The following is a 57,671-nucleotide window of genomic DNA, read 5'->3' as shown; positions in this document are numbered from 1 at the left end:
AGTGTTGAACGAGATTTTTTATCGTTTTATGGTTATGATAAAAAAACTACGCCATTTTTAGATCAAGCACCTGTGACACGAGTAAAACAATATATTTCTACAGCACCGAATACAGCTACAAGTTTGATTCGAACACTTGCTTATATGAATCCTCAAAGAGATATAGATGTTGGGTTAAATGTAGTCACACTGGCGAAACAAGCGAAATACAATACGATTTGGATTTCAAACCAGGGTTTTTTAGGAAAAAATGATACAACTGTATCTAAAATAGCGATTCATGCGGATCATACATTTTTCATGAAAACCGGAAACTATATGTCAAATAATATTGATGATGACAAATTGCTAGATATTGTTGAAAAGCAATTAGAAAAATATAAAAATCGGAACAATGTCATCTTTATTCACATGATGGGTTCACATCCAGACGCTTGTGAGCGCTTGTTTAAACAACCACGCTTGTATCCAGACCAATCTGAAGCCATTAACTGTTATTTATCGAGCATAAATAAACTGGATCATTTTATTGAGCAGACTTACAACATATTATCAAAATCAAAACGTAGCTTTCATTTGAGTTATTTTTCTGATCATGGGATGACTGTAACATCTGATGGTTATAATGTGGATAATAAATTTAAGCACAATTATGATGTTCCTTTCTTTATGCTCAGCAGTGATGAGAAAAAGCGTGTTGATGTAGATAAAACAATTAGTGCTTATGATTTTATGAATATTTATGCTGGTTTTCTAGGGGTTAAAACACCTTACTTAGATGCAAATCGGGATTTAGAGCATATTCCAAATAACGACCATGTACTGGTATTTGATTGGGATAACTATGTGAGTTATCAATCTTTGCAATGATTACTGATTTAGTACAAAGTAAAATTTTTAGTTATGTTTTGATCAATTTTTGAATCTATTGTTAGATTAAGAAATGGCATCACATACAGCAAAAAACAGGGACATTTGAGCTTTTATATGAAAATTCTACATATCGCGAACTTTGGATTTAATAAGCAAGGCGCACATTTTTACTGCACAGATCGTAAAATTTCTGCAGGTCTCATTGAAAATGGTCACTTTGTTTATGATTTTAGTTTTCGTGATATGGCGCGAATGGGGACTGTATTTAAAACTAAAAAATTGGGTGCAAGTTGGGCCAATAAAGAAATTTTAAAAATTGTCGACAATATTGAGCCAGATCTGGTCTTGATTGGTCATAGTGATTTGATGAGTCCTGATGTACTCAAAGAAATCAAGCAACGCTATCCACAAACTAAAATTGCATTTTGGTATGTTGATCCATTGTATTTAGAACATAAGCTGGGGTTTGTACGTGAATTTTCACCTTATTTGGATGCAATTTTCTGTACCACAGGCGGTGAATATCTTGAAAAACTTAAGCAACCGCATTTGAAAGTGGCTTATATGCCTAATGTGGGACATCGTAATGTTGAACAATTAAAACAGTTTGAATCAACAAATATTGATAAAGAATTTATTTTTTGTGGTGTGGTGTATAAAGAACCTGAACGTGAAAAATTCTTAAAAGATTTAGCCGATACTTTAAAAAACGACCATGTTCAATATCAATATTATGGCTGTTTTGAACAACCGGGTGTTTATGGTAAAGGTTATTACAAAGTTCTTTCGCAATCGCGTATGGGCTTAAACTATTCACGTAAAAATGATGTGACTTTATATAGTTCGGACCGAATTGTGCAACTCACAGGAAATGGATTACTGACGTTTAGTCCACGTATTCCGGGCTTTGATAAACTCTATACGGAACAAGAAGTCGTTTATTTTAATGATCAGTTTGATTTAGCTGAAAAAATTCAATTCTATGCTACACATCCAGAAGAGGCGAAGCGTATTGCTGAAGCGGGTTGGAACAAAACACGTGCAAGTTTTAATGCTAAACGTATTACCCAATTCATGGTTGAGGTGACTTTTGATCAGCCTTTGTCTGAAGCCTATGAATGGGCACATGAGGTCTATGCATGATGTGGTTGCTTTATATTGTTGTTGGCATAATTGCTCTAGCTGCGGTGTTATATCTATTGGGTAATTATACTTTTTGGTTGCCTTTTCGTGGCGCAAAGTTGCCGAGAATTGTGATGTTGCATCAAGTTACACCGCATGAAGATGCCTCGGGGATGAATATGCCCCCACAAAAGTTTGAACAGTTACTGCAATATTTAGTTAAAAAAGGCAGTATTTTTTGTTTTGTTTCCGAACTGGATCAGTATCAGGGGCAAAAAAATGTTGTAGCGTTATCTTTTGATGATGGATTTTTAGATAACTATCAATATGCTTATCCGCTACTTAAAAAATACCATGCCAAAGCCACCATTTTTCTTGCGACGCAAATTGAAGGGATTGAAAAATTAAATCCTGAACAGATTCATGAAATGTCTGATTCTGGCGTGATTGAGTTTGGGGCACATACGCAACATCATGTAAATTTACTTAAATTAAGCGATGAAGATGCCTTTCAAGAAATGCAAAATTCTAAACGAGATGTTGAAGTACTCGTGGGGCGCTGCCCGAGTTTTGCTTATCCTTTTGGGCGTTTTAATGAAAAACATCAGCAAATGGCAAAAGAAATTGGCTTCAAAAATGCAGTATCCACCCGTAAGAAAGTTGAAGCTTATACAGAATTAAATCAATTTAATATTCCCCGGGTCAGTACACATGGGGCTATGAATGCCTTACAAATGCGTATTGCCTTAGCCAAAGGACGTTATAAATTATGAGTATTCCATGTAGTGTTTATATCGTCACTTTGAACTGTGGTGCATGGTTGGAAGATACTTTAAACAGTGTTGCTGATTTTGCAGAAGTGATTATTTTAGATTCGGGTAGTACCGACAATACTTATGAAATTGTGAAAAGTTTTTCAAATACACGAATTTCTCATCAAGATTGGCTTGGTTATGCAGCACAAAAAAGTCTTGCTTTAGCACAGTGTCAGTCGGATTGGGTACTTAATTTAGATGGCGACGAAGTACTATCGCATGAGCTTAAACAAGAGATTACGAAGACTATTCAAGCCAATCAAATTGATGCCTTAATTACTCCAATTAATGATGTTTTTTTAGGGGTGCCAAATAGCAAACATACGAAAAAACATGCCAAAGTACGCTTTTTTCGTAAAAGCAAAGGACACTATGACCTTGAAAACAAAGTTCACGAAAATGTGATTATTGACGGTGAAAGTGTGCGTGCCGAAGGTGATATTTATCACTATGGTGAATCAAGTATTTTTGTCAAAGTCGAAAAAAACAACCAGTATTCCAATTTGAAAGCTGCCGAGAAATTTCAAAAAGGTAAAAAGCCAAGTTTGTTGAAATTGAGTTTGGTCATGCCTGTCACTTTTTTGAAATCATATTTCATTCGCCGTAGTTGTTTGAATGGTTGGCGTGGTTTTGTGAACAGTATGATTAATGCGTTTTATGCTTTTTTAAAAGAAGCAAAGCTGTTTGAACAGTATCAAAATGTCTCCAAAAATAAACAGGACAAGACATGAAGATAGTTCAGGTTTTGGCGACTAGTGGCGGTGTCGGTGGTCTAGAACAGCACACATTTAACTTGGTTAATGAAATGTCATTCCAGCATGAGGTGCATATGATTGCACATCCATGTTATGCGGAAAAGTTTAATGAACATGTGCAATTTCATGCTGTTGATTTTTCTAGAAGTCGTTGGAATATCATGTTGCTTCGCCAATTGGCAAAGCTGATTAAAACCATTCAACCCCAGATTGTACATGCCCAAGCGGGGAAGGCTTCTGAGCTGATTGCAAGGATTCATCCATTTTTAGCAGATGTTAAAATTGTGACGACTGTACATGGAACTAAAAAAAACAAGTCTGCCTATTTAGTCGGGGATGCTGTGATTGCAGTTAGCAAAGCACTGACACAAGGCATTCCAGAAGCAAAAGCACATATTGTTTATAATGGTGTGTATCCGCAACCGGCACTGTCTATAGCTGCAAAGCAGAGTTTAAAGCACAGTATTGAGGCACAATTTCCAAGTTTGGATTCAACAAAAAAAATAGTCATGTGTATTGGGCGTTTGGAGCCAGTTAAGAATATTGCTTTACTGATCCAAGCGATGCAGGGCATTGATGCAAATTTATGGATTGTAGGTGAGGGCTCATTGCGACAATCACTTGAAGCACAAGTCAAACAACAAAATATGCAAGATCAAGTGACATTTTTAGGCTTTAGAAGTGATGCCCGTGATTTAGTGCAATTGGCAGATGTTGTTGTATTATCATCTGACCGTGAGGGCTTTCCATTGGTTATGGTTGAAGCCTTGCAGGCAGATAAAGTCATGGCATCAACCAAAGTCAATGGCGTGATTGAGTGGCTGCCTGATGAATATCTTGCAGATATTGGCGATGTACAGGGATTACAGCAAGCAATTAAAAATGCTTTAGAAAGTGCAGCAAGTGCTGATTTTGAAAAGTTATTTACGCGCGCTAAAAATGAGTTGACCGTAGATGCTATGGCGCAGCAAACGCTCAAGATTTATGAGCATTTGCTGAAGGCTTAACTCATTGTTTAGCAGATAAACGAATTGCATCCAGTACCACAAAGTTATTTTCGGCATTAATGGTGTGGCAGCCATCATCCTCGTTCTTCCAGTCTGGTAAAATCACCTCTAAAAGCTGCTCTTGATAAACTGTCGGGCTAAGTTGAATAATTTCTTTTAGCTCAATATTGCCGCCATAGCGTTTGAGTGAATCCTGGCTTGGTCGAACCAGTTTAGCATTGTAAATAAAAGGCTTGCCTGCCATACGGAACTGTTGATGTCCTTGACACACTGGATTTTGCGGATGTTCTTGCCAATTTGGATTGAGAATATCTTCAGTAAAGAACAAATCTAAACGGTCACCAAACTTTTTACAGTTCCTGCGTGTCGAAGTAAACAGGTACCACATGCCTTCATGGTAAAAAGGCGTTGTATCGACGGCTTCAATGCCTTCTAAAATATTGGAATGCTTTTCCCATTTTAAAGGGAACTCGGTACATTTCCATAGTTCAATGGTTTTGTTGGCACTGGTTTCAGGAATCATATACCAGTCATTTTCGACATTAAACACGCATGGGTAAGACAGGTGATAATCCAGTTTTAAAATGGTCTGTGGTTTTGTATAGCGTCCATCTTTGAAAATTTCCAATACTGATAGAAAACCTACAGGATGTACATCATCAACTTCTTCAAAGAAAATAAAATGACGATCATTTTCTTGTACATAAAAACAGTCTGCAAAGGTGAATTGTCTAGGGGAATGGATTTCGAATAAATCATGTAATTGTTCTGGGCTTTTTAATGGGTGATCGAGCCAGCCAAAGCGCATGTACCAATGAGAATTAAATTTCTTGGCATGTTGATTCTGTTGGAATTTATACCATTTTTTTAATAAGAAGCGCATCATCCGGTCTGAATATAATAAATATAAATTAATTGGTATATAAGAAATCTAAGCTTGTTGTGGTTATTAGCACAAGCTTAGAATGAAATTATTTATGAAAATTTTCTAACAATGTAGATTAGTAACCATCGTATACTAGAAAGATATGATTTTTTAGACCAAAGTTTTTTAGCATATTTTTTTGCCTCTTTTGAATTTCTGGGAGCATTTAAAGGAATATTTTTCCATGGAGAGTCTAAGTAATATTCAATATATTTTTCATTATTTGATGCGGCTATACTCCATGGTTTTGGTGTGCTAACGAAATGAATGAAAATAGGATCAACTTCCTTATTTTTTGTAAAAAAATTAAATTTTTCATTTAGGAAGTATACTTTATTTTGTAAAATTATATTCAAAACATCTTGATCTGGATATTCATATATTCTTTCTGAAATCAGTTTTGTGAATTTTTCAACTACATTAAATTCTATCCATGCTTTAGTATTTATTAGTAGTACACCTGAATTAAAATATTTGTTATTAGAATTTAATCCTAGATTTTTTATGTCTTCAGATTTCATAAATTTATCTTCTACTGCTGCTAAAATATAATTATTCATATTTATAGATAATATTTCATCAATACTCGCAGTGCACAGAATGTCTGCATCAAGATATAAAAATTTTTCTACTTTGTTTTTTAGAATTTCGGCAATAGATAGTCGATAATAAATTGCTGTTGTAAAATGCCCTGTTGTTTGTAGGTGATCAAAATAATTTGTATTTATTTTATAAATATGGATCCTAATATTTTTATTATTTTTTATAAACTCTTCAAAACCCATTGATTCAAAATAAGAAGTAAAGATATAAAAATCAATTTTTGTGTGAGGGTTATTTTTTATGATTGAGTGAATGCAAATTCCACACGGTTTTAGATAGTTTTTATCAATAGCAAAAACTATATTTATATCGGGAGTAAAATTAGTAACTTGATTTGATAGTTCAAATGCTTCATTTACTAGGTTTTTGGAATAACTCATAGCGTAAATCTCTATATGTTGACGATATGATAAGAGTATTTTTTAGAGCAATAAGACTTATCAATATGGGGAGGCTATTCTATCTTGAATTTATTTTAACACATTTGTTTTCTATTGAAATAAACGTTAGTAAGGACAATACTAGAATAAAATAAAGGCTAGTAGAAATTTCTGTAATAAAATAATAATCGGTTAGACCACATATCATTACTGTAAAAATTGTATAAAGACCTGCTAATGATAAAAAATGTTGAATTTCTGAATTATTATACATAATTTTTTTGAAGAATAAAATGGCAGGAAAAATAAATGAAAATAGTAGAGCTAAAAAACCTATTAGACCATGGCTTGCGAGTTCTTGGAAATAAATGTTGTGCATATGTGTTAGGCATTCACCTGCTAAAATACCTTGATGGCTTAAATCACAAAGTTCCTTAGCTACATTAAAACTACCAATTCCTGTAATCGGTGAATCTTTAAAATTATTAATAGCTAAATGCCACATTTCTAGTCTTGAGCCTATACTTGTTGCTTGTGATGAATTGTTAAAGATCAAAATTAAATCATTATATGCTTGTGATATTCTATCAATAACTTCTCCTTTCTTAATGTAAGTGTAAGTGATGGCTATTAAAGATATTCCAAAAAATAAACTGAGATAAAATTTGCACTCTTTTCGATATGTCCATAATGTATAAAAAAATATAAAAGGTATAGCAATCCATGTTCCACGAGTTCCATGCGATATATTAATAAATATAGCGAACATGGATATAAAAAATAGAAAAGTTCCATAATATTTTTTATTGATTTTATATAGGTGAAAACTATATATGAATGTTAGAGTGCTTATTATTATTGAAATATTGTCATAATTTATGATGGAATTTATTTTATCTATTAATTCCATTCTTTCTAAATTTAAATAAAGCATAAGATACATGTTGAATATAATATAAGAAAGGGTGGAAAAGCCGAGGATATTAAAAAAAGTGGAATATTTATATTTTATATTGAATAGGATGAATGGAAGTAAGATAAATACTATCGAATAAATGTAATTTATATTATACATATAAAATATTTGATGATTTGTTAATTCTGAAATGGATTCTTTTTCTGGGATTTTGTTTATAAAATACTGAGTGAAAATTATGATGGTTGGTGTGGTAAATACAAAAAAACTATATTTTGGAATGTGTGGTTTATAACCATTTTTTTTGCAAAAAATAAAAGTTATAAAGCTTAATGCTAATAGTGCAATAAAAAAAGATAAGCCTTCTATGGTGGATTTTGCAAAAGTTGCACGATAAAAAAAAACAAAAAAAATGATATTTAATAAGATGGAAATAGTATCTTTTTTCTTGAAAATTTCAGAAGAAAACATTTTTCATGAGCCTTAATTGATAGATTGTCTTGCTGTATAAAAAATTGAAATTTTTATACATTTTATAATAATTTTTAATGGATAGTCTATAGGAAATATGTATGTTAAATTTTTAAACCTAAACTTGTTTATTAGACCTCTTGTATAAATCAAAAAATGATCAATAAGTTGAGCATTTTTTATTCCCACAGAAAAAGTATGTTCTATTATCATTGGTACATGAAATATTCAAAAATTAAAACATTATCAAGCAGTCAATTCAAACGACTCGTTGGAATACAATCTTCAACCTTTTTAGAAATGCTCGAAGTATTAAAAATAAGCCAAGCGAATACCCAGCGAGGCAGACCTTCTAGCCTTTTACTTGAAGATCAACTATTAATGACTCTAAGTTATTGGTGTGAATATCGAACACTTTTTCATGTCGCTATGAGCTATGGACTCCATGAGTTTAGTGCATCTAGAATTATCCGAAAGATAGATAACCCTAGTTACGGATAAGCTAAATTTCTAACGACATGAATTTTTGGCTTATTCTTCTGACAGAGTTGATAGGCACATAGAGAAGAAAATATGCCTGCTAGGAAACCGGAAATAGCCCGATGTTTACTGCTTACTAAATGGTATTTTTCTTTCAATAAGCCAATTAAAGTTTCAATTCTTTTCCGCTGTCTCAAGTGGTATTCATCAGAAAAAAGCAATAGACTTACTCGCATATTCTTTCTAGGATAAGTAATTAAATCGATATCTTGCTCTAATAATTTGGTTTTTATCGATTTTCCAATATAACCTCTATCTCCATAAACAGTTGCCAATAAGCCATCAACTAATTCTTCGATTTTTCTAATGTCTGCAATGTGTCCAGCGGATAAAACTGTATTCACAATTTGTCCTTCACTATTCATGAGAAGGTGTAATTTGCAACCATAAAACCAGTCTATAGAACTTTTGCCACGAGAAGCAATATCATCCAAAGCATGGTGACCTCTAGGAATTCTTTTGTTTTTACAAACAGGTAAAGGTGTTGAATCAATCCATAGATATTGACATGCTTGTCCTTTGCTTAAAGCTCGGTGCAGTGCATGAATCGCAAGCTGATGTTGGTTAATCAGGCTGAGCATATTTTTATAGCAAGGCAAAGACTTAAATAATTTACTTTCAAATTGATAAAGCAATTGAAAAAATGTTTTAAAGTTATTTACTTGCGAGGTTTTATAACAAATTGCAATCGTCACAATTTCAGAGAGGGATAAGGTTGCTAATCGAATTCGTTTACGCTTATTTTCCTGCTTGAGAAATTGCCAATAGATCGGTTCAAATTTCTTAAAAAAATCATCAATGGCACAGAAGATTTCTGTAAAATCAGACATGGTGGTTAGAGTCTTTGGTTTGTGTAGTAACTTTCTAAATGGCTCTAACCATCTTTTTTTCAAGCGGTTTTCTTATCCGTAATTCGGGTTAGATAATATTTTAATAAAATCTGATAAGTTTCATTTGCCTAAGAAATTACCTCATGGTGAAGGTCTGGATTGGGATGTTGTTATTGTTGATACCACTGAGATAGTAGGGTCTGTTGACATTTACTGTTCATAATTAAAACTATAAAGGTAGCCATAAAAATATACAGGCTAAAGTAACAGAACTTTGATAATTTCTTTTGAGCTTGTCATATCGAGTAGCTATTTCTCTAAATTGCTTTAATCTACAAAATATATTTTCAACTCAATGCCTGATTTTATATAAATGCCAGTCCATATGATCATTGTTCGATTGGCTATTTATTTTCTTTGGTATATTCGCTTTTGTCCCTGTTTTTCTGATCTGTTCACGCAGTGGTTCTGAATCATAGCCTTTATCTGCGCATACCAGTGGGTAGTAGGATCAAACCAAATCGAGATGTTTCCTCGGTTAACCAAAGCTTGGTTGTAAGAGGAGCAATTGGTTGTAGGATAGATTTTAGGTGCAGGCTTATTCATTTGAGAATTATATTGCTGGCCCTTAAGCGTAGGTTTGTGCAACAAAGCTAAATTTAGGTTTAAGCATTTGAATATATTTAAATTATTATTTTATTGGGGGTGGTGGTTGATTTGCGTATAATTTTAATATTGAATACAATATTTCGCTTATGATTTCTTCTCGTACTGGGATTGGTGAGCAAATTTTGTTAGAATTATTAAAGTTTAAAAATAATCCGAAAGCTTTGTCTGATAAAATAACGGAATGTTATAATGAATATACTGATTTTTTTTGCTGCATTTAATGAGATTAAAGCGACAAAAGACCGCTTTAGTACTGAAAAATGACTAAGAGTTATTTTGATGCATATCAAACCCTGATTAAAAGCTAAAGATGCGATTGGATTGATATCATAAAATTTTAATACTTAAAATATTTTCGATTTTAAGTAAGAAGCGTGCTTGATACCTTTTTAGTAATTAAAAGTAAAATAGTGAAAAATATTTTATTTTTTATAATCCGATTAGCCAAAATTTGTTAAGGAGTGAAAAGTTGAAAATTGTCCATATTCTATATTTTACTGAATTTGCGGGTACAGAAAAGGTTTGCGTAGATTTGTGTAATACTATGAGCCAAAATAATGAAGTATTTCTATTGGCTAATATTTACGATTTTCAAGGTAACAAAATTACTAATTATATTGAAAATACTGTGAATTTTATTGATATTGAAACTAATAAAAAACGTCATAATATTTTCTATTTATATAAAATTGCCAAAATCCTTAAAAATATAAACCCTGATGTTATTCATTGTCATAATACAAAAATGCTAGAGATAATGAAATATTGTCAGATATTTCTACCAAAGAAAATACCATTAGTTTTTACTAAACATAATTGGTTCATTAAAAAGCGCATGAAATATGCTGATTTATGTGTTGGAATTTCTCCAGAAACACTCAAACTTTGTAATGCAAAAAATAATATTCTTATTGAAAATGGGATTAAGTTTCAACAACCTAAAAATATTTTACCCAATAATATTTTTAATATAGTTGGGGTGGGCAGACTTGAGGAACATAAAAACTGGCAACTGGCCATTACTGCTTTAAGTCAGGTAAATTTTGATTATCGTTTATATATCCTTGGTCAAGGCATTTATGAACAACCACTTAAAGACTTAATTGAAAAATTAAATGTAGCAGATAAAGTTAAATTAGTGGGTTTTGTCGATAATCCGTGGGATTATATTTGCAGTTCAGATTTACAAATATTACCTTCAAGACTTGAGGGCTTTTCACTAGCTCTAATTGAAGGAATTTATTATGGCAAAATGGTGTTCGCCCTAGATACAGCTAATCATCGTGAAGTACTGGGTGATGATTTTATTATTGAAGATGATGCAGAAAAATTAGCGATAAAATTAGATCAAGTTTATCTTAATTATGAAGAATTTAATGAAAAATTTGCAAGAATTAAAGCCGAATCAGCTCGATTTGATATAAACCAAGTAGCAAAAAAATATGTTGATGCTTATCAAAGCTTATTGCATAAAGCGAATGTAGTTTAATTTTTTAAGATTTTATAGGTAAATAGAAACGTTAATTTTCAATGATATTTTAACTGTTGGATTTGATGTACATTGATTAAGTTTTTTAATATTGAGCATCTGCAGTAATGTATGCTTATATCAAGAAAAGATTTATATCATCTCATTTTAAGCCATAATTCTAAGGGGTATTTGATTTTTATGAAAAATATTTTTGATAATAAAGCCTAGATTTAAAAGCTCTTCTCCTAATGGGAGGAGGGCACTAGGATAAAGAGATTTTTAAAAGGATTTATCTTTAAAAGGGATTATTAAAACAACCTTATGAAAAATGTCAGGGTTTAGACTAATGCATAAGTTTAAGAAAATAATTATTCTCTATCCGAATTACCCTTCAGCACCATATAAATCAGCCCGACAAAAATCACAAAAGCCCCCCCAATGCTACTTACGCAGAAATATAAAATACGCTCGTTGGTATCAAGTGCAAAAAGGTTATTCGCCAAAATGTAACGCATGAACATGAAAAGCCATTGCGTGATAGAAAACACAATGATCATGATGCCACGATTACGAGCAGTAGGACATATAGCTATGCAAAGATTTACTGTACTAAAGCACTCAAAAATTATGCCATCTCGATCATTTCATTTTTGATACTAATGATAAATATTTTTTTGCCCTTCAATTTTACGAAAACGCTTATAAGACCAAACATATTGATCCGGTGCCACATTAATCATGCTTTCGAGATTTTGATTCAAGCTATCAACTGAAGTTTGTAAATCTTTCGATAAAATATCCTCTGATAAACGTACGCAATGGACATCAAATCCTGATGTTTCATCACGAATACAACTGAGTCCAATGACATTACATTGGGTTTTACTGGCCAGTTTTGAAACCAGAGTAGTGGATAAGGTCGTTTGCCCAAAAAACTCTGAATAAATGCCTCCCGATGCTTTAGGAAGATGATCCGGTAAGATGACCGTCAATCCCCCTTGCTTGAGGTGTTTAAAGATCGCACGTACGCCATTTTCATCGGTAGGGACAAGGGTGGCATTCAATCGCTGGCGTGCTTCTAACATAAAGCGATCCACCGATTTATGTTTATTGGGCTTGTACATGATCATGGGTGCGGTATGCAGATTCAGCCATGCATTTAAAAGTTCCCAACAGCCAAAATGGGCAATCACCACAATTACGCCCTTTTTATTGGCTAAGGCTTCTGTAAGGTTCTGTTCTCCATGAATATTTTTGATCAAGTCAACATTATATTTTTGAGGCATTCCCCAGATTTTAATGGACTCTATATAGGTTAGACACTGACTTTTTAGTGTTGCCTTGAGTAAAGCTTGATGTTGTTCAATATTTAATTCTGGATATGCAAGTCTTAAATTAATGCTGCTCACTCGTTTCATGGATGAATTATAGCTATTAAGTAATATGGCAATCCAAGATGCAATCAATTGCAAGATACAGAGCGGAAATAAAGAGACAACTTTGAATAAAAAATACATAACAACGCACAACTCTTTATCGCCAAGATCATTATAAAAAGAAAATTTTGGAAAGAGTTTTATTGCATCAAAGATGCTGCGCCATTTCTAAACCACAGAAAATGAGGTCAAAAGTCTTGAGAACAAAATAAATAAGGGGGCAAAATTACTGGAAGAAGAATCTTACATCCAGTGGAGACTGGAAGATGGTTAAGGTTTGTCAGCGTTGCCTTTCAACACCATATAAATCAAACTCACAAAAATAAGTAAGGCCCCGCCTAAGCTGCTCACACAAAAATATAGAATACGTTGATTGGTGTCCATATTGAACAAACCATTGGCTAAGATATAACGCATAAACAACCATTGAGCTATAGCAAATATAATTAACACAAGTGCACGACGACGGACAGCAGGACGCATAGCCATAAGGTTGTTCACCATAAAGTAGAAATAGGCAGCTATTATGCCATTCTCAAGTCTTGATCTCAATGCAATAAAAAACCCTGCTTATGCAGGGTTTTTTATCACTGAATTAAAGAATTAAGCTTCTACTTTAACTTCAGCTTTTGGTTTTTCGCGTAAACGGATACCTAGATCACGCAATTGATTAGGTTCAACTGGCGCAGGTGCTTGAGTCAATGGACATTCAGCAGTTTTGGTTTTAGGGAATGCAATCACGTCACGAATTGAAGTCGCACCCGTCATTAACATAACTAAACGGTCAAGACCAAATGCCAAACCACCATGCGGAGGCGCACCGAATTTTAATGCATTCAACAAGAAGCTGAATTTCTCTTCCGCTTCTTCTTCATCAATACCTAAAGCTTCAAAGATTGCTTTTTGCATTTCAAGGTTGTGAATACGGAGCGAACCACCACCGACTTCAGTACCGTTCAATACCATATCGTAAGCAACAGAAAGCGCAGCGCCTGGGTTGTTTTTCACTTCTTCAACGCTTGATTTCGGTAGCGTGAATGGGTGATGCACAGATGTCCATTTACCATCATCAGTTTCTTCAAACATTGGGAAGTCAACCACCCAAAGAGGTGCCCACTCGCAAGTCGCCATCTTCATGTCATGACCGATTTTGATACGTAAAGCACCCATGGCATCATTCACAACTTTAGCTTTATCTGCACCGAAGAATACGATGTCGCCATTTTCAGCGCCAACACGTTTCAACAAATCAAGCACGATTGGCTCGATGAATTTAACGATTGGAGATTGAAGACCTTCGATACCTTTTTCAAGTTCGTTGACTTTGATGTAAGCCAAACCTTTCGCGCCATAGATGCCCACGAATTTCGTGTATTCATCAATTTGGCTACGTGGTAATGAACCTGCACCCGGTACGCGAAGCGCAACGATACGGCCTTTAGGATCTTTAGCAGGACCTGCGAATACCTTGAACTCAACGTCTTGCATCATGTCTGCAACGTCTACCAGTTTCAAAGGAATACGCATATCTGGCTTGTCAGATGCATAGTCACGCATTGCGTCTGCATAAGTCATACGCGGGAATTTGTCGAATTCAACATTAAGAAGTTCTTTGAACATCTTGATCGTTAAGGTTTCCATCAAATCCATAATGTCATCGTCACTCATGAACGATGTTTCAACGTCGATCTGGGTGAATTCTGGCTGACGATCGGCACGTAAGTCTTCGTCACGGAAACATTTCGCAATTTGGTAGTAACGATCGATACCGCCCACCATCAACAACTGTTTGAACAGCTGTGGTGATTGTGGAAGTGCGTAGAAACTACCGTTAGATACACGGCTTGGCACTAAATAGTCACGCGCACCTTCAGGAGTCGCACGCGTCAAAATCGGTGTTTCAACGTCTAGGAAACCGTTATCTTCGAAGTAGTTACGAATCAGGTTAGTTAACTTAGAACGGAAACGTAAACGATCTAGCATTTCTGGACGACGGATATCCAGGAAACGGTATTTCAAACGAATTTCTTCAGAAATATTGGTATTTTCGTCGTTCAATGGGAAGGGAGGTGTTTCAGAAGCAGCAAGAACTTCGATGTCTTTGGCTAGAACTTCGATTTGACCGCTCACCATGTTGGCATTTTCTGTGCCTTCATAACGACGACGTACACGACCTGTAATTTTTAATACGAATTCAGAACGTGCTTTGTCAGCAGTTGAGAAAGCTTCGGGAGTATCTGGGTCAATAACGACTTGAACAAGACCGTCACGGTCACGCATGTCAAGGAAAATCACACCACCGTGGTCACGGCGACGGTGTACCCAACCGCATAATGTTACGGTTTGGTCAATTTGGGCTTCGGTTAAAGTACCGCAGTAATGAGTTCGCATCATAGCGTAAAAAATCCAACTATATGGGTTAAGGCAAGCGTATACGTAAACAGCGTACCGCCTTTGAATGTTGAATTATGCCTCTTTGGGGATTTTGTCACAAGAACTAGATCTAAAATCACCATGATTTCAATGCTGAGATTGCTTGAGTCTGGGTAATATTCTTTAATTTTTCATCATTTACTTATCTAGTTGATGATTTCTGTCTAAAAATAGAAAGAGAACACAGCCCAAACTGAATGCAATTAAAAATGCACTGGCAAATTGATTGGCCGATCTACCTATAAATGAATATAGATCAGTTGACCATAAATGGGCGCCAAGTATTTGCATAAAATGGATATATGAATAGCAACCATAAAAGAATGAGATAAGAAGAATGAATAAAGCAGAAGTTTTTATTTTGCTGGAAATAGGTTTTAACTGCTTATATTTAAAATAATAATGTATTCCCATCCACGCCATAAATGGTAAGGCAATGATTGAAGTTCCAATTTGTAAAATACGGTGCATGGGATAGATGTGATTAAGCAGTGAAACAGGGCGATTTAAGAAGGAATCAAAGGCAAAGGTTCGGAAATCTGAATGTGTCAGTCCATCCCAAATTAAATGGCTAGAAATCCCCACAATTAAAGCAAGAATGACACTGAGAATAAACCCTATCACTTTATCGAAAGAGCCACAATCAATGGGTTTCACCAGACCAATCCATCTAAAAATTACTGGTCGATACAGCCCATACCATAGCAAGCAAAAACCTAGACCAATCAATAAATCGGGAACAATCAAACCCTGCCATTGATGGGAGGCATCATAGGTTTCGGAAGTGAATAAACGATATAAATCAGGTGTCATGCTGCCAATGGCAAGTGCTGAAATTGGTAAGCGATAGCCGGTGAGTTTGGCAATGGGAGGGGCTAAAACAGCATGTGAGATCGTAAAGGGCATCTAAAACTTTAAAACTTTAAAACTTAATTATTAATTAATGAATTTAGAAGTCAGTGTATCCGAAAGTATACAAAAAGAATGTTTTTTATTGCAAAAATAGTGAAATGTTATATTATAACATTATTCAGAAATCGCAGCTTTGAGCCAGTTCCATGTCTTTTCATAAGAATTTAATTACACTCTCTATTTTTGCAGTCATCGCACCCGCTGTCTTTGCAGAAGAGCAGCGCACAAACCAACAATTAGAAACCATCAAATTGCAAGCACATCCCTTAGTGCAGTCTGCTGCAGATTTTGCAGTTGCCGATCAGGTCATTGATCATGAAAAGCTTGCACAAGGTGGCGTAACCATCGGCGATGCTTTGGCGGGTGAACTGGGAGTATCCTCAAATCAATATGGTTCTGGTTCAAGTCGTCCAGTGATTCGTGGACAAGATGGCGCACGCGTTAAAATTTTACAACATGCTTCTGAAACTGCCGATGTCTCAACACTTTCGCCAGACCATGCGGTAACGGTTGATCCTATTTTAGCCAAGCAAGTTGAGATTATTCGCGGTCCATCGACTTTACTGTATAGCGCAGGGACTGTCGGTGGATTGGTGAATGTTACCGACAATAAAATTCCGACCCAAATGCCTGAAAAAGGTTATGAGGGGCAAGTCGGCTTGCGTTACAACTCGGGCAGTGATGAAAAGTTAGCCAGTGCAGGGGCAACGGTGGCTTTAACTGATCAAGTTGCTTTACGTGTTGAAGGCTCAAAACGTGATGCCAATAACTATATTGCACCTGATTATGTTCATGAAGGTGAAAAAGAACGTCGTGTAAACAACACTTTTGCCGAAGGTGAAACGGTGAATGTCGGTTTATCCTGGATTCATGACCGAGGCTTTAGCGGTATTTCATATAGTAACCGTCAAGATCAATATGGTTTACCCGGACATAGCCATGAATATGAAGACTGTCATCCGCATGACAAGGAACTTTTTTGTGGCGACCATACAGGCCATGTGCTAGATCATGATGGACATGACCATGATGAAGAACACGCTCATGCCGCTGGTCCATGGGTTGATCTGAAGACAGAGCGTTATGATTTCCGGACGGAACTCAACGATCCTTTTTCCGGTTTTCAAAAGCTTCGCGCACATGCTAGTTATACAGACTATAAACATGATGAAATTGAAGAAAATTCAGTCATGACCAATTTTAAAAGTCAGGGCTATGATGCACGCTTAGAACTGGTGCATAACCCGATTGCAGATTGGGAAGGGGTGGTTGGTGCTCAATATAATCAGCAAAAGCTGGATATTACTGGCGAAGAGTCTTTACTCGATCCGACCAAAACTCAAAAGTGGAGCCTGTTTGCTTTAGAGCATAAGCAGTTTAATGATGTTCATGTTGAACTGGGCGCACGTTTGGATCAGCAAAAAATTCAGATTGATTCAGATAAAAAAGATTTTGATGATTATGGCTTCTCTTATTCAGGTGCCGTGAACTGGGAATTTGTACCGAGCTATAAATTGTCTTTGGTCGGCTCTCATCAAGAACGTCTGCCTTTGGCGCAAGAACTGTATGCCAATGGCAAGCATTTTGCGACCAATACTTTCGAACGTGGCAATGAAAATTTAAGTGCAGAAAAATCCAATAATCTCGAGCTTGGTTTGCATTATGAGCAAGACAAGTTTGATTACCATGTGCATGTTTATCACAACTGGTTTGATAACTACATTTATGCGGCGACTACAGATAAATTTGAAAATTTCCGCCTGGTGGATTACACCCAAGACAAAGCCAAATTTTATGGTACAGAAGCACAAGCATCTTATGCTTTAACCGATGCCTATAAACTGAGTGTATTTGGTGATTATGTCCGTGGCAAAATTGATGGGGAAAATGCACCACGTGTTCCAGCAGGTCGTCTTGGTAGCAAAGTCGATGCGAATTTTGATGACCACTGGTCTGGTTTAGCCGAGTATTACCATGTGTTCAATCAGGACAAAATCACAAGTTATGAGCAGGAAACCAATGGTTACAATATGCTGAATCTTGGTGTTTCTTATGCAGGTCAATATGCTAAAAATAACGATTATCGCGTGTATTTCAAAGCCAATAACTTGCTGGATGAACAGGTTTATTCACATGCTTCATTCTTGTCGAATATTCCGCAAGTCGGACGTAACTTTAGCGTCGGTTTAGAATTTGGTTTCTAGGCAAAAGTTAGCGTAGATAAAATCATTCAAACAGGATTCACAGAAATCCTCTTGAAAAATAAAGCAATAAAATCTAGTCTGATGCCATTGGACTAGGTTTTTTGTTATGCGTATTTTTCAACGAATTCATCAGAAATTGAATTGGTCACGCCGTCGTTATGTCAGCGTGATGATCGGTTTGTTGGCTTTGGGATATCTCTCATCTGCGATTTATCACACTTATAAACCCTTGCCAGAGGGCTTGGATTTTACGGGTAAGTTGCGCCATGCCGAGGTGAAATTTTTAGCAGATCAAACCTATATTGATGCAAGTGGTAAACAACAACAAGAACAGGTCATTTTTAATGAAATGTTGAAAATGATTGATGAAGCGCAAACCACCATTGTGCTGGACATGTTTTTATTCAATAAAGAGGTCGGTGAATCAACGCTTGCGCATCGCACACTGGCACAACAGTTAACCGATGCCTTAATTTCAAAACGTGGTGTACAGCCAAATATTGAAATTAAAGTGATTACTGATCCGATTAACTCAGTCTATGGTGGTGTTGCACCAGAACATTATCGTCAGTTACGTGCAGCCGGTATTGATGTGATTGAAACGGATTTAACACCGTTACGCGCATCCAATCCATTGTGGTCGGGCTTTTGGTATATCTGTTGTCAGGATGTGGGCAATAATCCTGAAAAAGGCTGGCTCGCCAATCCATTTGGTCCTGAAAAAATCACCTTGCGGAGTTATTTCAATTTATTTAATTTCAGAGCCAATCATCGCAAAACCGTAGTTGTAGATACAGCACAGGGCTGGAAAGCCTTGGTCACTTCTGCAAATCCGCATGATGGAAGTTCACGTCATTCCAACGTGGCTTTGGTGGTTTCAGGCAATACTGCAATTGATGTGTTAAAGACTGAACAGGCGGTAGGGAGAATGTCCAAAGGTGACATTCCGATGGTGATTGTCGGTGAGTTTGAAGAAGCGAAGTCTTTACCTCAAGTTCAGGTACTGACTGAAAAAGCCATTTTTGATGAAACGATCAAGCTGATTGAAACAGCCAAGCCACAAGAGCAGATTGATCTGGCGATGTTCTATCTGTCTGAACGTCATATTGTGAAAGCTTTAATAGCAGCCCATGAACGTGGGGTAAAAGTTCGTGTGTTACTCGATCCGAATAAAGATGCTTTTGGTCGCCAAAAGAATGGTATTCCTAACCGCCAAGTGGCCTCTGAATTGAATGATGCGGGTGTACCGGTGCGCTGGTGTAATACTCAAGGGGAGCAGTGTCATAGCAAGATGATTGTGAAACGTAATGCACAAAATTCAGAGTTGATTTTAGGTTCTGCAAATTTCACTGCACGTAATATTAAAAATTATAATTTGGAAACCAATTTACGTGTCGTGGGTGCCTCTCAAGCGCAAGTTTTTAGCGATGCCAATCAATATTTTGATACCGCCTGGTCAAACCTGGATGGCAAAAATATGAGTGTCGATTACAGTCAATATGCAGATGAATCGAAACTTAAATATGGCATTTACCGCTTTATGGAATGGAGCGGGTTGTCTACCTTCTAATGCTCCTCCCTTTTTTAAAGGGAGGGTGGGAGGGATTCATCTCTCCCTAACGGAGCAGTGCTTCTTATCTCTTTGCGAGTTATGGAGATTAAATCTGTTAAAGATAAAAAAAGAGCGCATAAGCGCTCTTTTTTTATATCAACATTTTATAAAGGATTCGGTGGAATTAATGCATCCAAATCAGCATCTTTCATTTTATCGAGTTCTTTTAAATCAGTTTTAATTTTCCACTGACTTTCGTCTTTAACCGGTTGCGGTAAACGCGCTTCTAACCAGTCACACACCACATCTGGTGGAAAGTCAGGATGATTACATTGAATTACCCAAGCCAAAAATTCTTTTGCTTCACCATTCATATAAGGTGGTGGTGAAACAGGTAAGAACTGGGTTGGAAGACGTTCATTCTTGGAAATGTAATTCAGCACATGACCCAATTCCTGAACGGTTTGCCATGCAAGCGGATGATCGACATTGATCTGAAATTTAAACCACCATGCATGTTGACCATCTGAACCATACGCATCAATCAATGCTTCTTGTACGCTCGGTACTTTGCAAAAGAATTGATGTAGGCGGTCAAAACTTAAATCAGCCACTCTATTTGATCCAGTAACAAAAAAGAATATCTTAGCATAAACATATTCAGCGCCTAGATGCACGAAAGCATGAAGTCACAGCAAAATTTAATTTACAAAACGTTGCATTTGCTGTTTTTTTATCCATTTTTTATCCTAAACTAGGGATTGAAATCAGTTTATAAACTATATGATGTGATCAACATCGTTCGGAGGCTCTGATGAAAGTAGCAATGCTTTGTGCTCTGGGGGGCATGGTGCTCTTGGGGGCTTCTGCGACCACGCAAGCGGAAAATAAGTGGTCCAATTATCGTGGTGTAGATACCAGCAAGTATCAGCATCGGCCTAATTATCCCCAAAATAGCTATCCAAAAAATAACGATCCACAGCAGTATCCTGGCTATTCACAACCACAACGTTATCCACAACAGAGTTATCCACGAAATAGCTATCCATATAATCACTATCCGCAAAATCACCCCAATGTCCAACATTATCCATCACGTCCACCCCATGGTGGATATCCACCGATACAAAATGGCATTAGCATTCAATATAGTGCGCCAACGACCATCACTCATAATTCTCAAAGCTATAGCTGGGTAAATGGCGATCCGAATACGGCACGGATTGAAAGTTCAAGCCATACCTTAATTACGGATTGGCAACGTTTAGGTTTGCCTGCACCGCCGAAAGGGATGTACTGGATTTATGACCATGGGCGCTATGTGTTGGTGCCAAATCGTTGATTTGCTGATTTTAAACCTCTCCCTGACCCTCTCCTAGAGGGAGAGGGAACAAACAGGATTACGCCAGTTCGTCATCTTGTGGACGTGGGGTTTTACCTTCGGGTAATGACTTTTCACTATGCTTGTCACGAATTACAGATGGATAAGTCCAAGACGCATAACGCACCACTAAAATTGCAAAAGCCAGAATCAGAATCGAACCGGTAATAATTACTAAGTCCATATCCGCTTTATGATCGTGCTGGATATCCGAAATGAGTAGGCGAGTGAGTGCCGTAATCGCGATATAAATCAGAAAGCGTACTGGCATGTGATTGGTCTTGAAATAAATACCGACCATGGCGCCCAGTTCAAGATAGATAAATAACAGCAGAATATCGTCAATGGTGGCGAATTGCTTCACTGTAAGTATGTGGAATACGGTATGACCCGCAGACCAGATCACCATACAGCCAATAATAAATAGCGCAATATAATGAAAACTTTCTACAGCAATATTTCCGAAACGGTCGAGGAGGGTTTCAATTTTTTCAACTTTGGCATCAGGTTTTGGCATGTTTTTCCTCCTTTATATTAGATGAGTATTTGTATGAAACTGGTATTAAACAGTATGCAATTTTCATGCACATTAAAAGGCAATAAAATGAATGTTGTAAATAATTCAATGGACTGTATTTTTTTCATACGGAATTGATATATTGTATGAATGGTTATTTCATTGATCAGGGAAAAGAAAATGTTAGAAACAATTCAAACAAAAATTAATAGTTTACAAAATGGTAAAAAACTCATTTTAGGTTCGGGTATTAAGGGAGATGAAATGCAGAAGCTGATTGCCTTATGTGAAAATTTACAATCCGAGGGCGTGATTAAAATTGTGAAAACTCATCAAGACACACAAAGCAGCAAAAAAATCTCAGATTCCATTATGGTTGAAAAAATCTAATTCATTTTAGCTATAAAAAAACGCCTGACAATGCAGGCGTTTTTTTATATCTGATTTAAATTAAGATTGGTTGGTAAAGTAATCTTCACTGAAGTTCATAATTACTTCTGGACCTGCTTTTACTTTGGTAATGCGGAGTGCAAGCTCAGGCAAAATACGTTGCACGAAGTATTGAGCAAGCGCCACCTTGTTTTGATAGAACTCGCCATCTTTTGCTTTCGCCGCATTGGCAATTTTTGCGAACATGTAGGAGAAGCTTAAAAGTCCTACAGCGTGTAGATAATCTACCGCAGCAGAGTTCGAGAATTCAACATTCTCACGTGCAGCTTCAATCACGTATTGCGTCACTGATTCAACTTCAGTTGCTGCATCTAAGGTGGCATCTTTAATGAAGTTCAGGTCAGCATCTAAGCTGTTAGCGAAGTCACGAATCTCCTGGATATATTCGGCAATGAATTCACCTTTACATTTAATGGTTTTACGACCAATTAAATCTTGAGACTGAACGCCGTTGGTGCCTTCGTAAATTTGTGCAATACGTAAGTCACGTACGCATTGTTCCATACCCCATTCACGAATAAAACCATGCCCACCAAACACCATTTGCGCATCAATCACTGCATCAAAAGCAGTATCGGTTAAATACGCTTTTGCAATTGGCGTGAGTAATGCAACACGGTTATTGGCAGCTTCCACTGCTTCCGCATTGGTAGAGAACTTGGTGATATCCAGTTGTTGACCCACGTAAACTGCGAAAGCACGCGATGCTTCATTGTTTGCACGGGCATTTAACAACATGCGACGTACATCACCATGTACCAGAATGCTGTCTGCTGCTTTGGCTGGAGATTGAATACCAGAAGCACTACGACCTTGAATGCGGTCAGTCGCATATTGCGCTGCATTTTGGTAGGCAAATTCAGAGGCACCTAGACCTTGAATACCCATTGACAGGCGTTCGTAGTTCATCATCACGAACATTGCTGCAAGGCCTTCATTTTCTTTACCAACAAGGTAACCTTTGGCACCGTCAAAGTTCATTACACAAGTTGCAGAGGCTTTAATCCCCATCTTGTGTTCAATTGAACCCGGACCTGCCGCATTGCGTTCACCAAGTGAACCATCTTCATTGACCATGAATTTAGGCACGATGAACAATGAAATACCGCGTGAACCTGCAGGTGCATCCGGTGTTTTCGCAAGGACTAAGTGAATGATGTTTTCCGCTAAGTCATGGTCACCGCCAGTAATAAAGATTTTAGTACCAGTGATGTTATAAGTACCATCTTCGTTACGTTCAGCTTTGGTTTTAATAATGCCTAAGTCTGTACCTGCATGCGGTTCAGTTAAGCACATGGTACCTGACCATTCGCCAGAATAAATTTTAGGAAGATATGTTTCTTTTTGCTCTTGAGATGCATAACTGTTGAGCGCCATACCTGCACCCACAGAAAGAAGCGGGTAGAGTAGGAAGGATGGATTGGTTGCGAACAGCATTTCATCTGCAAGTACAGTCAGCATTTTTGGCATGCCTTGACCGCCCCATTCTTCGTCGGCACCTAAGCCAATCCAGCCACCTTCAGCGTATTGTTTGAATGCTTCTTTAAAGCCTGCTGGTGTGGTCACCTTGCCATTTTCAATTTTAGCGCCTTCTTCATCACCGGTACGGTTAATCGGTAAAGTGACGTTTTGTGCAAATTTCGCCATTTCTTCAAGAATAGCTTCAGCCGTTGCAGCATCCACATGGGCAAGATTTTCATTGGCTTGCCAGAATTGCTCTGCATTAAAAACATCATTCAGGATGAATTTCATATCTGCAAGCGGTGCATTATAAATTGGCATAAGGTGTTACCTGTTTATTGTTTGAGTCAGTTCAGTTTTAGTTGAGTCTAAGCGATGAAGAATAGTGTTGTTAGACGACTAAAGATTAATTTTTGCATCTTTTATAAAGAAAAAGGACTGTCAAATCAATGACCGTCCTTCTCCTGTTCATCAAGTTAAAACTTTATGAAAATTAAAATGCGAAGTGTTCAGCATCTAAAGCAAGTAATGGTTCTACACCACCTGCAATCACGTCTACGTGTGAACGTACGCGTGGAAGGATTTTCTTGAAGTAGAAACGTGCTGTGGTTACTTTGGCGTTGTAGAAGTCAACTTCAGTCGTACCTGCAGCAAGCGTTTCTTGAGCGAGAAGCGCCATACGAGCCCATAGGTAAGCAAGGGTGATATAACCAGAGAAGTACAGGTAGTCAACCGCAGCTGCACCGACTTCATCCGGGTTTTGCATCGCACGCATACCAATCTGCATGGTTAAATCACCCCACTCTTTATTAAGCGCAGCAAGTGGTTCAACGAATTCTTTCATTGCAGCATTATCTTTGTTTGCTTCAACAAATTTGTGGATGATCTTGGTGAAGTCTTTCAACATTGCACCTTGAGTACCCAAAACTTTACGACCTAACAAGTCAAGTGCCTGAATTTCAGTGGTACCTTCGTAAAGACACGCAATACGTGTATCACGAACAATCTGTTCCATGCCATGTTCAGAAATAAAGCCATGACCACCGAACACTTGAACACCGTGTTTCGCAGATTCAGAACCTGTTTCAGTCAAGAATGCTTTTGCGATCGGAGTAAGAAGAGACAACATGTTGTCCGCAGATTTGCGTTCTTCTTCAGTTGTACCGTGTTCAACCACGTCAGCATATTGAGCCAACAGGTAAACCAGCGCACGACCACTTTCTGCATATGCTTTTTGAGTTAAAAGCATGTTACGCACAGCAGGGTGAACAATAATCGGATCTGCTTCTTTTTCTGGCGCTTTAACACCTGAAAGTGAACGCATCGCTAAACGATCTTTGGCATAGGCAAGTGCACCTTGGAAAGACGCTTCAGAAGCGGCAAGACCTTGTACAGCAGTACCAATACGTGCAGTGTTCATGAATGTGAACATGCAGTTTAGACCACGGTTTTCAGGACCAATCAAGAAGCCTTGAGCTTTATCGAAGTTGATCACGCAAGTTGCGTTACCATGGATCCCCATTTTGTGTTCGATTGAACCACAACGTACTGCATTACGTTCACCCAGTGAACCGTCTGCATTTACATTGAATTTAGGTACGATGAACAACGATATACCTTTAGTGCCTTTAGGTGCACCCGGAAGGCGAGCAAGAACGATATGGACGATGTTATCCGCCATGTCGTGTTCACCAGCAGAGATAAAGATTTTCTCGCCAGAAATTGCAAAGCTGCCATCAGCATTCGGTTCAGCTTTGGTACGGATGATACCCAAATCAGAACCTGCATGAGATTCAGTCAAGCACATGGTGCCTGTCCATTCACCTGAAACAAGTTTAGGCAGGTAAGTGTCTTTTTGTTCTTGAGAACCATGGTGTTCCAAAGTACGTACCGCACCATGAGAAAGACCAGGGTACATACCCCAAGACCAGTTTGCCGTACCGACCATTTCAGAAATGGTAATACCTAAAGAATTTGGTAAAGCTTGACCGCCATATTGTTCATCAGCAGATAACGATGGGAAGCCAAGTTCTATATATTTTTTGTATGCTTCTTTAAAGCCGGTAGGCGTTGTTACAACACCGTTGTTCCAAGTACAACCTTCACGGTCGCCCACTTGGTTAAGAGGAGAAAGTTCATTTTCACAGAAGTCAGCAGCAGCTTCTAAATATTGATCAACCAACTCACGGCTTACGGTTTCTTGAAATGCAGGGAGTTTTGCATAATGTTGTTCAGCATTTAGTAGTTCATGTAGAACGAATTGCATCTCACGTAAGGGCGCTTTGTATTGTGGCATATCGTTTTCCTCAATACTGGTTTAACCAGCTTATAATCCTAATAAACATTGAAACGTGCCTTCTATAACACGTATTTCTATGGCTTAATCGTGCAACATCTTCCTACTTGGTACAAGCGTTTGCATGCGTTTTCTTGGTGACTGTAAAGTCAAAGATTTCTAGCTTGAAATTGCTAAGTATATTGAGTGTAAATGCTTTTATGATTTATTTAGTGACATAAATAGTCAAATCGCCAATTTTTTAATCAGCAATAAAAAAGGCGCAGAGTTGCGCCTTTTTAACTTTGGTTAAATTTTTACGATGCAGGTTTTACTGCTACAGGAGCCATAGGGACTTTAGGCTGGAAGCGAACTTCACATTTACCATTGATGGTATGTGTTCCCATTTTGACTTGAACAGCGTTGCCATTAGGCTGACCTTGGCAAGCTTTTAACATGGCTTGCTGATGCGCTTGGTGTTGAGCCAAGCGCTGATCAAATTGTTGGGTCAATTCTGCACGTTTGGCATCAGTCAGGAGTTCATCGTGCTGCATCATCATAGGCATGCCTTTCATTTCGCCCTGCATAGCACGATGTTCACGTCGCATTTTCTTCATCTCTGCACGATCAGGATTAAATTGCATCACGCAAGTCCCATTAATGGTCTTTTCACCCGCCTTAATTTGTACGGCAGAACTGACTGTTTTACCATCACAGGCTGTTTGAATGCTTTTCATCATTTGCTGGCGTTCGGCACGGGCTTGCTGGAACTGCTCACGCTGTTCGGGTGTCATGTTACGCTCATACTTTTGATGACGATCGTGCATCATGCGCGGGTGGTGGCTGTCTTTGTCTTGAACTGTGTTGGTCGATTGGCAGGCGCTCAAAGCGCCCATACTGAGTACGCTGGCACCGACTAAAGCCATTTTTGTCATGGAATTCATTGTTTTTATCTCCGATGAAAAATAGTATCAATTTATTGAGTTAAGATTAAACAATAATGATGAAGAAACAATGAAGAGTTTTTTCAGACAGTGTTGGTTACAATAATAAATTGAGAAGAAAATATTGAGATTTTACTTTTGAATATTCGCCGTGTTCCGATCGCCTTACGTCTGTTTTTGACCGTATTACTCACGACTTTAGTGATTACGACTGTCAGTCTGGGTGTATTGCATTGGACCATGCAAAAGAACTTCGCCAGATATGTGGCAGATGTTGAAATGCAGAAGCTGGATCATGTCATCAGCAATTTGGCAGGGGTGTATACGGTTTATCATGATTGGGGGAATGCCATTCAGGCTCAAATCCTGCAAATTGAAGGTACTGCAGCTCCCGATGATTATGACCGCTTGTCACGCTGGTGGTTACGTCGTCAATATGACATTGCCTTGCAGCAGCGGTATTTTCAGGAAAATAGCTTACTCAGTGTCTCCCCCAGTTTGAACCCGGCAGAACAAAGAAAACCGGTCTTGGATGCAGAAGAACTTCGCTTGATGGAACAGAACTTACCTTCTGAATATCAGCCTTTTGAAGGACTTAAATTCCCTTTAAGTGCCAATCAAAATATATTTCGTACGGATAAAAAAGCGGATAATGCACAAACAGATTCAACTCAAAATCAAGGCAAGAAGAAGCAGTTTATTTCCATGCCTGACCGTTTGGGCTTAAGTTCACGACTTTCACTGTATGATGCCAACAAACAGTTTGTGGTTGGTGAGCCATCCGACATTCCAGTTTCGTATCGCCCGATTATGGTGACTGATAAAATTGTCGGCTATTTAGGTTTAAAGCCGGTGCTGGATCAGGATGATGCCTTAAGTATCAATTTCTTTAGTAATCAAAAACGCTATTTATTACTGGTGTATGGATTAACTTTCCTGAGTAGTTTAATTGCCGCTTTATTGTTGGCAACCTATTTCAAGAAGCCGATTCAACGCTTACTCAATGCGACACGGGAATTGACCAAAGGACATTATCAGCATCAGGTGAAAATTAACCGTAACGATGAGTTAGGTGATTTATCAAATGAAATTAATCAATTGGCAGTGATTTTAGATCAACATGAACAATCACGTCGTCAGTGGGTAGCAGATACTTCACATGAATTAAAAACACCACTGGCAGTACTGCAAGCGCAAATTGAAGCAATGCAGGATGGCATTCGTAAACCGACGCCGGAACATTTTGAATCGATGCTTCGTCAAGTCACCAGCTTGAAAAAACTGACTCAGGATTTGGCAGATTTAGCCCAAGCTGAAGCACAGCAGCTAACCTGCTATATGGCTGAGGTAAATCCTTGGGATGTGGTATTACAGGAAGTTGAAAACTTCAAACCCAAGTTTGCCCAAGCGGATCTATCAATTTCAGTGCAAGGCAAAGGTGCGAATTTACAATTAGATATAGATCGTTTTAAACAAATTATGGTCAACTTACTCGGCAACAGTATTCGCTATACTGAAGCGGGTGGTGAAGTTTGCATTCATACCGAGCAATCGGCGACGCATTGGAGTGTGATTGTCGATGATAGTCCACTCGGATTGAGTGATGAACAATTGGCACGTTTAGGCGAGCGTTTCTACCGTGTTGATGATTCACGAACACGCAGTACCGGTGGTACAGGTTTAGGTTTGGCCTTATCTGGTAAAATTGCGCAGGCATTGGGTGGACAATTAAGTTTTGATCATTCGCCACTCGGTGGTTTGCGCTGCAAACTGACTTTTCCAAAACAGTTAAACAAATAAAAGGATGAGATTCATGAAACATGTCATGCTGGTTGAAGATGAAGTTGAACTTGCACAGCTGGTGCGAGACTATCTGGAAGCGGCTGGTTTTGAAGTCAGTATGTTTCATGATGGGCAAGAAGCCTATGACAGCTTTATTCAGCGTAAACCAAGTTTGATGATTTTGGACTTGATGATGCCGCGTATGGATGGTTTAACCATTTGCCGTAAAGTGCGTGAACAGTCTGATTTGCCGATTATTATGGTGACTGCGCGTACTGAAGAAATTGACCGTGTTCTGGGTTTAAACATGGGTGCAGATGATTACATTTGTAAACCTTTTAGCCCGAAAGAACTGGTGGCTCGTGTACAAGCGGTGTTACGTCGCTTAGACCGTCATGCAGAGCCAGAACAAAACAGCTTATTCCGTATGGATAAAGCACAACAACGCATTTGGTATCAACAAAAAACCTTGAACCTGACTCCGACTGAATTCCGTTTATTAGAGTTATTTCTAGAACATGTCGGTCAAGTCTATTCACGTGCGCAATTACTCGACCATATTAATCCAGACAGTTTTGAGGTGGCAGACCGCGTGATTGACAGCCATATTAAAAACCTGCGCCGTAAGATTTCCGATGCTGCTGAAACTGGCAACCGTCATGAGTGGATTCAGGCGGTTTATGGCGTGGGTTACCGTTTTGAATATCCTGAGGATTAAGCTTTATATTCTTAATCAAAAAAACTCCCAATGGGGAGTTTTTTTATTGCAGAGCTAAAAGTTTAAGAAGAACAACTCACCATCACTTCAGGTACATCACTTGGTAATGGCTCTAAATCTTCAGCTTGTTCTAAATCTGTTTGCTTGGTATAAGGTTGACTGAGCAATTCAAATAAACGATTCACTTCAGAAAAATCATCCTGTTCCGCCAGTTCAATCGCTTTCTGTGCCATGTGGTTACGTAAAATATACTGTGGATTGGCTTTGGTCATTTCAGCATCAAGTTCATCCATTTCTTGGTTTACTCGAATATTTTCATATTGAGTCAAGAAACTTTCAAACTGGCGTTGGTCCAGACAGTCATCTTTAATCACTTTAAACTGTTTGTTCTGAAGTCGAATAAAACTCTGGGTGTAATCCAGTTGCTCGCTTTGCAAAATTCGCAGAAAGGCCATTGCGCAGTCAAAACTGTCTTTATGGAAACTTGGCAAGCCCATTTTCTGGTTTAAACCATGTTTATAATGTTCCAAGAATGTTGGCTCATAGTGCTCCAGACATGCAGCTAAATCCTGTTTCCATTGTTCTTTGTCATAATCTGTAGGGCAGAGTGGAACCAGATTGTTTAACCATTGCCACAAATTCCAGTGCCCAATACTTGGCTGCTGCTGATAGGTATAACGACCTTGATAATCCGAGTGGTTATTGATCCAATTCGGACGGAAGCGCTCCATAAAACCATAAGGACCGAAGTCGAGGGTTGAACCGGTGATATTCAGGTTATCGGTATTCATCACCCCATGGGCAAAACCCACCAGCTGCCATTTGGCAATCATCACCGCAGTGCGCTGGATGACTTTGGTCGCAAAAGCCAAAACGGGCTGTTCAGCATCCATACATTCGGGATAATGCCATTCAATACACTTCTGGGTAAATTCAGGAAGTAATTCAGGCTGATATTGATTGATCCATTCAAAATGACCCAAGCGAATGTGGCAGTCTGAAGTACGCAACATCATTGCGCCCGGTTCCATTTTTTCCCGCTGTATCCCTTGGGTGGAAGAGGTGAATCCAACCGCATTACTGGATGCAATACCCAAAGCATTCAAGGCATGACCGGCCAAGTATTCACGAATCACGGAACGTAATACCGCACGACCATCACCCATACGAGAGTAGGGAGTAGAACCGGCGCCTTTTAAATGCAGGTCGATGGTTTGATTATTTTGATTCAGAATTTGTGCGATCAGTAAGCCACGACCATCACCGAGTTGACCTGCCCATTGTCCAAACTGATGTCCGGCATAGACCATCGCCAAGGGTTCAAATTGGGCAAAGGTTTTTTGTCCACTACAGATTTCAACCCATTCGGCTTTGTCTTGTTCTGACCACTGTAACTCATTGGCCAGTGCTTCATTAAAATGCCCCGCTTTGGCGCCTTTTAAGGGAACTGGCATTTGATGATGATAAAGCTTGGGATTGAGCGAAGGATAACGAGGATTAAATTGCATAGGACAATCTAAAAATGGGAGGAGATGCGCTCACTATAACAAATTTGAACGGCCAAAATGAATAAAGCCCCAATAATGGGGCTTTATCAATAGAATCAGTTTTTATTCAGAAACTGGATTTTTTTTAATGCTACGCATTAAAATTTTCAAGCTATTGCGATGATGCGCAAGACGCTGTTCAACCAGTTGGAAATCCACTTTAAGTTTGCTGTCCATTTGGTGGATTTTTTCAGCAACAGAAGCTTTTTTCGCTTGAATTTCTTGTTCTTTCAGCGTGGCCCAATCATTTAAAGTTTGGGTAAATGCTTCATATTCCTGAGCAATACGAAGTTTAGCTGCCGCCATATCTTCATTGACATTATGACCATAAACCGCCAAATCCTGTTCAGCATATTTAAAGCGCATTGCCAATTCAGCTTTTTTAATATTAAAGCTTGGAATACGACGTAAATTTTTAGCCAAACCTACTTTTGAACATGACCAGATCAGCCATTTGGTAGGATCGTACTGCCACCATTTCACCCCATTACGGTAATCGTATTGGAAAATGTGGTGATAGTTGTGATAACCCTCACCCCAAGTTGCAATCGCTAAAATGAAATTGTCACGTGCAGTGTTTTCGTCGGTATAAGGACGTTTGCCCCACATGTGACAAAGCGAGTTAATGAAGAAGGTCACATGATGGCTCAAGATCAGACGGACTAAACCGCCTAATAACACTACGCCCCACATATCGCCAACTGCCCAACCGACAGTAGTCAGAATGACTGCATGTACGGCAATCACCAAGGGAATGTAATATTTGTCTTGGAACATCACCACTTTGTCGTTTAACAAATCGGGTGCATTTTTATAGTTTGCTTCTGCTGCCGGATAGTTGCGAAGCATCCATCCCATATGCGCATACCAAAAGCCATTATTAATTGAATATGGGTCTTGTTCGACATCATCAACATGACGGTGATGGGTACGGTGACCTGAAGCCCAGAACAAAATACTATTTTGAACGGCAAAAGTACCCATAAGCATTAAAATAATTTTTAATGGCAATGTTGCTTCATAAGCACGATGTGCCCATAAGCGGTGATAACCCGCAGTAATCCCTAAACTACTCACACCGAGTAGTACAAATAAGCTGATCCATGCGCCTAAGCTAAAATCATGATGATAAGCATATAAAGGGATAGCGATTACAGCCACAATCGGTAAAAAAACCAACGCGAATACTGCAATCCAGTTAATTGGGGCTTTGGGTAGGGGAGCATTCATCTCCAACAGCACTCCTAGAACCTTTTAAAAGGTAAAGGTAAGGTATAAATGAATTCTTAATTCAATACGGTTTATAAGGATTAAGACTTCCTCAATATTAGCATGAGCAAATAAAGCTGCACTAGCATTATTCTACAGATGTATTGTACTAAACAGTAACAGAATACCGGGTGGACGTGATTGATTTTATCGAAGGCTTAGGCAGCTTCCGGCAACAGCAACGATGTAGATCATTTTTGAGTGAATAAATAGCTGATTTAGTCACAGAAATGGGGGCGAAATTTTTTTTTTAAAGTTGTTCGAGCATCATTTTAGGGAAATCGGTAATCAATCCGTCTATCCCCAAACTTTGCAGATGTTTGGCGCGTTCAATATCATTCACCGTCCAGACACTGATTTTTAAATGGGCTTGTTGGGTGGCTTGAATGATTTCATCGGTTGCCAATTGATTCATCCAGCCAATCTGGCAACATCCGAGTTCTAACGCCTGTTCAATGGCTTTATGTTTGATGTCATCTTCAATCAATAAGCCGCGTTTAAAGATCGAGTATTGCTGTTTTAAGGCCTGATGGATTTTTAAATCGAAACTGGTGATCACGGCAGTTTGTTCAAATCCGTGTAATTGTTTTTGTAATTCTAAAACTAGTTTTTCAGCTTCCGCCATGGTTGCAACAGCTTTGACTTCAACTTCAATATGCTCAAAGTCCTGCATTATTTTAAGGGATTGTTGCAGGGTAGGGGTAACTTCAAAGTTTTTCCATTCCATCCAGATATGCGCCTGATTATAAGCTTCAAGCTGGTGACTGTTTAATTCATAAAGTTGTTGATCTGTGCCGGTGGTTCTTAAGAAATTGTCATCGTGCATGATGATGAGTTCGTCATCTTTCAGTTGGCGCACATCAAATTCGACTGCACGGATGCCCAGGTCATGAATGTATTGAAAGCCACCGAGTGTGTTTTCAGGGGCTTCACCACGTGCACCACGATGTCCGATGATTCGCATCCTTGATCCTTTTATGGAAATTTTATATTTTCATAACGGTGTCTTACCGTTTATTCATCCAATGTGAGGAGCTCATTGTTTCACTTTTTTAAAAAAAGTGAGCAAAAACTTTACCATTCACAAAACTTGTTTAACAGTAGCAATTTATTCACTGTTTCTCAGAAACTTTATGTATCAAATTTCAGTCAGGTTGTGAATGGTACTTATCATGAAGCAAAGACCATGACCTTAATCAAAAATTAGTAAATCATTCGCATTGAGTTTAGATCGTCTCATTAATATTTTTTTGCCAGAGTACTTCAGATCCGCCTTCAGCACGTTGCAATGTACGCGATGCAACAAATAACCAGTCAGAAAGACGGTTTAAAAGTTGCAATGAAGTTGCCTGAATATTTTGATCGCGAGTATGTACCGTCATCAGGCTGCGCTCAGCACGGCGGCATACTGAACGTGCTTGATGTGCATAACTGCAAGCTAAAGTTCCGGCCGGTAAAATGAAGTCTTTCAGCATTGGCAAAACTTCATTCATCCGGTCAATTTCATTTTCCAGAAATTCAACTGAAACCGGTAAAACCATGTTGTAGTTGGGAATGCAAACTTCACCACCCAGGTCAAAGAGCCAATGTTGAATTAGGCTTAAAGATTTATCCCAAGGGGCTTTGTCTTCAATGCTACTCACTGCAATTTGTGAACGTAAAATACCGATACAAGAGTTGAGTTCATCGACATCACCTAAAGCGGCAATACGCAAGTCATCTTTGGCTACACGTGAACCGTCGCCTAGTCCAGTTGTACCAGAGTCGCCTGTGCGGGTATAAATTTTACTTAAACGGTGGCCCATTTGAATTCCTTAAAATTTTGATATCTGAATATAAAAAGGATAATGCCATAGGCATGACATTATCCTAAAAAGTATTTACTAAAAGTCGGCAGACTTAGTATTTGAAGGTCACACCCGCAGAAGCAAGGCGGCCACCGTTGATATACCAATCTTTATTACTGCTATGCCATTCGGTTCTATACTCAACATCGCCTATGTTTTGAATGTTTGTGAACAATTTTACTTGAGGATTAATATTCCAATAAGCATTTAAGTCCACAGTTGCATAACCTGAAATTTGTTCTGAATTGCTATTGTTTATATATGACTTTGAGCGGGCAATAAGAGAAGTACTTATTCCATATTTGTCTTTTTCAAGACCTGCAGTAAGGGTCAGCGTTTCTTTAGGACGATAAGCAAGCTCTTTACCATTCTCTTTATTCTCGGTTTTTGCGTAAGCATAAGCCGTAGATACAAAAAAATCACCTTGAGCCCACTTAATACTTGCTTCCCCACCATTTATTTTAGCAACCGTGATATTTTCATTTTTCGATTCACCATAACTGATTAGGTCTTTAATCTTAGTATGATAAGCAGAAATTTGAGTGCTCAAATTTTCTGTTAGATTATAATCCAAACCAAGCTCATAAGATGTACTCTTCTCTGGAGCTAAATCAGAATTCCCCCCCCATTTTGTGTACAGTTCATTTAGGCTTGGAGCACGGAATGCTGTACCAATATTTGCATAGATACTAGCACTAGGTAAAAAATGATAGCGGATAGCACCTTGTCCAACAGTGTGTGTACCAAAACGTTTATTATCTTCTAAACGTACTCCAACTTGAGTATCAAGAAGATTATTCGTAAATTGGTGCTGTGCATAATAACCTTTGCTTTCTACGCTCTGATCATTTTCTAGGATGCTGTTGGTTTTGTAGTTCGCATCATTATAAGTTGCGCCGACTAAAATATTTTGATGCTCAGTAAAATTCCACTTGAGGTTTAAATCTGCTTCATTATTTTCAGTATCGTAGTGATCACCATAATCAATCACGTTCTGTTTGTCTTTAACATTTGCTAGATGGGAACCTATAACTAAATTAGGTAAAAGGTGATAACTTAGTTTGGTATTGATGATGCGATTTTCAAATTCACGCGGTGATGCTGTTGTTTCGTAATCATAGCTGAAAATACTTATTCCTTTATTTTCACTAATTGATATAGAAGCATCGACTAGGTTATCTTGTGAATAACCAACTTTTGCATTGTAGCCTTTTTGGTCAAATGCTCCACGTTCAGTACTCGGTCGACCTTCATAAATACGAGTCCCATCAGTTTCTAATCGCTGTCCACTGATTTGTGTATAAAATCCGTTATTGGCGACTAAATTAGCTTTAGCAATCGATTTATAAGTTTTGTTCTCTCCATAAATACCAGTTAGCTCCGCACCGGATTGCTCAGGTTTTTTAGAAAGAAGTTGAACAACACCGCCAATAGCGTCACTGCCATACTGAACAGAAGCTGGGCCTTTTAAAATTTCAACTTGTTGGACATCTGTAGTGTCCAAAAAAGAAGGGTACAAAGGGCCATAATTATTTTGACTGTTTAACCGTGCACCATCTTTAAGAACTAAAGTATGGACAGCATTAGTTCCACGAAGTCTGATTTCAGAAACTTGTCCAAAACCACCACTTTGTTTGATATAGACAGAAGGATCACGCTGAATTAATTCAGAGATGTTTAGAATCGGATTTGATGCAATAGTCTTCTGATCAATTACTGTGATTTGAGCAGGCACATTTTTGATATGTTGTTCACTACGTGATGCAGTAACCACAAGAGTATCTAAAGAAGCTTTTGCTGCGGTTTGATCATCTGCTTGAGTAGTAGCAGAAAAACCCAAGGCAATAGCGATTGCACCCGCTAAGGCAGCAGGCTGAAATTGAATAGACATAATGTGCTCCATACATTCACTCCCCGTGAATGATTGAGTTAAAGAACACAACAAGCAGGTATCCGGACTTAAATGTGCAGGGCAGGCACCATGCTGCCAATCCACCTTCCCACATTTTCATGCAGTGGCGTAAACCAGAGGTTTAAATTGATTGACGTTTCATTTTTTACCGTTGCGGGGGCAGTGTTGGATTTGCACCAACTTCCCTAAAGCTTTAAGGCTTTGACTTGTTGCAAGATGGGCGCAGTATAAAGATTGTATGGCTGATAAACAACGTCAGACAAGAATTATTCGGATGAACTTTACGCAAGCTAAAGAAATTGCATTACAATGATTCGCCCTCATATTTATAGCATGACTATAAATTGGCAAAGTTAAGGTTAAAAAATTAGAGCGAATTGTATGCGAACCCGTGCCAAAATTTGCGGAATCACACGAATAGAAGATATACATTCAGTTGTGAATGCAGGAGCAGATGCGATTGGTTTTGTATTTTTTCCACCTAGTCCACGTAGTGTGACCAAAGAACAAGTGAAAGAATTGATCCAGCATGTACCTGCCTATGTGCAAACAGTGGGGTTATTTGTCAATGCATCTGCGGATGACATTCAACACATTTTAAAAGATGTGCCTCTGGATATGCTGCAATTTCATGGTGATGAAAGTCCTGAGCAGTGTCAGCAGATTTCCAAACAGGTCGGCTGCCGCTGGTACAAAGCCATCCAGGTGAAACCGGGTTTAGATATTCAAGCCGAAATTCAAAGTTATCAGGATGCAGGGGCAAGTGCTGTGCTGTTAGATGCCTGGCATCCAGATTTAAAAGGGGGCACCGGGCATAGCTTTGACTGGACCACTTTTCCAAAATTAAATATTCCGCTCATCTTGGCAGGGGGCTTAAACCCTGACAATATCGAGCAGGCAATTCTCACCACACAAGCCTATGCTGTGGATGTGAGCGGCGGTGTCGAGTCCGCAAAAGGTATAAAAGACCAACAACTCATCGAACGCTTTATGCAAGGAGTCCTACGTGGATCAGCAAAATAATGTGATTGACTATACCCAATTCCCTGATGCAAAAGGGCATTTCGGTATCCATGGCGGACGTTTTGTGTCAGAAACCCTGATGGCAGCTCTAGAAGACCTAGAAAAGCTGTATCTCCGTATGAAAAATGACGAACAGTTTCTGGCAGAATTCGACCGTGATCTGGCCTACTATGTAGGTCGTCCTAGTCCTTTATATTATGCTGAGCGATGGTCAAAAGAGTTGGGTGGTGCGCAAATTTACTTAAAACGTGAAGACTTGAACCATACCGGCTCACATAAAATCAACAACACCATTGGTCAGGCACTGCTGGCAAAACTTTCCGGTAAAAAACGTATTATTGCGGAGACCGGTGCAGGTCAGCACGGCGTGGCAACAGCAACGATCGCAGCGCGTTTAGGTCTGGAATGTGTCGTGTATATGGGTGCCGAAGACGTGAAACGTCAGGCTATGAACGTATATCGTATGCGTTTGCTTGGTGCCAAAGTGGTGCCGGTAGAAAGCGGCTCTAAAACCCTGAAAGATGCATTAAATGAAGCAATGCGTGACTGGGTAACGAATGTAGACAGTACTTACTATATTATCGGTACAGTGGCTGGTCCTCACCCGTATCCTATGCTGGTTCGTGACTTCCAGTCTGTAATTGGTCGTGAAGCACGCCGTCAGATTCTGGAACAGGCAGGTCGTTTGCCGGATGCATTAGTAGCTTGTGTGGGTGGTGGCTCGAATGCGATCGGTTTATTCTATCCATTCCTGAACGATCAGGACGTGAAAATGTATGGTGTGGAAGCAGCAGGTTTGGGGATTGAAACCGGTAAGCACTCTGCTCCGCTAAACGCAGGTCATGTCGGTGTGTTGCATGGTAACCGCACTTATCTGATGTCTGATGCTCAAGGCCAGATTATCGAGACCCATTCGATTTCTGCCGGTCTGGATTATCCGGGTGTTGGTCCTGAACACAGTTTCTTGAAAGATATGCACCGTGTTGAATATGTGCCGATCAATGATCAGGAAGCGCTTCAAGGTTTCCGTGATTTAACCCAGATTGAAGGGATTATTCCTGCGCTGGAAAGTTCACATGCGATGGCTTACGTGACTAAACTTGCACCAACGATGTCTAAAGATCAAATTATTATTGCGACTGTTTCAGGTCGTGGCGATAAAGATTTAATGACTGTTGCGCGTATTGATGGCGTGGAAATGGTTGAGATGTAATTTGCCTTGAAGCCCTCCTTTTTTAAAGGAAGGTTGGGTGGATTTTATAAAGAATAAAATCGTGCTGAAGCAATTCAGCACGATTTTTTTATACATTCATAAAAACTTTTCCCTCTTTTAGAGGTGTATGAAGAATTCAAGGACATATATTTTTTACTTTTGTTTCGGCAAAAGTAACAAAACCATTTTGTTGAGCAGACATTACATTCATGTAATGCTGCTCAACGGGCGACATCCCCGTCGCCTTCGCGTATCACATAGATTGAGTCATTAGTATTTGAGACACGAAAAGTCATTCGCAACTGTTTGAGGCAGCCTAATATTTGAAATGTAAAGTTTTTGCGATATAGTGATTTGCACCAAGGTATTGGCCGAGTTTTGCGAATGACAATGCCTTTGGTTACTTTGGGCAAAACCAAAGTAACATGACGAGCTCCTTAAATAAGAAGTACAAATGGTAAGACTCCGTCATATTCATTTTTATTTAATTTTGGAGAGAACCATGCCCAGCTTATTTATCGTCATGCTCGGTGGTCGTCATGCACGTGCCAATACAGAAGTTCATGATGTTGTATTGGCAGTCGGTGATTCTCTTGAAGATGTTTATCCACAACTTAAAAATGCATGGTTTGGCGAGCAAAAAGGCTTGCACATCGATGCTTGGGCACAAATGAATGGCGTGGAATTTGAGGGTCAAAAATATCAAATTCACTTTAGTAACGCACAGCCGAATTCATCCGAACAAAAGCTGTTTTTAATTAATCTGGGTGGTTATGATGCCCGTGAGTTTGGTGAATTGCATCGTTACATTTTAGTGGTGGCACAAAATGCCATGGCGGCAAAACAACGTGGGAAAGCTTACTTTGCCCAACATTGGCAAAAACAGCATACCGACCGTGTGTTAGATGTAGATGATTGTATTGCGATCGATCAAGTCCATGGTCGTTATGTGCAATTGGTGGAAGGTGAGTTCAGCGGTAACCGCTGGGAAAATACCTATTTAATGTTATCTGAGCGCTAATTCATATCTATTTGATTAATAAATTATATTTATTGGATATTAAGCTTTCTTAAATATTATACATTTTTGTATATTTTAGATAAAAGATGCTTTTGATACTTTCAAGTTCTATTTATATGGGCATAATAAGGTTAAGAATTTATGATCTCTTGGCTAGATGGAATTTGATAAATGGATTTGATTCAATCAAATGGACAACCGCATTATGGACGTTTTAGTACTCTCCCAAAGACCATCGATTTAAATAAATACCAATATAAGACTCCTTATGGGGAGGTTTTAACAGGTTGGCGTAAGCGATTAAAATATAAAAAATTTAAATTTTGCTGCATTCAACATGAACATTACACCATTGGTCTGGCTATTGCTGATATTGCATGGGCAGGGCATGGTTTTTTTTATATCTATAATCATCAACGTTCTGAAGTTTTAGAATGGAATGCAATTAACTTTTTGTCACGGCATACCGTTGTTGATGAGCAACCGCTTTATAACCAAAGTTTTTTCTCCAAGTCACCTTTTCAAATTGATATTCAACATGCTAATGGCGTGCGCTATATCCATGTGACTAAACATGGTGAAATTAAGCTGAGTGCTCGTATTTTCTGTGCAGGTACAGATCCACTGAGTATGTGTAGCCCGACGGGGATTAATGGTTGGACCTACACCCAAAAGCTCACGACTTTGGGCTGTGAAGGTTTCTTTGTTAATAAGCAGGGTGCAACCATAAAGTTTCATGAAAAAACTTTTGCCTCATTAGATGATACTTGTGGTTTTTTACGTCCTGAAACAGCTTGGTTTTGGTTGTCGTGTAATTTTTGGGATACGCAAAATAATCGTATCGGATTGAATTTGGCTTCAGGTGTGAATGAAAGTTTTGGCAATGAAAACTGCTTGTGGATTAATGGGGTTTTGTATCCGTTAAGCGATATTCTATTTCAGCATCAGGGGGAAGATCATTGGACCATCCGTTCACTGGATGAAAAGTTAAATTTAGATGTGAAGACGGGTTGGCGACGCTATGAAAACCTGAATTTAAGACTGGTCGGCAGTCAGTTCAGTCAATGGCAAGCCAAAATTAGTGGAACCATTCAGCAAGGCGATCAGGAAATTATCTTGTTAAATGAATATGGCTTGTTAGAACAGCATTATGCCAAGTGGTAATACATTACAAAATAGTAAAAACCTAGTCCGTATTTATATCGACTAGGTAAGTGATAAATACAATAAATATTATGAGTCTTTAGCCGCCTGCCAAAAAGCTTCTCCAGCTTGGATGGGATTACCTGTTTCTTTCAGGGTTTTTACCCAGACATCATATTGGGCAATCACAGGGTGTTGGCTAGGATGAAAGTCTTTGTTAAACCAGTCGAGATATTGCTTGCTCATTTTGGTTAACGTGCCTTTACGTCCAAAGAACCACGGTAAACCGCGAATGTTCATTTGCAGACGTTGCAGTGGGGTAAAGCCATCATACTTTAACATCACATTGGCACGATAAATGGTAAAGCCAAAGATGAGCAATGTCGTCCATAGCAATGTAAATTTTCGCGTAGACTCAGGCACATTTCCAACCTGTTTCATCACGTCAAACGCCACATCACGATGTTCCATTTCTTCAATTGCATGCCAGGCAAATAGCGCGCGGACATAAGGATGTCCATCTCGCAAGGTGTCTTTATTCGTATAAAAGGTTTCTGCCATCAGGGCAGTCAAGTGTTCAGCCGCAGCCGTCATGGCAATATTGTATTGAGGGGAACGCTTTTCCAGTTCGAATTTGAAAATTTTATTTAAACGCTGAATAAATTGATCCACCGGCATGCCTTGCTGTTTCATAACCTGATTCATTTTGTCATGCGCTATACCGTGCTGCGCTTCCTGACGAATAAAATCAGCCACACGCCGTTTTAAGTCTGGATCGGTAATCTGGTCGCGGAATAAACGTACCGACTGAATAAAGTAGCGTTCACCATCCGGAAAGGTCAGGCTGAGTGCATCAAACATGCGGGTAATAAACGGATCACCACCAAACCAAAAACGAGGCACTTCATTCAGTTTAAAATCAAGGTTACTGCGAACCACAGGTTGGACTTGATATTGGGCAATAGCATTCATTTTATTTTACTTCAATCGCCTTGGATCATTGCAGTATGTCGGACTTTTTCAGTTTTGTTTTGACAGTACTTGCCATTTTTTATACATTTTACGACAGAATTAAAATTTAAAATATCAAAAAACAAGGATGCATTGTGCAAGAATTGCAGATTCCCAATGGTTATTTCCAGCTATGGCAAATGTTTTTGTCAGATCGGGATCTGGATGGATTGCGACTTGATTTTCTGCAAGATGACCATGCGCAATTACGGCATGTCTTAAACTTGCCGATCGATACCCAATCACCGTATACATTTTTCTTGGAAGTCATTCAGCGTACCCAGCAACATCTCAATTGCCCGCAGCTGATTTTTGAAATGGCACGTTATATACGGCCAGAGCATTTTGGTGTGTTGGGTTATATGGCATCACGTAGTAATAGCGTGGCCGAAGCTTTACAAAATATTATTCGTTTTAGCCGGTTGGTGATTGATGGTGCAGCAGTCATTCCCATGCAAATGCTGCATCAGGGTAAGGAGATTTATCTCTCCTGGCCGCTGCATGATGTACGATATGCGATGATTAATGAGCTGACTTCAGCCTGTATGGCGCATTTGGCCAAGCAAATTTTTCCAGCATCGTTGCAATTGCTGAGTATGCAGTTTGCGCATACGCCGCAGATGGCACGTTTTCATTATGAGAAGTTTTTTGGCTGTGAAGTCAGCTTTGGTCATGCCCAATATTCTTTTGTGATTAGTTCGGACAGTCTGGATTTAAAATCGGAACTGGCTGATCCTTCTTTAATGCAACTTTTACTGCGCCAGGCAGAAGAGGCAATTGCTTCCAAGCCCAGTTATGAAAGTTTAGATCAGCACATTCACATGAGGGTGGCTGAATATTTGCGCGTGCAAAATAGTGTGCCCAAAATTGAGCAGATTGCGAATGAATTGCATGTATCTGCACGGACACTGCAGCGGCAATTGAATTCATCTTTTAAAAAGATTGTTGAGATGGAACGCATGAAACGTTGTGATCAATTGTTGCAGCAAGACATGCAATTGACCGATATTGCCACGCAATTGGGCTATTCAGATCAATCTGCTTTAGCTCGTGCTTATAAGGCCTATAGCGGTCAAACCTTATTACATAGGAAACAACAGCTGAAAGATCCACCTGAGTCATAAAAAAGCGACCCACTTGGGTCGCTTTTGAAATGTAAATGGGTTTTAACAAAATGGATTTAAGCGGGTTTGAATCGTGGGAAACGAAATGCAATTGCCAATATCGCCACAATTGCCAATATCCAGCAATAGTAAGTATTCCCGATCAGCTCTACTGGGGACATCTTCGCAATAGAGCAGGCCAGGAGTAATTGAGCACCGTAGGGAATCACGCCCTGAATCACGCAGGAAAAAATATCCAGCAAGGCTGCAGCACGTTTAGGATCTACGCCATATTCTTTGGCCACTTCACGCGCCATATCACCCGATAAGATAATCGCAACGGTATTGTTGGCAACGAACAGATTGGCGAATACCACCAGAAAACTCACACCCAACTCACCCGCACGTTGTCGTCCAACTTTAAATAAACGGGTAATACTGTAAATACGTTGAATAAGCCATTGTAGTCCGCCTTCTTTTTGCATAATGGCTGATAAACCACCCAAGAACATCGAAAGCAGTGCCACCTCAAACATGCCTACAAAGCCATCATAGATGGAAGTATTTAACTTCAAGATGCCAAAATCCGGGTTGACCATTATTCCAATCAGACCTGAAAGAACCACCCCAAGAGTTAAAATGGCCAGTACATGCAAACGTGAAAAAGCCAGAAAGAACACGGCTACATAAGGCAAAATTAGCCACAAGTCGTAATCTTTATATGCAATGGTTTGTGAATCATGGCTAACAAATGCGTAAATCAGAAGAGTGAGCACGGCGGCAGGAACCGCAATCCAGACATTGACTTTGAACTTGTCGCGTAGCTGAACCTTTTGACTGCTGGTGGCTGCAATGGTGGTATCCGAAATCATCGACAGGTTATCACCAAACATGGCACCGCCCACCACTGCGCCAATGGCGTATACGGCTTCAATATTAGTGGCTTGCGAGAAACCAAAGGCAATCGGGGCACAGGCAGCAATCGTTCCCATCGAGGTTCCCATCGCGGTGGCAATGAATGCCGAGATGATAAACAGCATGGGCAGCACAAAGGAGGGCGGGATAATCGACAGCCCCAATTGCACCGTTGCATCAACACTGCCAATGCTACTTGTGGTACTGGCAAATGCTCCTGCCAGCATAAACACCATAAACATCAGAATTAGATTGGGATGACTGGCACCTTTTAAAAACGCATCAATCGCAGTATTCAATTTTCCACGGTAAATCAGCACGGCCAGAATAATGGCAGGTAGAGCTGCCACAGGTGCTTTAACCTGATAAAAAGCAAACTCGGTACCAATGATGGAATGATAGATACCACTGCCTAAAAAAATGGCTAAAAACACAATAAGAGGTAGCAATGCCAACGCGCGAGCGTGCACTGCACCTTGGGATTCGGGAGTCATATAAAATAGAAAAAATGAAAATCGTGCGTAGTATAGTGCAGGTTTTGCTATTTCATAAAACTTTAAATGTAAAAGCTAAGCTAATTATTTTTATCAATTTTTTACCAATAAAAATAAGTTTATCTTAATACTGGTTATTTTTTTAAATAGCAAAATTAGGCATCTTTGATCATTGAGAAAAAATCGTAAATATCAGTAAATGGTGTTCTCGGATTGTTCTGAAAAAATGAGATTGTCAGTCTAATGTAGCGTGAAATGTTTGGACTCTATTCAATGAGTAAAAAATAGCGTTACAATGCGTTGTCTTGTATTTCTACAAAGCCAACTCCTCAGTTTTTAAATAATTCAAGGAAAGCATAGCCTTATGTCACGTTTAGCCACTCGTTTTGGACAGCTTAAATCTCAGCAGCGTAAAGCGCTAGTTTCTTATGTAATGGCTGGTGACCCTCATCCAGAAGTAACCGTTCCATTGTTACATCAAATGGTTGAGGCAGGGGTAGATGTGATTGAACTTGGTCTTCCATTTTCAGACCCTATGGCAGATGGTCCAGTGATTGCCCTTGCAGCAGAACGTGCATTGGCAGGTGGAACCAATACCCTAGATGCTTTGAATATGGTGAAAGAGTTCCGTCAGAAAGACACGGAAACACCAGTGGTTTTGATGGGGTATTTAAACCCGGTCGAAGTGATTGGTTATGAAAAGTTTGTGTCTTATGCCAATGAATGCGGTGTAGATGGTGTACTTCTGGTGGATTTACCGCCTGAAGAAGCAAAAGATTTGGATGACGTGTTGAAAAAATTCGACATGGATCAAATTTTCCTGCTTGCGCCAACATCTACGGATGAACGTATTCAGCATGTGGCGAACCAAGCCAGTGGCTTTATCTACTATGTGTCCTTGAAAGGGGTAACCGGTGCGGCAACTTTAGATGTAGCTGAAGCAGCAGCCCGTATCCAGAAAATTAAAGCTGTGACTGACGTTCCTGTAGGTGTCGGTTTTGGTATTAGCGATGCTGCCTCTGCGAAAGCCATGGGTGTAGCGGCTGATGCGGTCATTGTGGGCAGTGCTTTTGTCAAACAATTTGCGAACTTAGCGCCAGAACAAGCTGTTTTTGAAACGGTTAATAAAGTCAAGGAGCTTCGAGCCGCGCTCGATGAGTTAGTATGAATCAAGAAGTGAAAATAGGCAAAATTCTAAGCCCAGCGACGCCGTGGACGGAACGTCATGTTCCGGGTATTCACACCCCAGATGAGCAAACAGCACTCAAAGCAACCTTTACCGAGCCAACCATTGAGTGTCCTGAATGTCACGCACTGGTTACTCGTACCGCGATGTCATTTAATGCTTATGTTTGTCCGCAGTGCGACGAACATTTGCGTATGAAAGCACGTGATCGCTTAAACTGGTTCTTTGATCAGGTTCAAAATGAACTGGGTCAGGAATTTGTGGCTAAAGATCCGCTGAAATTCGTCGATAGCAAAGCCTATCCGGCCCGTATGTCTGAAGCGCAAAAGAAAACCGGTGAAACAGAAGCATTGGTGGTGATGCAGGGTTTACTGAAAGATATTCCTTTAATCGCATGTGCATTTGAATTCGACTTTATGGGCGGTTCAATGGGTACTGTGGTCGGTGACCGTTTCGTGCAAGCTGCCGAGCGTGCCATTAAAGAGAAACAACCTTTAATCTGTTTTGCTGCTTCTGGTGGCGCACGTATGCAGGAAGGCATGTTGTCGCTTATGCAAATGGCACGTACTTCAGCCGCAATTCAACGCATGAAAGATGCAGGTTTACCGTATTTGGTGGTATTAACCCATCCAGTTTACGGTGGCGTAACCGCTTCACTTGCAATGTTAGGTGATGTGCATATTGCTGAACCTAAAGCCATGATTGGTTTTGCGGGTAAACGTGTAATTGAGCAAACCGTACGTGAAAAACTGGAAGAACCGTTCCAGCGTGCAGAATATTTGCTTGATCATGGTGTAGTCGATCAAATTGTTCATCGTCACGCATTACGTGATACAGTCTATCGTATTGTCGCGAAACTGATGAACTTGCCTTGAACACAGCACCACTTGCAACAGACTCTTTAAACACATGGCTCGATTATTGGAGCCATGTTCACGTTACGGGGATTGATTTAGGTCTGGAACGCGTCATTCCAGTGGCTGAAAAGCTGGGTGTGACCCGTCCACAGGCAAAAGTTCTGACCGTAGCGGGAACCAACGGTAAAGGTTCAACCACAACCACTTTGGCTGCCATTTTAAATGCGCAGGGCTATAAAGTCGGATTGTATCAATCACCACATATTTACCGTTTTAATGAACGAGTAAAATTGTCGGGCATTGAAGTGGATGACCAGACCTTGGTGGATGCATTTGTTGCAGTGGATCAAGCCCGTCGTGATTGTGATCTAACGCTTTCTTTCTTTGAAGCCACCACACTTGCCGCTTTTGTTATTTTTAAAGCCAAACAATGTGATGTCTGGGTGCTTGAAGTCGGACTGGGTGGTCGCCTCGATGTGGTGAATGTGATTGAGCCGGATGTCGCGGTGATTACCAATATTGGTCTCGATCATACCGATTGGCTGGGCGACACAATTGAAAAAATTGCCTTTGAAAAAGCCGGAATTATTCGTCCGGATATTCCGGTAATTTTTGGTAGTATGCAACAACTTCCACAAGCCATTCAAAATAAAGTTGATGAATGTAATGCAACATTGTATGTGGCTGATCGTGACTATTTCTACCAATATACGGATGATGGTCAAGCCTGGATGTTTGCATCTTCAGGTACGACTTTAAAATTACCGACAGGTGCTTTGGCACTGGAAAACATTTCCACAGCAGTTGCATCAATTTTAGTCAGCGGTTTAACCGTGACTCAACAAGCAATCGCTCAAGGCATTCAACAGGCACGTCTGCAAGGCCGCTTTGAAATTCGCCAAATTCAGGGCAAAACGGTGATCTTTGATGCCGGACATAATCCCCATGGCGTAGAATTTTTGTTAAATCAGTTGCGAAAATTTTTAGAATACAATAAACAGTACACAGAAGTGGTCAGTGTTTTTTCCATGTTGGCGGATAAAGATATCAATTCTGTCGCAGACTTGTTGAAAGATACTGTTTTAAAATGGAAAATTGCACCATTAACGGTTCCGCGAGCAGCTCCGCTTGAACAGCTCGATGCAGCGTTACACGGTGAAACAGTACAACACTTCGACAGTGTTCAATTGGCTTTTAAATCAGCGCTAAATGAAACAAAGAATAATCAGCTGATCTTGGTATGTGGTTCATTTCATACCTTAGAAGCGGTATGGGAGTATTTGGAAGAATGTCAATGAATAGCAAACAACGTTGGATGGGTGGCGTTGTTTTATTAGGTGGTGGTGTTTTATTGACAGCATTGCTCCTGAAAGGCAAAGAAGAAATATATCAAAATGAACTTAAAAACCCCGAGCTTGCAGCTCAAGTCACGCAGAAAAAGCCGGCTCCCGAAAGCGAAATGGTTCAGCTGCAGGCTTTAACAGTCGATGTTGAAACAGAAAAACGTTTACTGGAAGAGCAACGTCGTGCGCGTGAAAAAGCGGTTGCAGAACAAGAAGCCCGTGCCGCTGAATTTTTAGTGATGCAGCAACAGGCGGAAGCAGAGGCTGCACGTAAAGCCGCAGAAGAATATGCAGCTTTAAATGCCCATCGTACCGGTGCGCAGCAAAGCTCGGATAATATTCCTCCTGAACTGGTGGAAGATGAAAAAGTTAAACAAAAGCGTTTAGCTGAAGAAAAGCTGCTTGCGCAAAAAAAGTTAGATCAGCAGAAAGCTCAACAACAGCGAACTGATGCTGATAAAAAAGCAGTTGAAGATAAACGTAAAGCCGAAGCTGATAAAAAATTAGCGGACATGAAAGCGGCTGAAAAGAAAGCAGCAGAGAAAAAAGCGGCTGATGAAAAAGCCAAACATGAGGCTGAAGTAAAACGTAAGGCAGCTGAAAAGCAAGAAGCAGAGAAGAAAGCCGAGGCTGACAAGAAAGCCCGAGCAGAAAAGAAAAAAGCAGAAGAAAAACGTGAGGCGGATGCCAAGAAAAAGGCAGAGGCTGAAAAAGCACGTGATTTGTTGGAAAATGGCGACAAGCAATGGATGGTACAAGTGGCTTTGGCAGCAAATGAAGCCAATGCAGATGCTGTTGCTTCCAAGTTACGTGCCAAAGGCTACAAAGTCACCAAAAGTCCAACATCGAAAGGTGTTCGTATTATGGTTGGACCATCTAAAGACCGTGATACAGCAGATGCGGCCCGTAAGAAAATCAACAATGATGCAAGCCTGAACATGAAATCGGCTTGGGTGATTGAATGGGTGCCTCTGGATAAACGTTAAATTAAGCGGAAGCTAAAAACTAAGATGGATTCGACAGTTGCTGTTGAATCCATTTTACGTTTTCGGGGCTAAATATTTTTTCAATATGAATCCAGACCGGATGAAATCCATAGCCGCCATGTTTCATTTCATCCAGTGCATCTTCAATTTTCCAGTTTTCAAAAATAATTCGGTACATGGCAATACTTGCACCGGTTCGGTCTGAACCATGATAACAATGAATCAGTACTTTTTGATTGAGTGCTTTTGCTTGCTGAATATGTTGCATCACGTGCAGTAAATCTTCACGCGACATTGCCCAGGTGTGAATGGCGATATGAACCAATTTAAAATCTGTGGATGGCAGGACAGCCAGATCTTTATTTCTTGATCTTAAATTAATCACCACATCAATATCATGTGCTTTTAATTGTGGAATCAGTTCAGCTGTGGGTTGCTCACTACGAAACACATGCTCACTAATTTGATAAAAATTATCTCTTTGATTAAGTAGTGTTCCCCAGTGTTGAGGACGCTGTTCTGATGAAATTGCGGGGGAGGTGATACATCCCATCAAACTTGAGCTACTCAGTAAAAGGGCAAGAGCTGTTCTTTTAATCATGCTAGATAACGCGCCAGTTCAATAGGATCATGGGCACAGATGATTTCAATATTTTTTTCCGTTTGTGCGAGCTGTTGAATTTTGTGTAAGTTGTCTACACGCATTGAATTGTTTTCAGCAAAGATACGTTCCAGTTTATCCAAAGTTCGGAGTTTATTTTTAGGGTCAAGCTGCAGATGTGAATAGTAGGCATCGCCACAGAAGAACAGCCAACCCTCATTTTTTTTGATGGCAATCCCGCAATGCCCCTTGCTATGACCTAATAAGGGAATCATTAAAATTTCATCTTGAAATAAGCGGAAGCCTTGAACCTGATGCAGATTAAACCAAGCTTCACCTTGCTCTGGTTCGATGAAATTCCAGTAACGATGTTGCTTGAATTGTTGGGTTTTATAGCGTGCTTTATTTTTCAGTGAGAAAAAACTTTGCATTGCATTATATTCACTGGAGAGCACATGTACGGTGGCATGTGGAAAATCTGAAATACCACCAGCATGATCAAAATCCAGATGAGAAACTAGAATATGCCTGACATCTTGAGAGTTAAAGCCTAGGCGCTGGATTTGTGCAATGGCGGTCAGTTCTAAATTGTTTTCTATGCGACCCAGTCGTGAAACCAGGTTGCCTAAGCGGGCTTTGTTATGTAGATGATCCTGTATGCCTAAACCGGTATCGATCAGTACCAAGCCTTGATCAGTTTCAAGCAATAAGCAATGACAAACCACTTTGGTATGTAAACCTTTTTGCCCAAACAGAGGACCGCAAACAGGACACATGCTGCCGCAGTGCAAATGATGGATATTATAAATCACAATATTTATTCTTAAGATGATTAGGCGTATTTATAAACTGCCTGTGAAATAAACACCAACTTGATTTTGTAATTCAATTGTTTAGCAGAATAAAAAAGCCTATCATCAGACAGGCTTTTAGCAAATCAGGATTTGGCTCGTCATTTTAGTCCTGGACTTGCAGTATATGAGTTATATGTGCGTAAAGGCTTGAGTTGGAACGCACTTCGTTGGCTTGCGAAAAACAAAAGCAGGGCTTTAGTTTTAACTCGAAGCATAGTTACTCGTCTTCTTGCGGAATATATTCCTCAGGGCGGAGCGATGCTCCTATTCTGAAACTACGCACTTCGTTTGTCTTGCGACAAAATAAGACAGTGTCTTATTTTGTCGCAGGCTGTGGCGTTAAGCGCAAATAAGGTTTCACTGCGGTATAGCCTTTAGGGAAACGTTTTTTGATTTCGTCCTCATCTTGAAGAGAAGGTACGATCACCACGTCTTCACCCTGTTGCCAGTTGGCAGGGGTAGCAACTTTATGGTTGTCCGTCAATTGTAGCGAATCGACGACACGTAAAATTTCATGGAAGTTACGACCTGTTGAAGCCGGGTAGGTAATAATTAAACGAACTTTTTTGTTTGGATCAATAATCACCAAAGAACGAACAGTCAGGGTTTCACTGGCATTCGGGTGAATAAAGTCATAAAGAGTAGAAACTTTACGGTCTTGATCGGCAATGATGGGAAAATTCACCGTGGTATTTTGTGTTTCGTTAATGTCGTTAATCCAGCCTTTATGTGATTCAACATCATCGACCGACAGGGCAATGGCTTTTACGCCACGTTTGTTAAATTCATCTTTCAGTTTTGCGGTATAGCCCAATTCAGTCGTGCATACCGGAGTGTAATCAGCAGGATGGGAAAATAAAATCCCCCAGCTGTCACCTAGGTAATCGTAGAAATTAATTTTTCCTTCACTTGAGTCTTGCTCAAAATTCGGTGCAGTATCGCCTAAACGTAATGTCATTTTTATAGCCTCATATGCTTTGTTATGTATGTTGATGCGATCTAATATGACGCATTTTTTTTTGCAAGGAAAATAGCGTTTTTGTATTTCTTTATGAATATATGGAATATATAGGCCGCGATTGATTTGTGAAATCCGGATAAATGATGAATTTTATGACTATATTGGCTGTTTAAAATTTGTTACATTGTTTTCCCTTAGCTGTCACGTGCTAGAACGAGTGATCAGAATTTTTTTATCGGTTTTGTGCAAAACCCTTGTACTTCAAATTTCTAGCACCATAATAACGACTGAGAAAAAATTTATTCATTCGACAAGCAAGATTTAGAGAGTCTATTCATGTTGGCAAGTCTGATCGGAGGCATCTTCGGTACCAAAAATGAGCGCGAACTCAAACGCATGCGTAAAATCGTAGATAAGATTAATGCGCTCGAGCCGACGATATCTGCACTAAGCGATGCAGACTTATCTGCAAAAACTGAAGAATTCAAACAACGATATAACAAGGGCGACAGCCTGGATAAATTATTGCCTGAAGCATTTGCGGTTTGTCGTGAAGCGGCAAAACGAATCATGGGGATGCGTCATTACGATGTACAGCTGATTGGTGGTATTACCCTTCACGAAGGTAAAATCGCGGAAATGCGTACCGGTGAAGGTAAAACCCTGATGGGTACTTTGGCTTGTTACCTGAATGCGATTAGTGGTCAAGGGGTGCATGTCATCACCGTGAATGACTATTTGGCACAACGTGACGCCGAACTCAACCGTCCATTATTTGAATTCTTGGGTTTAAGCATTGGTATTATTTACTCAATGCAAAATCCGACCGAAAAAGCCGAAGCCTATCGTGCCGATATTACTTATGGTACCAACAACGAATTCGGTTTTGACTATCTTCGTGACAACATGGTGTTCTCGCTGGCTGAGAAAAAACAGCGTGGCTTGACTTATGCCATTATCGATGAGGTCGATTCGATCTTGATCGATGAAGCACGTACTCCATTGATTATCTCAGGTCAAAGCGATGACTCTTCACAATTGTATGCTGCAATCAATAGCATTCCACCAAAACTGACTCCACAAAAAGAAGAAAAAGTAGCCGATGGCGGTCACTTTTGGATTGATGAAAAACAACGCTCTGTCGAAATGACCGAAGTCGGTTATGAAATGGTTGAACAAGAACTGATTGACATGGGTTTGTTGGCAGAAGGCGAGAGCTTGTATTCATCGGCTAACTTGAACCTGGTTCATCATGTTACGGCTGCCATTCGTGCGCATTATCTTTATCAACGTAATGTTCAGTACATTATTCATGATGGCGAAGTGATTATTGTTGATGAAAATACCGGTCGTACCATGCCGGGTCGTCGTTGGTCAGAAGGTTTGCACCAAGCGGTTGAAGCAAAAGAAGGTCTGGAAATCCAGCCTGAAAACCAAACCCTTGCAACAACCACTTTCCAGAACTATTTCCGTTTATACAAAAAGCTTTCAGGTATGACCGGTACTGCTGATACTGAAGCGGCGGAAATGAAAGAAATTTATGGTCTGGATGTGGTGCTTATTCCAACCCATCGTCCAATGATTCGTAATGACCAAAATGATTTAATCTATTTAAACCGTAATGGTAAATACAACGCAATTATTCAAGAAATTCAAAATATTCATGAAGCAGGCGTTGCACCAATCCTGATTGGTACAGCAACCATTGAAGCTTCAGAAATTCTTTCGGATAAACTGAAAGAAGCCGGTATTGCCCATGAAGTGTTGAATGCAAAACAACATGAACGCGAAGCTGACATTATTGCGCAAGCAGGTTCACCGAATGCAGTAACTATTGCCACCAATATGGCTGGTCGTGGTACCGATATTTTGCTCGGTGGTAACTGGAAAGCCAAACTTGCCAAAATTGAAAACCATACTGCTGAAGATGAAGCACGCCTAAAAGCCGAATGGGAACAAAACCATGAAATGGTATTGGCTTCTGGCGGTTTGCATATTATTGGTTCAGAACGTCATGAATCGCGCCGTATCGATAACCAGTTACGTGGTCGTGCCGGTCGTCAAGGCGACCCGGGTGTTTCACGTTTCTACTTGTCGCTTGAAGATGACTTGATGCGTATCTTTGCGGGTGATCGTGTTGTCAGCATGATGCGTGCAATGGGCTTGCAAGAAGATGAAGCTATTGAACACAAAATGGTGTCACGTTCGATCGAAAATGCACAACGTAAAGTAGAAGCACGTAACTTTGACATTCGTAAGAACCTGTTGAAATACGATGACGTGAATAATGAACAACGTAAGATCATTTATTCGCAACGTGATGAAGTTCTTGCTGAAAGTACTTTGCAAGATTACATCGAAGAAATGCATCACGAAGTGATCAAAGGTGTGATTGCAAACTATATTCCACCTGAATCAATTCATGATCAATGGGATATTGATGGTCTGGAACGTGCATTGCGTGATGATCTGGGTATCGATTTACCGGTGAATCAATGGTTGGAACAAGACCGTCGTTTAGATGAAGAAGCTTTGGTGGAACGTATTTCTGATGAAATCGTGAACCGCTATCGTGATCGTCGGGCGCAAATGGGTGATGAATCCGCAGCAATGCTGGAACGTCACTTCATGTTGAGTGCTTTGGATCGTCATTGGAAAGAACATTTGGCGGCTATGGATTACTTGCGTCAAGGCATTCACTTGCGTGGTTATGCACAAAAGAATCCAGAGCAAGAGTATAAGAAAGAAGCATTTAACTTATTTGTAAATATGCTTGCGGTGATTAAGTCGGATGTGATTACTGACCTTTCTCGTGTACATGTCCCTACAGCTGAAGAACTGGCTGAAATGGAAGCACAGAAACAAGCGCAAGCCGAAGCGATGCATTTAAATCTTTCTCATGCTGAAGTGGATGGTTTAACCGCTGATATGACTGCAGATCTAGATGCACAATATACTCCAGTGGATGAACAAATCATTATTCCACCTGCAAACCGTAATGCGCCTTGTCCATGTGGTTCAGGTCTAAAATACAAACAATGTCACGGTAAAATTTAATTTTACCCAGACGGCAAAGCCACTTTAAATATTCCTCTTGTTCATTGAGAGGTGTTATCTAAAGTGGCTTTTTTAATTCCATTTAAATATATTATTTAGTTTTTCAAGATGTGAATACGTTTGCAGAGAACCCAATTAAGTGGTATTTAGTTGCATATCGAACACTGATGAAAAGCGGAAAGACAATGAAAAAAGTATTACAACCATTGATGATTGCAGCTTTAGCTATTCCTACTTTGACTTTTGCAAATCAAACAACAACCGTAGACAAAGTACAAGCTGCGCGTGGTGCAACCACAGCTCCAGCAGTTGCGCAAGACGGTAACATTACAGTCGCAAGCCCACGTACTGGTATTCGTTATACTTTTGCTAATCCGAATCAACGCCCGGTGGTATTGAAAACTACAGCGGTGACTGCAGCAAATGCAGCTAATGTGAATCGTATCGTGGCTTCAAATCCTGCTTTATCTACAGCGAGTCAAGAAAAAGCCAAGCAGGCATTATTGTCAGAAGCTTCCCAATTAGCGTCAAACTAAAGCTATGTTGTTTTTTAAACCAGTCTGCGGACTGGTTTTTTTGTGCCTGGAAACATCCATCCAATAAAAAATAAATCAAACCAAGTGTTCTGCTCGATTTTTTAGTCAATTTCTACTAAGCTGTCTTTTTATCACGAACTTATTTGGAAGTTTAAAAATGGCGGTGGGCGACGTAACAATGCCACAGATGCATGTGGTTAAGGGTGTAAAAATTGGTTCAGCTGAAGCCTATGTGCGCTATCAGAACCGACGTGACCTGGTCATTTTTGAATTTGCTGAAGGCTCAAATGTTGCTGGTGTATTTACTCAAAATGCATTTTGTGCTGCACCTGTGCATGTATGTAAAGCGCACCTTCAGGTAGGTAATCCGCGCTATTTAGTGATTAACACTGGTAATGCCAATGCAGGTACCGGCAAAATAGGAATGGTAAATGCACAAGCGACTTGCGCGAAATTGGCTGAACTTGCTGGTGTGTCAGATAACGAAATTTTACCTTTTTCAACCGGTGTGATTGGTGAGCAATTACCGATTGACCGCTTGATGGCGGGTTTGCAACCTGCACTTGATTCATTACGCGATGATGCCTGGTTAGACGCAGCAACGGGCATTATGACCACAGATACTTTGCCTAAAGGTGCATCTGAACAGTTTGAACTCGATGGTGTGGTGTACTCCATGACCGGTATCTCAAAAGGTGCAGGCATGATTCGTCCGAATATGGCGACCATGCTGAGCTATGTAGCTACAGATGCACCGATTAGTCGTGAATTGGTACAGCAGTTATTAAAAACAACGGTAAATGTTTCATTCAACCGTATTACGGTCGATGGTGATACCTCAACCAATGACTCATGTATTTTTGTGGCGACCGGTCAAGCCGGTGGTGCAGAAATTACATCGACTGATGATGCGCGCTATGCTGCGGTTTTAGAAGTTTTAACCCGAGTGATGAAACGTCTAGCACAATTGATTGTTCGTGATGGCGAGGGTGCTACCAAATTCATTACGGTTGCGGTTGAAGGTGGTGCAGATACCCAGGAATGTTGCGATATTGCTTATAGTATTGCCCATTCACCACTGGTTAAAACTGCATTTTTTGCATCCGATCCAAACTGGGGGCGTATCCTTGCAGCGATTGGTTATGCAGGCGTTAAAAATTTAGACGTTGAAAAAATCCAGGTTTGGTTAGATGATGTACAGATCTGCAAAGATGGTGGTGCGGCAGCGGACTATACGGAGGAAGCTGGCGCGCGCGTGATGTCTCAAGCTGAAATGACGATTCGTGTTGATTTGGGACGAGGTCAGGCAAAAGACACGGTCTATACCTGTGATCTGTCTTATGACTATGTCAAGATCAATGCAGATTACCGTTCTTAAGTTTAGTTGAATGAAAAAAGCCTCCGTAGTGAGGCTTTTTTATAATGGAAAGTTTTTAATGACTGGTCAAAAAAGCAAGATGCCATTCTGATCAGTAAATTGAGTGTGCTGCTTGTAGTCTAACAAGCACCAAGGATAGAGAAGACGTTTATGAACGATGCGACCAATTTAATTGCCAATGAGGCTAAATCGATTGTGCAGGCGCATTTAGATCGTTTAGGTGAGCCTAAAGATATTCATTTGAGTGATGAGGTTAAACAAGAAAAGTTTGCGCAAATTCTGGCAGAACTCAAAAAACGCGACGCTGTCCTTGTCGCTCATTACTATTGTGATCCCGAAGTTCAAGAGATAGCGGAGCTGTCAGGCGGTTGTGTTTCAGATTCGTTAGAAATGGCTCGTTTTGGCCGTGACCATCCAGCTTCAACCTTGGTTGTGGCGGGTGTGAAATTCATGGGAGAAACAGCGAAAATTCTTTCTCCAGAAAAAACAGTGTTGATGCCAACCTTAGAAGCCACTTGTTCTTTGGATTTGGGTTGTCCTGTCGATGAGTTTACTGCGTTCTGTGATGCACATCCTGATTATACTGTTGTGGTGTATGCCAATACTTCTGCGGCAGTCAAAGCCAGAGCTGATTGGGTGGTAACATCGAGTTGTGCAGTCGAAATTATTGAACACTTAGATAGTTTGGGTGAAAAGATTATTTGGGCACCAGATCAACACCTCGGTCGTTATATCCAGAAAAAAACCGGCGCTGACATGTTGCTTTGGGATGGTGCTTGTATTGTGCATGAGGAATTTCGTGCACGCGGTATTGCCAACATGAAAGCACTCTATCCAGATGCTGCCGTTTTGGTACATCCAGAGTCACCAGAATCCGTGGTCGATATTGCAGATGCGGTAGGAAGTACCTCGCAACTGATTAAGGCAGCACAAACACTGCCAAATGAGCGTTTGATTGTGGCAACCGACCGTGGCATTTTCTATAAAATGCAACAAGCGGTGCCAAACAAGATTTTGATTGAAGCCCCAACAGCAGGTGAGGGGGCAACTTGTCGCTCTTGTGCACATTGTCCTTGGATGGCAATGAATGAACTGGATGGAATTTTAGCGGTTTTACAAAAGGGTGATCAAGAAATATACGTCGATCCAGCGCTTGCGGAACGGGCTAAATTACCTCTTGATCGCATGTTGAACTTCAGTGCCAATTTAAAACGCTAATAATTGTATATAAATTAGCTAAAATGCTTGATAAATATACATTTGAAGCGTTTTTTTAATTTTTTTTGAATATAGGTGTTGACGTTATTCGACGTCACGCCTAGAATGCACACCGTACCGCACGAACTGCAGTATGAAGCTAAGATGAATCGGAGCATGGCGCAGCTTGGTAGCGCACCTGGTTTGGGACCAGGGGGTCGTAGGTTCGAATCCTACTGCTCCGACCAATTCTTCAAGGCAAAGGTTTCATGGTATTTAATATCATAGGTCATGCGCCTGTAGCTCAGTAGGATAGAGCATCCGCCTTCTAAGCGGATGGTCACAGGTTCGAATCCTGTCAGGCGCACCATTTATGGTAGCTTGATATTTAGAATCTAAAAATGTTGTAACGGTGGATGTAGCTCAGTTGGTAGAGCCCCGGATTGTGATTCCGGTTGTCGTGGGTTCGAGCCCCATCATTCACCCCAATTCGGAGCATGGCGCAGCTTGGTAGCGCACCTGGTTTGGGACCAGGGGGTCGTAGGTTCGAATCCTACTGCTCCGACCATCTTTCTAAAAGATAATATAAATAATCCGCTTAAATGCGGTTTTTTTATGCCTGAAATTTAATAATAACATTCACCATTCACCATTCACCATTCACCATTCACCATTCACCATTCACCATTCACCATTCACCATTCACCATTCACCATTCACCATTCACCATTCACCATTCACCATTCACCATTCACCATTACACCATTCACCATTC

The 57,671-nt window shown here is 39.8% G+C and carries 50 protein-coding genes, 4 tRNA genes, 2 pseudogenes and 1 riboswitch (1 of these 57 running past the window's edge); of the genes and pseudogenes, 30 read left to right on the top strand and 26 right to left on the bottom strand.

The features are described from left to right. From E0409_RS05450 to E0409_RS05430, 5 genes are all read left to right on the top strand, one after another. A protein-coding gene (locus E0409_RS05450) for a phosphoethanolamine transferase (protein WP_131288624.1) crosses the window boundary here: on the top strand, positions 1-870 show its 3' portion. Its footprint begins 606 nt before the window's first position; 870 of the gene's 1,476 nt are visible here — the last part of the coding sequence; the start codon falls outside the window, past its left edge; the stop codon is at positions 868-870. Positions 871-987: 117 nt separating this feature from the next. Then, positions 988-2,016 carry a glycosyltransferase family protein gene (locus E0409_RS05445; RefSeq protein WP_131288622.1) on the top strand — a complete coding sequence of 343 codons (1,029 nt, stop codon included), beginning with the start codon at positions 988-990 and terminating at the stop codon, positions 2,014-2,016. Further along, on the top strand, positions 2,013-2,768 hold the full coding sequence (locus E0409_RS05440) for a polysaccharide deacetylase family protein (RefSeq protein ID WP_165541298.1): 756 nt from the start codon (positions 2,013-2,015) through the stop codon (positions 2,766-2,768). The genes E0409_RS05445 and E0409_RS05440 overlap by 4 nt, the downstream gene beginning before the upstream one ends. Beyond that, positions 2,762-3,541, top strand: coding sequence for a glycosyltransferase family 2 protein (locus E0409_RS05435; protein WP_131288621.1), 780 nt, complete (start codon positions 2,762-2,764; stop codon positions 3,539-3,541). The genes E0409_RS05440 and E0409_RS05435 overlap by 7 nt, the downstream gene beginning before the upstream one ends. Further along, complete coding sequence (locus E0409_RS05430) at positions 3,538-4,572, top strand: glycosyltransferase (protein WP_131288619.1); 1,035 nt, start codon at positions 3,538-3,540, stop codon at positions 4,570-4,572. Before E0409_RS05435 ends, E0409_RS05430 begins: the two co-directional genes overlap by 4 nt. 1 nt (position 4,573) lies before the next feature. Here the strand turns inward: E0409_RS05430 and E0409_RS05425 are convergent, their stop codons facing one another. The 3 genes from E0409_RS05425 to E0409_RS05415 all read right to left on the bottom strand — a co-directional run bounded on the left by E0409_RS05425 (position 4,574) and on the right by E0409_RS05415 (position 7,867). Then, the gene (locus tag E0409_RS05425) at positions 4,574-5,458 is read right to left on the bottom strand and encodes a glucosamine inositolphosphorylceramide transferase family protein (protein WP_131288617.1); all 885 of its coding nucleotides are present in this window, start codon (positions 5,456-5,458) and stop codon (positions 4,574-4,576) included. Between the two features lie 89 nt (positions 5,459-5,547). After that, positions 5,548-6,480: a glycosyltransferase family 8 protein gene (locus E0409_RS05420; RefSeq protein WP_131288615.1), complete on the bottom strand. Its 933-nt coding sequence runs from the start codon at positions 6,478-6,480 to the stop codon at positions 5,548-5,550. Between the two features lie 79 nt (positions 6,481-6,559). Then, positions 6,560-7,867, bottom strand: a complete 1,308-nt coding sequence (locus tag E0409_RS05415) for an O-antigen ligase family protein (RefSeq protein ID WP_131288613.1) — start codon at positions 7,865-7,867, stop codon at positions 6,560-6,562. A gap of 156 nt (positions 7,868-8,023) precedes the next feature. On the opposite strand from E0409_RS05415, the gene E0409_RS16950 reads away from it, so the two are divergent. Then, the gene (locus E0409_RS16950) at positions 8,024-8,368 is read left to right on the top strand and encodes a helix-turn-helix domain-containing protein (protein WP_131288611.1); all 345 of its coding nucleotides are present in this window, start codon (positions 8,024-8,026) and stop codon (positions 8,366-8,368) included. On the opposite strand, the gene E0409_RS05405 is transcribed toward E0409_RS16950, so the two are convergent. The 3 genes and pseudogenes from E0409_RS05405 to E0409_RS05395 all read right to left on the bottom strand — a co-directional run. Then, positions 8,359-9,237 carry an IS982 family transposase gene (locus E0409_RS05405; protein WP_131288609.1) on the bottom strand — a complete coding sequence of 293 codons (879 nt, stop codon included), beginning with the start codon at positions 9,235-9,237 and terminating at the stop codon, positions 8,359-8,361. The two genes, E0409_RS16950 and E0409_RS05405, sit on opposite strands and share 10 nt — an antisense overlap. A gap of 229 nt (positions 9,238-9,466) precedes the next feature. Continuing rightward, positions 9,467-9,736: pseudogene (locus tag E0409_RS05400) on the bottom strand (transposase); the annotation flags it as partial. Beyond that, positions 9,718-9,843 (bottom strand): annotated as a pseudogene (locus E0409_RS05395) (IS5/IS1182 family transposase); the annotation flags it as partial. The pseudogenes E0409_RS05400 and E0409_RS05395, both read right to left, overlap by 19 nt. Before the next feature lie 532 nt (positions 9,844-10,375). Between E0409_RS05395 and E0409_RS05390 the strand changes: the two are divergent. Further along, on the top strand, positions 10,376-11,395 hold the full coding sequence (locus E0409_RS05390; RefSeq protein ID WP_131288607.1) for a glycosyltransferase: 1,020 nt from the start codon (positions 10,376-10,378) through the stop codon (positions 11,393-11,395). A 350-nt stretch (positions 11,396-11,745) separates the two neighbouring features. Here the strand turns inward: E0409_RS05390 and E0409_RS16680 are convergent, their stop codons facing one another. From E0409_RS16680 to E0409_RS05365, 5 genes are all read right to left on the bottom strand, one after another. Further along, a complete protein-coding gene (locus E0409_RS16680; RefSeq protein WP_502699793.1) occupies positions 11,746-11,934 on the bottom strand; it encodes a hypothetical protein in 189 nt (62 codons plus the stop codon). A 99-nt stretch (positions 11,935-12,033) separates the two neighbouring features. After that, a complete protein-coding gene (locus tag E0409_RS05380) occupies positions 12,034-12,894 on the bottom strand; it encodes a lysophospholipid acyltransferase family protein (RefSeq protein ID WP_131288605.1) in 861 nt (286 codons plus the stop codon). A gap of 189 nt (positions 12,895-13,083) precedes the next feature. After that, positions 13,084-13,302 (bottom strand): hypothetical protein, encoded by a 219-nt coding sequence (locus E0409_RS05375; protein WP_067722914.1) that lies wholly within the window; start codon positions 13,300-13,302, stop codon positions 13,084-13,086. A 114-nt stretch (positions 13,303-13,416) separates the two neighbouring features. Continuing rightward, a complete protein-coding gene (gene aspS, locus E0409_RS05370; RefSeq protein ID WP_131288603.1) occupies positions 13,417-15,207 on the bottom strand; it encodes an aspartate--tRNA ligase in 1,791 nt (596 codons plus the stop codon). Positions 15,208-15,384: 177 nt separating this feature from the next. Beyond that, entirely contained in the window at positions 15,385-16,152 is a 768-nt protein-coding gene (locus E0409_RS05365) for a DUF4184 family protein (protein WP_131288601.1), read from the bottom strand. Positions 16,153-16,304: 152 nt separating this feature from the next. Between E0409_RS05365 and znuD the strand changes: the two genes are divergently transcribed. Together znuD and E0409_RS05355 are read left to right on the top strand one after the other, a co-directional pair. Next, a complete protein-coding gene (znuD, locus tag E0409_RS05360; protein WP_131288599.1) occupies positions 16,305-18,362 on the top strand; it encodes a zinc piracy TonB-dependent receptor ZnuD in 2,058 nt (685 codons plus the stop codon). Between the two features lie 106 nt (positions 18,363-18,468). Continuing rightward, positions 18,469-19,932, top strand: a complete 1,464-nt coding sequence (locus E0409_RS05355; protein ID WP_131288596.1) for a phospholipase D family protein — start codon at positions 18,469-18,471, stop codon at positions 19,930-19,932. A gap of 146 nt (positions 19,933-20,078) precedes the next feature. Here the strand turns inward: E0409_RS05355 and E0409_RS05350 are convergent, their stop codons facing one another. Then, a complete protein-coding gene (locus E0409_RS05350; RefSeq protein WP_131288594.1) occupies positions 20,079-20,528 on the bottom strand; it encodes a hypothetical protein in 450 nt (149 codons plus the stop codon). 200 nt (positions 20,529-20,728) lie between these two features. Here E0409_RS05350 and E0409_RS05345 point away from each other — a divergent pair, with 200 nt between their 5' ends. Then, positions 20,729-21,256, top strand: a complete 528-nt coding sequence (locus E0409_RS05345; RefSeq protein ID WP_131288592.1) for an RcnB family protein — start codon at positions 20,729-20,731, stop codon at positions 21,254-21,256. 58 nt (positions 21,257-21,314) lie between these two features. On the opposite strand, the gene E0409_RS05340 is transcribed toward E0409_RS05345, so the two are convergent. Further along, on the bottom strand, positions 21,315-21,812 hold the full coding sequence (locus tag E0409_RS05340; RefSeq protein ID WP_067722900.1) for a phosphate-starvation-inducible protein PsiE: 498 nt from the start codon (positions 21,810-21,812) through the stop codon (positions 21,315-21,317). Positions 21,813-21,992: 180 nt separating this feature from the next. Here E0409_RS05340 and E0409_RS05335 point away from each other — a divergent pair, with 180 nt between their 5' ends. Further along, positions 21,993-22,202 carry a hypothetical protein gene (locus tag E0409_RS05335; protein ID WP_131288590.1) on the top strand — a complete coding sequence of 70 codons (210 nt, stop codon included), beginning with the start codon at positions 21,993-21,995 and terminating at the stop codon, positions 22,200-22,202. Between the two features lie 60 nt (positions 22,203-22,262). Here E0409_RS05335 and E0409_RS05330 read toward each other — a convergent pair whose 3' ends face one another. From E0409_RS05330 to E0409_RS05320, 3 genes are all read right to left on the bottom strand, one after another. Then, positions 22,263-24,044 (bottom strand): acyl-CoA dehydrogenase C-terminal domain-containing protein, encoded by a 1,782-nt coding sequence (locus E0409_RS05330; protein ID WP_131288588.1) that lies wholly within the window; start codon positions 24,042-24,044, stop codon positions 22,263-22,265. A gap of 172 nt (positions 24,045-24,216) precedes the next feature. After that, on the bottom strand, positions 24,217-26,019 hold the full coding sequence (locus E0409_RS05325; RefSeq protein WP_131288586.1) for an acyl-CoA dehydrogenase C-terminal domain-containing protein: 1,803 nt from the start codon (positions 26,017-26,019) through the stop codon (positions 24,217-24,219). Positions 26,020-26,315: 296 nt separating this feature from the next. Further along, positions 26,316-26,942 carry a hypothetical protein gene (locus E0409_RS05320; protein ID WP_131288584.1) on the bottom strand — a complete coding sequence of 209 codons (627 nt, stop codon included), beginning with the start codon at positions 26,940-26,942 and terminating at the stop codon, positions 26,316-26,318. Between the two features lie 138 nt (positions 26,943-27,080). Between E0409_RS05320 and baeS the strand changes: the two genes are divergently transcribed. Further along, on the top strand, positions 27,081-28,742 hold the full coding sequence (gene baeS / locus E0409_RS05315; RefSeq protein WP_131288582.1) for a sensor histidine kinase efflux regulator BaeS: 1,662 nt from the start codon (positions 27,081-27,083) through the stop codon (positions 28,740-28,742). Between the two features lie 13 nt (positions 28,743-28,755). Further along, entirely contained in the window at positions 28,756-29,442 is a 687-nt protein-coding gene (locus E0409_RS05310) for a response regulator (RefSeq protein ID WP_131288580.1), read from the top strand. A gap of 62 nt (positions 29,443-29,504) precedes the next feature. Here the strand turns inward: E0409_RS05310 and E0409_RS05305 are convergent, their stop codons facing one another. From E0409_RS05305 to E0409_RS05285, 5 genes are all read right to left on the bottom strand, one after another. Then, the gene (locus tag E0409_RS05305; protein ID WP_131288577.1) at positions 29,505-30,950 is read right to left on the bottom strand and encodes a protein adenylyltransferase SelO; all 1,446 of its coding nucleotides are present in this window, start codon (positions 30,948-30,950) and stop codon (positions 29,505-29,507) included. 102 nt (positions 30,951-31,052) lie between these two features. Then, on the bottom strand, positions 31,053-32,219 hold the full coding sequence (locus tag E0409_RS05300; RefSeq protein ID WP_131288575.1) for an acyl-CoA desaturase: 1,167 nt from the start codon (positions 32,217-32,219) through the stop codon (positions 31,053-31,055). A 289-nt stretch (positions 32,220-32,508) separates the two neighbouring features. Continuing rightward, entirely contained in the window at positions 32,509-33,222 is a 714-nt protein-coding gene (locus E0409_RS05295) for a glycerophosphodiester phosphodiesterase (RefSeq protein ID WP_131288573.1), read from the bottom strand. A gap of 262 nt (positions 33,223-33,484) precedes the next feature. Further along, positions 33,485-34,063 carry a cob(I)yrinic acid a,c-diamide adenosyltransferase gene (locus E0409_RS05290; RefSeq protein ID WP_131288571.1) on the bottom strand — a complete coding sequence of 193 codons (579 nt, stop codon included), beginning with the start codon at positions 34,061-34,063 and terminating at the stop codon, positions 33,485-33,487. Between the two features lie 94 nt (positions 34,064-34,157). Beyond that, positions 34,158-35,996, bottom strand: coding sequence for a TonB-dependent receptor plug domain-containing protein (locus E0409_RS05285; RefSeq protein WP_252151772.1), 1,839 nt, complete (start codon positions 35,994-35,996; stop codon positions 34,158-34,160). 36 nt (positions 35,997-36,032) lie between these two features. After that, positions 36,033-36,242: riboswitch (cobalamin riboswitch) on the bottom strand. 156 nt (positions 36,243-36,398) lie between these two features. On the opposite strand from E0409_RS05285, the gene E0409_RS05280 reads away from it, so the two are divergent. The 4 genes from E0409_RS05280 (at position 36,399) to E0409_RS05265 (ending at position 40,438) form a co-directional block, all read left to right on the top strand. Continuing rightward, entirely contained in the window at positions 36,399-37,040 is a 642-nt protein-coding gene (locus tag E0409_RS05280) for a phosphoribosylanthranilate isomerase (RefSeq protein WP_131288567.1), read from the top strand. Next, on the top strand, positions 37,024-38,253 hold the full coding sequence (trpB, locus tag E0409_RS05275) for a tryptophan synthase subunit beta (RefSeq protein ID WP_131288565.1): 1,230 nt from the start codon (positions 37,024-37,026) through the stop codon (positions 38,251-38,253). The genes E0409_RS05280 and trpB overlap by 17 nt, the downstream gene beginning before the upstream one ends. A gap of 502 nt (positions 38,254-38,755) precedes the next feature. Then, positions 38,756-39,274, top strand: a complete 519-nt coding sequence (locus E0409_RS05270) for a DUF1543 domain-containing protein (RefSeq protein ID WP_131288563.1) — start codon at positions 38,756-38,758, stop codon at positions 39,272-39,274. A gap of 171 nt (positions 39,275-39,445) precedes the next feature. Continuing rightward, a complete protein-coding gene (locus E0409_RS05265; protein WP_131288561.1) occupies positions 39,446-40,438 on the top strand; it encodes a DUF2804 domain-containing protein in 993 nt (330 codons plus the stop codon). 69 nt (positions 40,439-40,507) lie between these two features. Here the strand turns inward: E0409_RS05265 and E0409_RS05260 are convergent, their stop codons facing one another. Further along, positions 40,508-41,389, bottom strand: a complete 882-nt coding sequence (locus E0409_RS05260; protein ID WP_131288559.1) for a metal-dependent hydrolase — start codon at positions 41,387-41,389, stop codon at positions 40,508-40,510. 134 nt (positions 41,390-41,523) lie between these two features. Here E0409_RS05260 and E0409_RS05255 point away from each other — a divergent pair, with 134 nt between their 5' ends. Further along, the gene (locus tag E0409_RS05255) at positions 41,524-42,552 is read left to right on the top strand and encodes an AraC family transcriptional regulator (protein WP_131288557.1); all 1,029 of its coding nucleotides are present in this window, start codon (positions 41,524-41,526) and stop codon (positions 42,550-42,552) included. 56 nt (positions 42,553-42,608) lie between these two features. Here the strand turns inward: E0409_RS05255 and E0409_RS05250 are convergent, their stop codons facing one another. Then, positions 42,609-43,940 carry a Na+/H+ antiporter NhaC family protein gene (locus E0409_RS05250; protein WP_131288555.1) on the bottom strand — a complete coding sequence of 444 codons (1,332 nt, stop codon included), beginning with the start codon at positions 43,938-43,940 and terminating at the stop codon, positions 42,609-42,611. Between the two features lie 364 nt (positions 43,941-44,304). Here E0409_RS05250 and trpA point away from each other — a divergent pair, with 364 nt between their 5' ends. From trpA to E0409_RS05230, 4 genes are read left to right on the top strand one after another with little or no spacing between them, the layout of a single operon-like run. Further along, positions 44,305-45,108 carry a tryptophan synthase subunit alpha gene (gene trpA / locus E0409_RS05245; protein WP_131288552.1) on the top strand — a complete coding sequence of 268 codons (804 nt, stop codon included), beginning with the start codon at positions 44,305-44,307 and terminating at the stop codon, positions 45,106-45,108. Continuing rightward, a complete protein-coding gene (gene accD / locus E0409_RS05240; RefSeq protein WP_131288550.1) occupies positions 45,105-46,001 on the top strand; it encodes an acetyl-CoA carboxylase, carboxyltransferase subunit beta in 897 nt (298 codons plus the stop codon). Before trpA ends, accD begins: the two co-directional genes overlap by 4 nt. Further along, positions 45,998-47,281, top strand: a complete 1,284-nt coding sequence (gene folC, locus E0409_RS05235; protein WP_131288548.1) for a bifunctional tetrahydrofolate synthase/dihydrofolate synthase — start codon at positions 45,998-46,000, stop codon at positions 47,279-47,281. Before accD ends, folC begins: the two co-directional genes overlap by 4 nt. Then, entirely contained in the window at positions 47,272-48,312 is a 1,041-nt protein-coding gene (locus tag E0409_RS05230) for an SPOR domain-containing protein (RefSeq protein ID WP_213073358.1), read from the top strand. Before folC ends, E0409_RS05230 begins: the two co-directional genes overlap by 10 nt. A gap of 19 nt (positions 48,313-48,331) precedes the next feature. Here the strand turns inward: E0409_RS05230 and E0409_RS05225 are convergent, their stop codons facing one another. The 3 genes from E0409_RS05225 to E0409_RS05215 form a co-directional block, all read right to left on the bottom strand. Beyond that, entirely contained in the window at positions 48,332-48,913 is a 582-nt protein-coding gene (locus E0409_RS05225; RefSeq protein WP_171458785.1) for a dual specificity protein phosphatase family protein, read from the bottom strand. Then, complete coding sequence (locus E0409_RS05220; protein WP_131288542.1) at positions 48,910-49,725, bottom strand: MBL fold metallo-hydrolase; 816 nt, start codon at positions 49,723-49,725, stop codon at positions 48,910-48,912. The genes E0409_RS05225 and E0409_RS05220 overlap by 4 nt, the downstream gene beginning before the upstream one ends. A gap of 358 nt (positions 49,726-50,083) precedes the next feature. Beyond that, positions 50,084-50,725 carry a peroxiredoxin gene (locus E0409_RS05215; RefSeq protein WP_131288540.1) on the bottom strand — a complete coding sequence of 214 codons (642 nt, stop codon included), beginning with the start codon at positions 50,723-50,725 and terminating at the stop codon, positions 50,084-50,086. A 339-nt stretch (positions 50,726-51,064) separates the two neighbouring features. On the opposite strand from E0409_RS05215, the gene secA reads away from it, so the two are divergent. The 8 genes from secA (at position 51,065) to E0409_RS05175 (ending at position 57,464) form a co-directional block, all read left to right on the top strand. Next, a complete protein-coding gene (gene secA / locus E0409_RS05210) occupies positions 51,065-53,785 on the top strand; it encodes a preprotein translocase subunit SecA (protein ID WP_131288538.1) in 2,721 nt (906 codons plus the stop codon). A 185-nt stretch (positions 53,786-53,970) separates the two neighbouring features. Then, positions 53,971-54,321 carry a hypothetical protein gene (locus E0409_RS05205; protein WP_131288536.1) on the top strand — a complete coding sequence of 117 codons (351 nt, stop codon included), beginning with the start codon at positions 53,971-53,973 and terminating at the stop codon, positions 54,319-54,321. Positions 54,322-54,478: 157 nt separating this feature from the next. Further along, complete coding sequence (gene argJ, locus E0409_RS05200) at positions 54,479-55,699, top strand: bifunctional glutamate N-acetyltransferase/amino-acid acetyltransferase ArgJ (RefSeq protein ID WP_131288534.1); 1,221 nt, start codon at positions 54,479-54,481, stop codon at positions 55,697-55,699. A gap of 150 nt (positions 55,700-55,849) precedes the next feature. Beyond that, complete coding sequence (nadA, locus tag E0409_RS05195) at positions 55,850-56,917, top strand: quinolinate synthase NadA (protein ID WP_131288532.1); 1,068 nt, start codon at positions 55,850-55,852, stop codon at positions 56,915-56,917. A gap of 150 nt (positions 56,918-57,067) precedes the next feature. Then, positions 57,068-57,144 (top strand) — tRNA-Pro (locus tag E0409_RS05190). Between the two features lie 45 nt (positions 57,145-57,189). Then, positions 57,190-57,266 (top strand) — tRNA-Arg (locus tag E0409_RS05185). A 42-nt stretch (positions 57,267-57,308) separates the two neighbouring features. Further along, positions 57,309-57,384, top strand: a tRNA-His gene (locus E0409_RS05180). Positions 57,385-57,387: 3 nt separating this feature from the next. Beyond that, positions 57,388-57,464, top strand: a tRNA-Pro gene (locus E0409_RS05175). Positions 57,465-57,671: the final 207 nt, after the last annotated feature.

The organism is Acinetobacter sp. ANC 4862 (assembly GCF_004336635.1).
GTDB lineage: Bacteria > Pseudomonadota > Gammaproteobacteria > Pseudomonadales > Moraxellaceae > Acinetobacter.
This window is presented reverse-complemented; position numbering and strand designations above follow the sequence as displayed.

Excerpts from the sequence above, each read along its gene's own strand:
- E0409_RS05445 (WP_131288622.1), top strand. The coding sequence starts at position 988 with ATGAAAATTCTACATATCGCGAACTTTGGATTTAATAAGCAAGGCGCA.
- E0409_RS05440 (WP_165541298.1), top strand. The coding sequence starts at position 2,013 with ATGATGTGGTTGCTTTATATTGTTGTTGGCATAATTGCTCTAGCTGCG.
- E0409_RS05430 (WP_131288619.1), top strand. The coding sequence starts at position 3,538 with ATGAAGATAGTTCAGGTTTTGGCGACTAGTGGCGGTGTCGGTGGTCTA.
- E0409_RS05425 (WP_131288617.1), bottom strand. The coding sequence starts at position 5,458 with ATGATGCGCTTCTTATTAAAAAAATGGTATAAATTCCAACAGAATCAA.
- E0409_RS05420 (WP_131288615.1), bottom strand. The coding sequence starts at position 6,480 with ATGAGTTATTCCAAAAACCTAGTAAATGAAGCATTTGAACTATCAAAT.
- E0409_RS05415 (WP_131288613.1), bottom strand. The coding sequence starts at position 7,867 with ATGTTTTCTTCTGAAATTTTCAAGAAAAAAGATACTATTTCCATCTTA.
- E0409_RS16950 (WP_131288611.1), top strand. The coding sequence starts at position 8,024 with ATGATCAATAAGTTGAGCATTTTTTATTCCCACAGAAAAAGTATGTTC.
- E0409_RS05405 (WP_131288609.1), bottom strand. The coding sequence starts at position 9,237 with ATGTCTGATTTTACAGAAATCTTCTGTGCCATTGATGATTTTTTTAAG.
- E0409_RS16680 (WP_502699793.1), bottom strand. The coding sequence starts at position 11,934 with ATGATCATTGTGTTTTCTATCACGCAATGGCTTTTCATGTTCATGCGT.
- E0409_RS05380 (WP_131288605.1), bottom strand. The coding sequence starts at position 12,894 with ATGTATTTTTTATTCAAAGTTGTCTCTTTATTTCCGCTCTGTATCTTG.
- E0409_RS05375 (WP_067722914.1), bottom strand. The coding sequence starts at position 13,302 with ATGGCTATGCGTCCTGCTGTCCGTCGTCGTGCACTTGTGTTAATTATA.
- aspS (WP_131288603.1), bottom strand. The coding sequence starts at position 15,207 with ATGATGCGAACTCATTACTGCGGTACTTTAACCGAAGCCCAAATTGAC.
- E0409_RS05365 (WP_131288601.1), bottom strand. The coding sequence starts at position 16,152 with ATGCCCTTTACGATCTCACATGCTGTTTTAGCCCCTCCCATTGCCAAA.
- znuD (WP_131288599.1), top strand. The coding sequence starts at position 16,305 with ATGTCTTTTCATAAGAATTTAATTACACTCTCTATTTTTGCAGTCATC.
- E0409_RS05355 (WP_131288596.1), top strand. The coding sequence starts at position 18,469 with ATGCGTATTTTTCAACGAATTCATCAGAAATTGAATTGGTCACGCCGT.
- E0409_RS05345 (WP_131288592.1), top strand. The coding sequence starts at position 20,729 with ATGAAAGTAGCAATGCTTTGTGCTCTGGGGGGCATGGTGCTCTTGGGG.
- E0409_RS05340 (WP_067722900.1), bottom strand. The coding sequence starts at position 21,812 with ATGCCAAAACCTGATGCCAAAGTTGAAAAAATTGAAACCCTCCTCGAC.
- E0409_RS05335 (WP_131288590.1), top strand. The coding sequence starts at position 21,993 with ATGTTAGAAACAATTCAAACAAAAATTAATAGTTTACAAAATGGTAAA.
- E0409_RS05330 (WP_131288588.1), bottom strand. The coding sequence starts at position 24,044 with ATGCCAATTTATAATGCACCGCTTGCAGATATGAAATTCATCCTGAAT.
- E0409_RS05325 (WP_131288586.1), bottom strand. The coding sequence starts at position 26,019 with ATGCCACAATACAAAGCGCCCTTACGTGAGATGCAATTCGTTCTACAT.
- E0409_RS05320 (WP_131288584.1), bottom strand. The coding sequence starts at position 26,942 with ATGAATTCCATGACAAAAATGGCTTTAGTCGGTGCCAGCGTACTCAGT.
- E0409_RS05310 (WP_131288580.1), top strand. The coding sequence starts at position 28,756 with ATGAAACATGTCATGCTGGTTGAAGATGAAGTTGAACTTGCACAGCTG.
- E0409_RS05305 (WP_131288577.1), bottom strand. The coding sequence starts at position 30,950 with ATGCAATTTAATCCTCGTTATCCTTCGCTCAATCCCAAGCTTTATCAT.
- E0409_RS05300 (WP_131288575.1), bottom strand. The coding sequence starts at position 32,219 with ATGAATGCTCCCCTACCCAAAGCCCCAATTAACTGGATTGCAGTATTC.
- E0409_RS05295 (WP_131288573.1), bottom strand. The coding sequence starts at position 33,222 with ATGCGAATCATCGGACATCGTGGTGCACGTGGTGAAGCCCCTGAAAAC.
- E0409_RS05290 (WP_131288571.1), bottom strand. The coding sequence starts at position 34,063 with ATGGGCCACCGTTTAAGTAAAATTTATACCCGCACAGGCGACTCTGGT.
- E0409_RS05285 (WP_252151772.1), bottom strand. The coding sequence starts at position 35,996 with ATGTCTATTCAATTTCAGCCTGCTGCCTTAGCGGGTGCAATCGCTATT.
- E0409_RS05280 (WP_131288567.1), top strand. The coding sequence starts at position 36,399 with ATGCGAACCCGTGCCAAAATTTGCGGAATCACACGAATAGAAGATATA.
- E0409_RS05270 (WP_131288563.1), top strand. The coding sequence starts at position 38,756 with ATGCCCAGCTTATTTATCGTCATGCTCGGTGGTCGTCATGCACGTGCC.
- E0409_RS05265 (WP_131288561.1), top strand. The coding sequence starts at position 39,446 with ATGGATTTGATTCAATCAAATGGACAACCGCATTATGGACGTTTTAGT.
- E0409_RS05260 (WP_131288559.1), bottom strand. The coding sequence starts at position 41,389 with ATGAATGCTATTGCCCAATATCAAGTCCAACCTGTGGTTCGCAGTAAC.
- E0409_RS05250 (WP_131288555.1), bottom strand. The coding sequence starts at position 43,940 with ATGACTCCCGAATCCCAAGGTGCAGTGCACGCTCGCGCGTTGGCATTG.
- trpA (WP_131288552.1), top strand. The coding sequence starts at position 44,305 with ATGTCACGTTTAGCCACTCGTTTTGGACAGCTTAAATCTCAGCAGCGT.
- accD (WP_131288550.1), top strand. The coding sequence starts at position 45,105 with ATGAATCAAGAAGTGAAAATAGGCAAAATTCTAAGCCCAGCGACGCCG.
- E0409_RS05230 (WP_213073358.1), top strand. The coding sequence starts at position 47,272 with ATGTCAATGAATAGCAAACAACGTTGGATGGGTGGCGTTGTTTTATTA.
- E0409_RS05225 (WP_171458785.1), bottom strand. The coding sequence starts at position 48,913 with ATGATTAAAAGAACAGCTCTTGCCCTTTTACTGAGTAGCTCAAGTTTG.
- E0409_RS05215 (WP_131288540.1), bottom strand. The coding sequence starts at position 50,725 with ATGACATTACGTTTAGGCGATACTGCACCGAATTTTGAGCAAGACTCA.
- secA (WP_131288538.1), top strand. The coding sequence starts at position 51,065 with ATGTTGGCAAGTCTGATCGGAGGCATCTTCGGTACCAAAAATGAGCGC.
- E0409_RS05205 (WP_131288536.1), top strand. The coding sequence starts at position 53,971 with ATGAAAAAAGTATTACAACCATTGATGATTGCAGCTTTAGCTATTCCT.
- argJ (WP_131288534.1), top strand. The coding sequence starts at position 54,479 with ATGGCGGTGGGCGACGTAACAATGCCACAGATGCATGTGGTTAAGGGT.
- nadA (WP_131288532.1), top strand. The coding sequence starts at position 55,850 with ATGAACGATGCGACCAATTTAATTGCCAATGAGGCTAAATCGATTGTG.